Origin of the sequence: Parasphingorhabdus sp. JC815 (assembly GCF_040717415.1) — a bacterium.
GTDB lineage: Bacteria > Pseudomonadota > Alphaproteobacteria > Sphingomonadales > Sphingomonadaceae > Parasphingorhabdus.
Genome location: NZ_JBFEFM010000002.1, coordinates 297,034 through 354,704, shown reverse-complemented (window position 1 = coordinate 354,704; position 57,671 = coordinate 297,034). Strand labels below are relative to the sequence as shown.

Genomic DNA, 57,671 nt, shown 5'->3' with positions numbered 1-57,671 from the left:
CCGCGGATATTTTACTGGCGGATCGCTGCATCAAAGCGGGGGCAAAGGTGCTGGCACCCAATGGCAAGCCGTTTACCGCCGACTCTATTGGCGCGGCAGTGGCTACGCGGGCAATTATGGCCGATTTGCGGGCCGGCATGGGTAGCGAAAATATCGGCGGGCCGCCGCCTTTCAGCAAGAATGACCGGTCGCGGTTTCTGTCCTCTTTAGACGAGATGCTGGTGCGCTTGAAGCGCGGAGCTTGAGGGTCTTCTATAACTTCGTCATTCCCGCGAAGGCGGGAATCCAGCTTTACTTCTGCAAGGTTTAGATAGCTGGATTCCCGCCTGCGCGGGAATGACGGGTGGATTAAAAACCGCTGTCCTACAATGCTATGCTCATGATACGCACATCGCGGCTCTTTCTCAGCAAGCATATTTAACCCACGCGCCCTATTTCCTGTTGGCGGCCGATAGCAGAACAAATGTTGGAAAATCCTGCGCAAAAAACAGGAATCGACGGAAAATAAAGCTTCATTGGTGTGAACTTAGTGAACTTAGAACGTCAAACGGCCTATATCGCCAGTCAGCTCCAGTCGCCCCGGCCAGCCATCCACAGGCTGATTGCCGCAACCGCAGCGGTATCAGCACGCAAAATTCGCGGGCCGAGCGATACGGACACAGATTGGGGCATGGCCCGGATAGCCGCGTTTTCGCTATCGGAAAATCCGCCTTCCGGCCCGATCAGAATTGCTGCCGGACCATCATGGGCGACCAGCGCCTTGCGAAAGCTGCCTTCTCCGCTTTCATGGATACGCTCATCCGCGAAAAACAAATGGCGGTCAGCGGGCCAGTTTTCCAGCAAAGTCTCTAGCTTGATCAGCGGGTCCAGCTCCGGCAGCGCAGTGCGTTCGCATTGTTCAGCGGCTTCAATCATATGGGCGCGCAATTTATCCGGTTTGACAGGATTATTTTGCGTGCGCTCCGTTTGCACAGGGACCATTTTGGCAACGCCCAGTTCCGTGGCTTTTTCCGCAACCCAGTGATAGCGGTCCTTTTTGATCGGGGCGGCGAGCAGCCACAGATCGGGAACATCCTCAAGCTCTCTGGTCTTTCCGTCGATCAGCAGGATTAAATCCCGTTTGCCAAGCATGGTAACATGGCACAGATATTCGCCGGTGCGGTTATCGAATAGCTTAACCGGCTGCCCCTCCTTGATCCGCATGACTTTCAAAAGATAATGCGCTGCGCTGCCCTCCAACCGGATTTCCGTGCTCTCATCAAGACGGGCGTCCAGATAAAGGCGCGGGGCGCTGCGTGGGGGATAGGCTGGCGTGGCGGGCATGCAGGTTTATTTGCATATTCTTTATAAGACCTCAAGCGCCGGGCGCGGGTGATTTTTATTAGACCTCAGGCGCCGGGCGCGGGCATCCGCCCGCTTGGCTACGCGCCATAAGGCGCGGCGGCCAGTCGGCCTTGCCTCGCTGCGCTCGGACTGGTGTACCATCTCGAGGAAGCGCCTTGGTACGCCATTTCGAGAGAGCGCTGAACCGACGCGAAGCGGAGGCAAGCGCGACCGCGCGCCCGAGCTTATGCGAGGAAAGCCAAGGGCGCGGATGCGCCCGCCCGGCGCTTGAGGTAAAATAAAAACTCCTCCAAACCCACCCACACCCAAAGTCCTCCACCCCCCGACGCGAAGCGGAGGCAAGCGCGACCGCGCGTCCGAGCTTATGCGAGGAGAGCCCAGGGCGCGGATGCGCCCGCCCGGCGCTTGAGGTAAATAAAAACTGACGAATTTCATTTGCTGTTCTAAAAGCGGGCCATGCAAACTCGACCAGAAAATGTCCCTGACGCAGAATATCATGGCCTGACCGGCTTGTTGCCTACCGCCGCCCGCCCATATGCACTGCTTGCCCGATTTGACAGGCCGATTGGTTGGTGGCTGCTATTCTGGCCCTGTGCGTGGGGCGTGGCGCTGGCAGGCGGAGCGGTGGCGCGATGGGATTTGTTACTGTGGCTATTGCTGGGTTCAATCGCGATGCGCGGTGCAGGCTGTGTCTATAATGACATTGTGGACCGGGATCTTGACAAGCAAGTGGAGCGCACGCGGTCCAGACCGCTGGCCAGCGGGGCCGTGTCGGTGAAAGCGGCTTGGATGTGGTTGGGATTGCTCTGTCTGATCGGGCTTGTCGTGTGGTTGCAACTCACGATGACGGCCAAGCTGGTGGCGCTGGGTAGTTTGGCGCTGGTTGCCGCTTATCCGTTTATGAAGCGGATCACATGGTGGCCTCAGGCATGGCTTGGCATGGTGTTTTCATGGGGGGCGCTGGTCGGCTGGCTAGCCATAGCACCGCAATTTACGCCCGCGATGCTGTTGCTCTATGGCGGATCGATATTTTGGGTCATTGGCTTTGATACTATTTATGCGCTTCAGGACCGGGAGGATGACGCGCTGGTCGGTATACGGTCCAGTGCGCTTCGGCTGGGTGAGAATGTGCGCTTCGGGGTGCTCATATTTTACGGGTTGGCATTGGCCGGTTGGGTTGGCGCTTTCTGGATCATGCGTCCGCAGCTCTTGGGTCTGGTCGCTCTAATTCCGTTTGCGCTTCACTTGTTGTGGCAGGTCGGGACGCTCAAAATCAGCGACGGAGAGGATGCGCTTGCCAAATTCCGGTCCAACCGTTTTGCCGGATTGCTGATGTTTCTGGCATGTCTGGTTCTGGGGCAAGCGGGATAAACGCACCTTTCATTGTAAAAATTACATTGCCTCTTGAAACCTATTCAGATTCTGGCATCCTTAATCATATAATTAAATCCTGAGCATCTTCCGGAGTATCTATATGAAGCATCGCCGCCTTGGCCGAAGTCCTATTTATGTGTCTGATATTTGCATGGGGACAATGACCTTTGGCAGCATGGCCGATGAAGCAATGTCCCGCAAAATATTGGACATGTCGCTGGATGCGGGCATTAATTTTTTTGACACAGCGGAAAATTATCCGGTCCCGCCCAAACCGGAATGGGCGGGTGAGACAGAGAATATTCTTGGTCGCTGGATGAAGAATAAGGACCGCGATAGCCTTATCATTGCTACCAAAGTGTCCGGCCCCAGCCATGGCTGGATTGCATCGGCGCAGCGTGCGGGCATGACGGCGCTTGACCGGCATAATATTGTCAGGGCGCTGGATAACAGCCTGAAACGGCTCGGCACGGATTATATCGATCTTTATCAGACCCACTGGCCCGACCATGGCACCGCCTATGACGAAACCATGGAAGTGCTGGACGAGGAAATGCGTAAAGGCAAAATCCGTGCGATCGGCTGTTCCAACGAAACAAGCTGGGGTCTGATGAAATCGTTGGAGGCTTCCGACCGTTTGGGAGTTGCACGCTATTGCACGATCCAGAATAATTTTAGCATGAACAACCGCCGGTTCGAGGATGAACTGGCGCAGGTATGCAGGCATGAGGATGTCAGCTTGCTGCCCTATTCACCTTTGGCCGGCGGAGTCTTGTCCGGTAAATATAATGACGGCGCCGTGCCAGAGGGTGCGCGCTTTTCGGCCTATCTAAAAATGACAGGGCGACAATCAGACATGGCGAAGCGGTTCATCAATGAAAAAACCGAAGCCTCGACTAAACGCTTTATGGCCATTGCAAAAGACGCCGATATCGCGCCGGTGACGTTGGCCACCGCATGGTCAAAGCAGCATAAATTTGTCGCGTCCACCATTGTCGGCGCAACCCATACAGACCAACTGGCCGATATATTCGCCGCCGCGGATTTGGTGTTGAGTGATGATGTGATGAAGGCCGTTGATACGGTGACCAAGGAGATCCTTTATCCCATGGGATAAAGGATGCTTGAAACGGGAGAAGAAGAAAAATGAATCGCTTTCTAGAACATACTGGCGCGAAATATCCGATTGTTCAGGCTCCGATGGGCTGGATTGCCCGTTCGCAGCTTGCTTCGGCGGTCTGTAACGCTGGCGGTCTTGGCATTATCGAAACATCGTCGGGCGAAACGGAAAATTGCATGGCGGAAATCGCCAAGATGAGCGACCTGACCGATGCACCCTTTGGTGTGAACCTGCCGATCATGTTCTTGAAAGACCCGGCGATTCTGGATCATATCTGTGGTTCAGGGGTGAAGTTCGTGACGACATCGGCGGGTAGTCCGGCCAAGTTTATCGGCCCATTGAAAGAAGCCGGAATAACCGTTTATCATGCCGTTCCTACGGTTGAGGCCGCGATGAAATCTGTCGATGCGGGCATCGACGGTCTGGTGGTCGAAGGGGCAGAAGGCGGCGGTTTCAAAAATCCCGAAGAAGTGTCAACATTGGTCCTGTTGCAAGCCATCCGCCGTCAAACCGACGTGCCGATGGTTGCTGCTGGCGGGATAGCTGATGGCAAAGGTATGGCCGCGGCTTTTGCTTTAGGCGCAGAAGCGATCCAGATGGGTACGCGCTTTGTTTCGAGTGCCGAAAGCCCGGTGCATCAAAATTACAAGCAGGCCATATTGGATGCCAAGGAAACCGGCACCCATATCCTGAACAAAAAATCGACGCCTTGTATCCGCGCCTTGAAAACCGAACGCACGGCAAAAATATATGAAGACGGATTGATGCCGCCGGACACGTTCAAACGTATATTGGACGTCTATTTCGGCGGTGACATGGAGGCGGCGGTTGGCCTTGCCGGACAATCATCCGGTTTGATTGACGAGGTAAAAACTGCCAAACAGATAATTGACGAAACGGTAGCTGAATTTTTCGAGATTACCGAACGCCTTGGCGCGTTAAGCGCTGCGAAAAGTTTCTAAAAAACCATAAGAGAGGATAATTTGATGAGCCACGGTATTTCTGACGCAAAGCAACTTTTTTCCACTGTCACCGATGACGGAAAGCTTATTCTCTCGGTTGAACCTTATGATGTGCCTGAACCGGAGGATCATCAGGTCATCGTGCAAATGGAAGCCGTGCCGATCAATCCATCCGACCTTGGCTTATTGCTCAGCCCGGCCCAGATGGACACGGTGCGGTCCGAGACTGTTGACGGGAACCCTGCGCTGGTCGCTGATGTCGATCCCGCGATGATGCGCGTTTTTGCCGGACGCAAGGGCAAGAAAATGGCCGCCGGTAACGAAGGTGCGGGCAAAGTGGTCGCGGCTGGGGGCAGCGACGCAGCGCAGGCGCTGCTTGGCAAAACCGTGACGATCGTCGGCGGAGAAATGTATCGCACCCACCGGGTGATGCCCGCCGGAATGTGTGTCCCGCTTCCCGAAGGCGCTCCGGCAAAGGAAGGGGCGTCCCTGTTCGTCAATCCAATGACAGCGCAAGGTTTTATCAACACCATGCGGGCCGAAGGGCATGAAGGCCTCGTGCATACAGCCGCAGCCTCCAACCTGGGCCAAATGCTCGCAAAGCTGTGCGTGAAGGACAATATACCGCTGGTAGCGATCGTGCGCTCGGACGCGCAAAAGAAGATCCTGACCGATCTGGGCGTGACCCATGTGCTTGACAGCACCAAGGATGATTTCATGCCAAAGCTTGTCGATGCACTGGCGGAAACCGGCGCAACATTGGGCTTTGATGCGATTGGTGGCGGCAAGATGGCCAGCTATATCCTTACTGCCATGGAACAGGCCGCAGCCAAGCGCGGGGCGGAGTTCAGCGTCTATGGCTCGACCGTCAACAAACAGGTCTATATCTATGGCCGCCTTGATACCGGCGAAACCATTTTGGGTGGGGGACTTGGCCTCTATTGGGGCGTGGGCGGCTGGCTGCTGACCCCGCATCTGGAAAAAGTGGGTGGCGAACGGATGATGGAAATGCGGAAATACGCTGTCGAAGAACGCAATGGCATATTCCACAGCGAATATTCCAGCGAGATTTCACTAATGGACATGATCGACCCCGAAATCGCCAAAGCATATGAGAAAAAGGCGACTGGTGAGAAGGTGCTGGTAAACCCGAGTTTGTGAGGGAACCCAATTCGTTAGCCCTGAGCCTGTCGAAGGGCGCTTATCGCCTATCGGTGCGGTTCTTTGCCAAATGCGATAACAATTCCCAATCGCCATTTATCAGCGCCCGTTTCTTGGCTTTTGACCAACCTTTAATCTGTTTCTCTGCCTCCAAAGCTTCGTTGCGCGTGGGAAAATTGTCTGACCAGACTAAGGTGAGTGGTCGGCGTTTATACGTGTAACCGGTATAATACCCACTTTGATGCTGAGTAATGCGCTGCTCTAGATTATCGGTATAGCCAGTATAAAACGAGTCGTCGGAACATTGCAGGATATATGTGTAAAAGGCCATCGACTTCGCTTTGATTGAGAAACGTCCTTCGACAAGCTCAGGACTAACGGTGTGAAGTTTGTATTTATACTGTACCGTTTAAATCGGGCATAATCTTTGGGAGGGATCTCATCTATATAGCACCCGCAGTCCTACTCCGCCGCCAACAACTCTTCCGCGGCATTCAGGTCCACCGATACCAATTGCGAAATACCGCGCTCAATCATCGTTACGCCGAACAGCCGGTGCATCCGGCTCATCGTCACGGCATTATGGGTAACGATGAGATAGCGGGTATTGGTTTCTGCCACCATCCTGTCGAGCAAGTCGCAGAAACGCTCGATATTGGCATCATCGAGCGGCGCGTCCACCTCATCAAGAACACAAATAGGCGCCGGATTGGTCAGGAACAGACCAAAAATAAGCGCGACGGCGGTAAGCGCCTGTTCGCCGCCGGATAATAGCGTCAGCGAGGTCAGCTTTTTGCCCGGTGGCTGCGCCATGATTTCCAGACCGGCTTGCAAAGGGTCATCGCTATCGACCAGTTCCAGATGTGCCTGACCGCCATCGAACAAGGTGCTGAACAGCCGCTGGAAATGCTGGTCGACTTCTTCAAAAGCGGCGAGAAGCCGTTGCCGACCCTCGCGGTTAAGACTGCCGATTGACCCGCGTAGCTGGTTGATCGCTTCGTTCAGGTCGCTGCTTTCGCTGGTCGATCTTTCCCATTCGGCTTCCAGCTCTGCCAGTTCATCTGCTGCGACCAAATTAACCGGCCCAATCCGTTCGCGGCTTAGCGTCAGCCGCTCCAGTTCCGCCGACTCTGCCCCGGCCTCACCAACTGTATCTTCATCAAATCCGCATTTTTGGGATAGCAATTGCGGAGGACATTCAAATTTCTCGCCGGAAATCCGGCTCATTTCCACCCTACGCAAATCCTGATTCTCGGCCCTTGCCTTCGCCCCGGCGCGCGCTTCGCGGGCCTGGCTTAATGTTTCGCTGGTAGCATTTAACCGCTCTTCATGATCGCGTTGCGCCAGTTCAGCGGCTTGCTGGGCAGCATCTTTTTCCGCGACCACGCTATTGAGCGCCTCTTGTTGCTCCTGAAGCCTGGCTATTTCCACGTCGATAACGCGTGGGCGATCAGCGATTTTTTCAAGCTCGGCTTCAATCGCTGCGCTGCGTTTACCCATTTCCGCCATGCGGGTGGCGGCTTCGCTTGAGCGGTCCTGCCATGATTTAATCTGCGCGGCGGCCACGGCTTTTTGTTCTCTGACCTGTGCCAGTTTTTGGTCTAAACCGGACAATGCCGCTTGCGCCGACATAACTTGTTGCCGCGCTATATCGCGTCGTTCCTGCAGCAACGTACGTGCGCTTTCCTGCGCTGCGCCATCGGGCTGTTTGTCGCGTTCCTTTTGCGCCATATCCAGTTCTGCTTGCGCCGCGGCAGCCTCATTTTTGAGCGCCGTTTCCCGTTCGGCCAGGCTGGCCGTGCGTTTTTTCAACCAATCTAAGGCTTCTTCTGCCTGATCGGTTTCGCGCAGGGCTTGGCGGAGCCTGTCCTCGGCTTCGCGCCGGGCGTTTCGGGCGTCCGAAAGCTGCTGTTCTGCGATGGCAATGGCGTCTTGCTGTTTGCTTAGGGCTGTTTCTGCTTCAGCGACTTTTGTTTCTGCTGGCTCCAGTAAGGCGGTCAATTCCGTCAGCCGATTGGCGCGGACCAGTCGCTGGGCGCTGGCATTCCCGTCATCGCGTGCGACAAAACCGTCCCAGCGGCGCAAAGCTCCGGATTTGGTGACGAGCCGCTGTCCGATTGCCAGAGGTTGGTTCCTGTCATCATCCGCGACGAAAATCTGTGACAGGCGATAATGCAATTGGGATGGTGCCACGACAAAATCAAGCAAAGCCTCTGTGCCATCGGGCGCTGGGCCAACCGTGTCAGTTCCCGTTTGTCCACCGCCCCAGAAACGGTCGCCATCTTCGCCCACAGATGCCAGCAAATCATCCCCCAGCGCCGCCGCCAACGCGCGCTCATATCCGGGTGCGGCCTTGACCTGATCTATGGCTTTGTGATCGCTTTCGCTCTTGGATAATTCGCGTTCCAGCGCGCTATGTTCGGATTTCAGACCAGCGCGTTCGGCTTTTAACGTGGCGAGAGCGGACTCTGCGTGATCGCGCGCTTCGCTGGCACTCAGGCGTTTTTCCTCAATCGCGGCGATTTGCGCTTTGCTCTTATCGGCTAGTTGCCGGGCCGCGTCGCGCGTGGCTATAGCATCGGCTAACGCGGCTTTCAGCTCTTCTTCGTCGCCCATTTCCGCGCGTTCCTGTGCCAGCCGTTCCAGCTCGGCAGCTAAGCGGTCATAGCGTGTCCCGGCTGCTTCCAGCGCCGCGTTTGCAACTTTTATCTCTGCCTGTATCCGCGCTTCTTCAGCAACTGCCTTGGCAAGTTCCACTTCGCTATCGCTTGCAAGGCGTTCGGCCTTGTCGGCCTGCTTTTCCAGTTCAGGGCGCTCTGTTTCCAGTTCCCGTAATTGGGCAGACAGACGCTTTGCATCTGTTTCCAGCCGTGACAGAGCGTCCATTGCATCGCGGGTTAATTGATCTTCGCGCGCGTTGTCATCCTGTATCCGCTGTGCCTGTGTTTGCAGGTCCAGCAACCGGGATTTCAGATTGTCGCGTTCATTGGTCAACGACAACAACCGGTGACTGGAGTCGCTGGCCTCTTCACGCGCACGGGTCAGGTCGGCGCGCAATATGCCCAATGTGTGGGCGCTTTCATTCTGCGCTTTAACCGCCGACTGCTGGTCATTTTGCGCCGCGACAACTTTCGCTTCTGCCATTTCGGCTTCGGCTTTGGCGGCATCTGCTGCTGCGGCCGCTTCTTTCCAGCGGGCAAAAATCAGCCGGGCTTCGGCGCTCGTAATCTGATCGCTGAGCTTGCGGTATCGCTCCGCCTGCTTGGCCTGACGCCGCAAACTTGCGATGCGTTGTTCCATGTCGCCAAGAATATCATCCAGCCGCGCGAGGTTTTTTTCCGCTGCGCGTAATTTCTGTTCGGCATCCTTGCGCCGGACATGCAGCCCCGAAATGCCCGCTGCCTCCTCCAGCATTTCACGCCGGTCGGTCGGTTTTGATGAAATGACATTGCTGATTTTTCCCTGACTGACCAGTGCGGGACTATGCGCGCCAGTTGCAGCATCAGCAAAGATCAGTGCGACATCCTTGGCCCGCACATCAACGCCATTGGCACGATATGCAGAACCGGCGCCGCGTTCAATCCGCCGGACAATTTCCAGCTCGCTGTCATTATCCCCGGCATGAAGCGAAGAGATGTCACCAGCCTCCCGCTCGGCGTGCAGGGCGACTTCGGCAAATTGCCGTTCGGCGCGGTTCTGTGTTCCGGCGAAAATCACATCTTCCATACCGCCGCCGCGCATGGATTTGGCAGAGCTTTCGCCCATGACCCAGCGAATGGCTTCCAACAGGTTGGATTTGCCGCAGCCATTGGGGCCGACCACGCCGGTCAGCCCTTTTTCAATACGAAGCTCTGTTGGATCGACAAAGCTTTTGAAGCCGGATAATTTGAGCCTGGTTATTTGCACAAGGAGCAACCTGCTGTTCGCGGCAGTCGCCCGAAACGGGTTCGTGGAGCGTCGTAGTTGACAATCAATCTATACAATATCCCACGTCCTCCCCGCTGTAAAATCCCCGCTCTTAATGTTCCGCTTGTAATCTCTGGCCAAAAAGGGCGCGCTTACCGGGCGCCTGCTTCTTTCAGGCCGCTTTCAACCATCGGCCAATTTGTGCCTTCAATTTTTTTGCCATTGATCAGAAACGTCGGTGTGCCCTGAATATCATGAGTTTCAATGGCTGTTTGCGTGGCGGCCATTAATTTTTCTGCGGTGGCCTGGTCGCTCAGGCAGGTTTTGGCTTGATCTTCGGAAATGCCAAGCTGTTGAAAAAGGCTGATCAAATCGAGTTGCTCGGCCAGTTTGATAAAGCGCACATCCGGCTTCGATTGTAATATGCTGTTATAGGTTGCCTCGCCCATGCTCTGGGCTTTTTCAAACATTGCTTCCTGATTACCCAGCGCCTGTTTGGTAAGCGCAAAAAACGGGCCTTCGCCGCCGCAACGCGACAGGATAGCAGCTGTCAGGTCAAGTGGATCGCGCACGAAATTGCGGATTTCAAAACTGACGCGGCCGGAATCAACATAGTCATCACGGATTGCGTTAAACGCTTCTTCGCCAAAAGTCGCACAGTGAGAGCAAGTGATCGACATATATTCGACCAGCTTGATCGGCGCATCCGGGTTGCCCATGACATAGCCGCCTTCTTCGGTTTGTTCGACGGTAGCGGACCATTTCTGGCCATCGGGCGCGGCAATATTTTCAACGGTTGCGCCGGATGTCGCACCTTCTTCGGTTTCCGCATTACCGCTACATGCACCGAGCGCCAAAGCCAGTGCTATAGGTGTGAAATATAGTGATTTGGACATGGATATTTTCCTGCTATTTCGATCTATTAGTAAGTTTACTTTGGTAATGACGCCAATACGGGCCGTAATTGCGGCCAGCCATGAACATCAGCAATTGTTTTGTCGTTCAGGGTGAAACTAGGCGTGCCGGTTAACTTCAATGTTCCGGTGGCATATTTGGTCATGCCCAAAATGGCGTCTTGCGCTTCTTTGTCGGTCAGGCAGACATCGACCTGCTTCGCCGAATATCCGCGTTTTTTCATCAGGCCGTAAAAATCGGCGGCTTTGGCAATTTTTTTCAACCGTTCGGGCACCGTGCCTTCGTTTAATGATTCCATGACTTGTTTGGAGGATGATTGAAAGGTTTTCATCCAGCCTTGCTGCGAGGCCAGTAGTGCCTTGTGATTACCAAAAAACCTGGTCCGCCCGCCGCAGCGCGCCAGCATTGCCGCCGTCAGGTCAATCGGGTTCAGGATCAGATTACGCACTTCAAAGCTGATATGGCCTTTGCTGACAAAGCCGGATTTAAGCGGTTCGTTTGATTCGGCTTCAAAATTCGCGCAATGGTTGCATGTATAGCTCATATATTCGGTAAGCCGGTGCTTGGCGAGGGGGTTGCCCAACATATGCCCGCCCTTGTCCGACAGTGTGACCCGCTGGGTCCAGTCGGTGTTTTGGGCACTGGCAGGTGCGGACAAAGCCACTGTTCCTACTGCTAAAGCAAGATAAACGCTGGAGAACTTCATTCCTGATCCTTTTTCGTTTTCGGCTTCCGTTTCTGGCCGCCTCCGATTTTCCCCATGATGGTTATCGGTTGCGGTTCCTCTATTTGCGGAGCGCCTTCCGACTTGGCAATAGCCGTTGCGAGAGATTCCAATACCCTGTTCAGTTCCGGATCACCAATATCGCGCAGGCTATCGCCCAATTCTATGGGCGCAGGTTTCAGCGAAGGAGGCGGTGCTACCCGTGGATTATTACGCCTTTTCTCCGGTTTTCCGGTATCTTCGGGCGGATTTATAGTTCCGTGTTTGAACCGCACCTGACTGATCGCGCCATAGCCGAAAAAGCGGTTCACGCGCTCAATAATTTCCGGCGTAATATGCTGCATCAAGGTCGCATGAGCGCCTGAAACCAGCAAATTCAAAGTGCCGCCCTCTTTCTCGCCGCGCGGAAAACGGATTGATTCGGGCAGCGAAACACCGGCATAGCGTTCACCGACAATTTCCGGCCAGCGGCTGACCACCGAACTTTGAATGAAGCCGTAGCGGCGAAAGGCCGCCCGGCCGATTTCTGGCATAAGATCAGATATGCTGCGCGCTTCACCGCCACGGGGGCGCTGATATTTATGGAATTTGCGGCTGTTCGTGGTTCGTCCAGTGGGTCGTGTAGCCGCCCGTCCTGCGCTTTTGCGCTTTGGCTTTGTGCCTTCGGGACTATTTTCCTTCGCCATAGGGATTTACCATGGCATAGACACCCTATGGGCGTCGATAAAATTTCCGGTGAAACGCGCAATATCACCGCCAAAATCAGTGCACATTATGTGGATAACGCGCGTGAATTGCCTTGGCGCATCATGCCACATCAGTCAGCGGACGGCATATTGCCCGATCCCTATTATGTCTGGTTGTCCGAGGTGATGTTGCAACAAACAACCGTTGCGGCAGTAGTCGCCTATTTCGTGAAATTTATCCGGCACTGGCCCACAATCGCGGATCTGGCAGCAGCAGATGAAGCGGATGTGCTAGCGGCTTGGGCAGGGCTTGGCTATTATGCGCGGGCACGAAATCTGCATAAATGCGCGCGTTATATCGTCAGTGAACTGGATGGCGCCTTTCCTGCAACAGAGGCGGATTTACTGAAACTTCCGGGTGTCGGGGCTTATACGGCAGCGGCGATTGCGGCGATTGCTTTTGGCGCGCGGGCAATCGTTGTCGATGCCAATATCGAGCGACTGGTTGCGCGGTTATTTGCCATTGATACACCGTTGCCCGGCGGCAAAAAAGACATTCGCATAGCTATGGATGCGTTGACCCCCGACGCAGAAGGCAAGGCGAATAAAGTCGGTGATTTCGCGCAGGCCTGTATGGATATTGGCGCGGGCATCTGCACCGCGAAATCGCCTAAATGCAGCCTATGCCCGGTACAGATCCATTGCGTAGCGCACGCCCGCGGTAATCCGGAACTACATCCTGTAAAGCCGCCCAAAAAGGCAAAGCCTATACGCAAAGGGCGGTTTTTCTGGATCGAGCAAGATGGAAAATTATTGCTGGTGACGCGCCCGCCGACCGGAATGCTGGGGTCGATGCGCGCTTTGCCGGATGATGACTGGGCAGCGGGCAAAGACGGACATGGTCAGCCGCCCCTTACGGGTGGTTGGCAGCTTCGCGAAAATCTCGTGCAACATAGTTTTACGCATTTTTCGCTTGAGGTTGATGTGGCAGTTTATCACAGTGACAAAAATATAAATAAGACTTGGGATAATCATGGGGCCGGATTGGGTTCAAGGAAACCGATCTGGTGGCCGATTGATACGATAGAGGATGCGGGTCTGCCTACGCTGTATCTAAAAGCGGTGAACCGGATTTTAGGGCAGGGCAAACGGAAGGATTGATAATGGGAAATGATAATAGAGCGGACAAAATCGCTCTTCCGGTATTTAGCCGCCGTTCTGTGCTGGGCGTAATCGGGGGGAGCGCTTTACTCGCCGGCGCTCCAGGCACTGCATTTGCCAGAACGTTGCTCCGGCCCGCTACACGGTTTCCGGTTCTGACCAAGATTATAAATGATTATGTCGCGCAAAAGAAAGTCGCCGGGATGCTGGCCGCTATTGGCCGTGACCAGTCCGACCCCATGGTTATTGCTGCGGGAACGCAAAAACTGGGCGGTGACCGGCCAGTGGACATAGACAGTTTGTGGCGTCTTTATTCACAGACAAAGCCGGTGACGGGCATGGCGGTGATGATGCTGATCGAGGACGGTCTGTTAAAACTGGACCAGCCGCTTGCGGACATATTGCCCGAATTTGCCGATATGCGCGTGCTGCAAGATCCCGAAGGGCCAATTGATGACACGGTGCCAGCCCGGACACAGATCACTATCCGCCATTTGCTAACCCACACGGCGGGGCTTGGCTATTCGATCATCAGCAAGGGACCGATTCAAGCGGCCTATTTCGCCAAAGGCATTACCCCCGGCGTGGTCAGCAGAACCCCGATTCCCGGTTTTGAATCCGGCTTGGCGACACCCGATATTGCGACATTCTCAAAGAATCTCGCGTCGCTCCCGCTGGTTTATGAACCCGGCACGAAATGGAGCTATTCGGTCAGCATCGACCTGTTGGGCTATGTCGTCGAAGTGGTTTCGGGGCAGCCGCTGGATGAATTTTTGCAAAAGCGCATGTTTGATCCGCTGGGTATGAAAGATATGTTCTTTCGCTTGCCCGTCGACCGGGTAAAAGATTTTACCGACAATTATATCCCCTTCAACGGCGCATTGATCCCGATAGATCCGGCGGAAAACAGCATTTATCTGGATAAACCCGCCTTTGCCTTTGGTGGTGCGGGACTGGTCGGCTCGGCTGCGGATTATGACCGCTTTCTTGCCATGTTGCTGGGTTTCGGGACATATCGGGGCACAGCAATCATGCAGCCGGAAACAGCGAAAAAGGGCATGTCTAACCTGTTGCCAGAGAGCGTTAATCTGTCAGGCAGCTGGATTGCAAATCATGGTTTTGGTGCAGGTGGTCGTGTCGGCATCGGCACAAAGGCAAGCCCCGCGGGCACCTATGGCTGGGGCGGCGCAGCAGGGACGGCGGCTTTTGTTGATACCGCAAATGGATTTCGCGCGGGCGGCTATACGCAATATATGCCAGCAAGCAGCTATCCGTTTCAGGCAGATTTCCCCAAATATGTCTATGCGGATATGATGCAGAACAAAGCAATAGGGGGCGGCAAGACCAGCCCCTGAAACATAGTTACTCCTGGAGGGGAAGGGTTGTAGGAAAACACCGTTAGTCCTGAGCCTGTCGAAGGACGCCCCAAGACTATAGCCGCACTTCGACAGGCTCAGTGCTAACGGCAAATAACAAGAATATGGGAACAAATAATGACTTTCAGTCCGATCATGACCAATGACCTCACTGCTATTATTCCGGCTTTTGCGGGCGGCACTTTGGACCGCGCGGATCAGGTGCGGGTCGACCCGGTGCGGCTGAAGGAAGCGATGATGCGGCCTAGTGCGCGTTTGTTAAAACTCGATGGCCTTAACCCGGTCCTGGATGAGATGGGCGATTTGGCGTGGGGACCGCTTTATGAAGCATCTCCGGACAATGATTTGCTGTTGCTTGGCATGGATGGAGATACGCCTTGTTTTGCCGAATTAAGCGGCGCAGGCAGTGCGACATCAATTCCCGATCCGCGGCTTTGGCAATCGCTATCTATGCTATCGCCGGATCAAGCGGGGATATATGCCACGGCGCGCAGTCTGGTCGATTGGCATGCCCGGCATGGATATTGTTCAAATTGCGGGCAGATAACCGTGTCACGCAAAGGCGGCTGGTCAAGAAGCTGTGTGCGCGAGGAAGGGGGATGCGGGGCCGAGCATTTTCCCCGCACTGATCCGGTAGCCATCATGCTGGCAGAATGTCAGGGTAAAATATTACTCGGTCGGCAGCCACGCTTTCCCCCCAAAAGGTTTTCGGCGCTGGCCGGTTTTATCGAGCCGGGTGAAAGCATCGAAGGCGGGGTTGCGCGCGAACTATGGGAGGAGGCAGGCATCAAGGTTCGCAACGTCCGTTATGTTGCCAGCCAGCCGTGGCCTTTCCCGTCATCGCTTATGATGGCGTGCACCAGTGAAACAGATGATCCGACCCTCACTCTTGACGAGGAAGAGGTCGAGGAAGCAGCATGGTTTTCACTGGACGAGGTGATAGCCGCGATGAACGGGGAGCCGGACGCCCTGTTCATTGCGCCGCCGCCATTTGCGATTGCCCATGATCTGCTCAAATATTGGATAAACGAGCAAGGTGGTTAAACTTAAACCAGACCCAATTTAGATAATTCGCCCAGCATCTCGGCGGGCATTTGTTCCGCGCCCTCCGCGCCCTCGCCCAGATCAGCGGGCGCGTCCTGTTCTTCCAGATAGCGCCACCCTTGGTGCGCGCGGCGGGGAATGGCCTGAACCGCTATCAGTTTCGGCTCCAACCGTATCCATTGACGTCCTTCACCATTGTCCATAAAGCCGATGAGCGGACTACGCCCGACAATTGTTTTTGCGTGAATCCAGTATAATGAACCGCCGACCATTTCCTTGTGCCGTTTGGGTAGATAGCGCGTGGTCAGCCGTGCTTCACCTGCGTCTTTGTGCGATTCCAGCCACGCCCGCAAAGATGCAGGGCTTTCGCTGCGAAAGGCAATCTTGGTCATGTTCAGGGGCATGGCCTTAATCTGTGGCCCGCGACCGGATTAGTCAAGCATCCGCACCTGTGAAACGGTGGAACCGCGGACCATATTTGTAAAATCTATTGTTTTTGTAACAGACTTTCAACTTCGTCGAGCGGATGGTTCGTCCAGTTCTTGTCGACTTCACCGCGCAGCTTATCGGCCACTTCGCTATGAAGATGCTGTCTCAATTCGCCCAGCGTGTTGGGTGTAGCCACGATGATCAGATCGTTAAAGTCGCCGTCATGGGCTCGCTGGTAAAGCCGTTCAGACAGATCAGCGGCAAAACGGTCCTTGGCGAGTTCGTGCCAGTCTGTATCATCTACGGCGCTTTTATGGCCTGTGCCGTCGAACATTCTGCCACGCCGGTTGGCGGCTTGCTCACGGGTGGGGGGATTATCCTGAGTGCGCTTTTTTTCAACTTGCAGATTGGGATATTTTTCGTCTCCCTCATTACGCAGAAATAGCGCTTTTTCGCCATCGGCTATCAGGACAAGTGCTTCACTTGGAATTTGCATATGATCTCCTTTTTTGCATCAGCGTGAACCGCTTTCCCTCTACCAACGCACATTATCGCAAAAGGCTCCGACCCCTGTTTGAAATATATTATTGCAAATCATTATCAATATCAATAATAAGGCCGGGGAACATGGGGAATCAGAGGAGAAATATATGGGTGTTTGGTCAACTAATTTTCAGAAATTGCTGACACCAATGCCGGATTTAATGTCACTGGCAAGCGCAGAAGCACATATTATCATTGGCCTGCGCGTCGCGGTGATGAGCCAGAAAGCCTATCGGGATGCGCGGCCCTTTTTGCGTGAGCGGCTGGGCAGCGATCTGGCAGTCAGTAGGTTTCTGGTTCTGGTCGAGACCATTGGCGGTGCTTGGCCGGAGTCCGTGAAAATAGGCAGGGCCTGTTGTCCACATACCATGCCGGACGAGATATTATTGCTTAATATGCTGCGACATGCAGCGGTCGGCAACCGTCCCGGCTTTGATGCTTTAACCTGTGAAATGATCGGTGATAGCGCGCGGGAACGCATTTATATGGATATGGAAAGTTTTGCAGCGGTTTACGGGAAACGGACGGCCGGGAAGCGATAGAGGATTTTTTAAGACCTCAAGCGCCGGGTGTTTTTAGACCTCAAACGCCGGGCGCGGAATTCTTTATTTTACCTCAAACGCCGGGCGCGGGCATCCGCCCGCTTGGCTACGCGCCATAAGGCGCGGCGGCCGGTCGGCCTTGCCTCGCTGCGCTCGGACTGGTGCACGTTATTTAGGTTGCGCTCTGGTGCGCCATTTCGAAGCAGCGCCAATCCGACGCACCGCGTCGGCAAGCGCGACCGCGCGCCCGAGCTTATGCGAGGAAAGCCAAGGGCGCGGATGCGCCCGCCCGGCGTTTGAGGTAAAATAAAAAAACTCTTCAACTCTAAACACACACCTACAGTCCGCCACCCCCGACGCGAAGCGGAGGCAAGCGCGACCGCGCGCCCGAGCTTATGCGAGGAAAGCCAAGGGCGCGGATGCGCCCGCCCGGCGTTTGAGGTCTAAAAAAACACCTAAATCGACACAAGCCCGCTAACAACCGCCAACCCAAGAAACGCGAGAAAACCTATCGTATCGGTTATCATTGTCACAAATACCGAAGAGGCAAGGGCGGGGTCCTGTTTGATGCGCTCGAGCGTGACCGGAACCATTATTCCGGCAAATCCGGCGACGACAATATTGATAAGCATGGCAGAGGCAATCACCCCGCCCAGCATCGGATTACCAAAAACAAGGCCCGTGCCAATGCCTACCAGCGCGGCGATCGTTCCGCCGTTCAGCAAGGCGACGCGGAACTCCCGCCCGATAATCCGCCGGGTGTTGGAGCGGGTCAATTCGTTCATGGCCAATGCGCGGACCGAAACAGCCATGGTTTGCGTACCTGCATTTCCGCCAATCGACGCGACTATCGGCATTAATATTGCCAGCGCCACCATCTGTTCAATCGCTGCGCCAAATATCGAGATGACCGCACTAACAACAATCGCTGTGCCCAGATTGGCGATCAGCCAGCGAACCCGCGCCCGGTAACTGTCGCTGATCGGTTCGTTAATATCGCCTTCACCCGCACCGGACATCAGCAAGACGTCCTCGCTGGCTTCATTTTCGATAATGTGCAGAATATCATCCACTGTAATCATACCGATTAACCGGCCATCTTCGTTGACTACAGCAGCAGAGATCAGATTATATTTCTGGAAACGGAGCGCGACCTCTTCCTGATCCATATCGACCGGGATCAATGTCTGTTCCCGTTTCATGATGTCGGCAACCGCAATATCGCGCGGGACGCGTAATATCCAGCTTAGCTGGCATGTGCCCACCGGCTTGTGCGAGGGGTCGACGACATAGACTTCCCAGAATTCGGTGGTCAGATCATCATGCACGCGCAAATAGTCGATCAATTGCCCGACATTCATATGTTCGGGCACCGCAACAAGATCACGCTGCATGATCCGCCCGGCGGTTTCCTCCGGATAGGTTAGCGCGCTTTCGATAGCTGCGCGATCTTCCGGCTCCAGCTCGGCAAGAACGGCTAGCTGTTCATCTTTTCTCAGATCCTCGATAATTGAAACAGCGTCGTCAGTTTCAAGCTGTTCGGTAAGATCGGCAATCTGGCCGGGATCGAGAACATCAATCAGTTCTTCGCGCACATGCTCGTTCATTTCGGACAAGACATCCGCGCTAACCAGATCACCCAACGCGCTGGCCAGCGGGGCGCGTTCGTCATCGTCGATCAACTCGAACAGGTCGGCAATATCGGCAGTATGCAGCGGGTTGACCAGCTCTTGCGCCAGATTGGTGTCGCCGTCTTCGACAGCTTCGGACACCAGACGGACAAATTCGTCGGTCAGGCGGTTTTCTTCGTCATGGCTGGGTGGAGCTGCGTCTTCCAGTTCGGGGGCGTCAATCATATCGGCCATGCTGATGCTCCCTTTTCTATCCGTTGATATTTAGCTGATCGCCGGTTTGTAGTAGCTGTGCGACCATAAATGCAATCTTTTGTGAAATTTATCGCAAGCAGCGGGTGATTTTTTGGCGCAGCGCCCTTATATGCAGGGCGATAAGATTCATAATTTAATCACAAATATAAGGAATTACCCATGGCGCATGAAAAAATGACACTCCACCTCGATACCGGTGATGTAGAAATAAAATTGCGTCCAGATCTGGCGCCGGGGCATGTTGAACGGATTACCGAACTGGCAGCGGAAGGCTTTTATGACGGCGTGATATTCCACCGCGTGATAGACGGATTTATGGCGCAGGGCGGTGATCCGACCGGCACCGGCATGTCGGGTTCCGACAAGCCCGATCTTCCGGCAGAGTTCAGCCAGGAACATCATGCGCGTGGCGTATGCTCCATGGCCCGCACGATGGACCCGAACAGCGCGAACAGCCAGTTTTTCATCTGCCTTGATGATGCCGGCTTCCTTGACGGTCAATATACGGTCTGGGGCGAAGTGACGAGCGGTATGGATGCGGTAGATGCGCTGCCCAAGGGCGAGCCGCCAGCAGAGCCGGGTTCGATCAAAAGCGTAACACTGGGTTAAAAACCGGACGCGTGTTTCTGTGAAATTTTTTGGTGAACATACTCTTTTGACAAGCAAAAGACCGTTAGTGGTGAGCTTGTCGAACCACGTTTCTATATCATTTGCGGGATCGAGCCTGAAGGCATGCTTCGGCAGGCTCAGCACTAACGGAAACGGGACACATGGCCATCAAGGGATAAGCAGGAAATTGTTTCAGTGAAAACCGCCTTCCTCTCCGGTCTGGCATCCATCGGCTTGCTGATGTCCTGCTCGGCCGGAGAGAAGGAAGCTAATGACAAAGAAAATGCCGGACCTATCCCTGTAAATATTGATCCGGCCGCCGCCAAAACCGGCCATCTGGCGGACATGCAGGGAAGCTGGATATCTGATGAGGATGACAGCAACAGCATTATTGTTACGGGCAGCAGCTTTCGATATTTTACCGACGACGCGTTGCAATATGAAGTGCCGATCATTTTTGTCGACAGTTGCAAAACACGCGTTCCCGACTTTGAGGGCAAAGCATTCATTTTGAGCGGTAAAGAAAAACAGACCTGCTATCTGTTCTATGCGGTGTCACAAGATAAGCTAAGCTATATTGAAAGCGCCCGAGGGAGAACATCGCGGTTCACGCGAAAAAACTAGCCTGATATTTGGAGAGAAGCAGCATGACTGATTTACCCGATTATACCCCGCCCAAAATCTGGAAATGGGATAGAGAAAGCGGTGGCCGTTTTGCCAATATCAACCGCCCGATTGCCGGGCCAACCCATGACAAGGAACTGCCGGTCGGCAAGCATCCGTTCCAGCTTTATTCACTGGGCACGCCCAATGGCGTAAAAGTCACCATCATGTTCGAAGAGCTTTTGCATGCGGGCATTGATGCGGCGGAATATGACGCATGGATGATCAACATTGGCGAAGGCGAGCAATTTGGCAGCGGCTTTGTAGATATAAATCCCAACAGCAAAATACCGGCATTGCTGGATCATAGCACGACGCCGCCGACCCGGCTTTTTGAATCGGGTTCGATGCTGGTCTATCTTGCCGAGAAATTTGATAAATTCCTTCCTGCCGATCCGGCCAAACGCGCCGAGACGATGAACTGGTTGTTCTGGCAAATGGGCAGCGCGCCTTTCCTTGGCGGCGGTTTCGGGCATTTCTACGCTTATGCGCCGGAAAAATATGAATATCCGATCAACCGCTATGCGATGGAAGTGAAGCGGCAGATGGATGTGCTTGACCGTCATCTGGCGGATAATGAATATTTCGCCGATGACGAATATAGTATCGCGGATATGGCTATTTTTCCGTGGTATGGCGGCATGGCGCGCGGTGTTCTTTACGACGCCGGTGAGTTTCTTCAGGTGCAGGATTATAAAAATCTGCAACGCTGGACACGGCAGGTCAATGACCGTCCGGCGGTAAAGCGCGGCATGATGGTCAACCGTCCCTATGGTGAGCCGGAAACACAGCTTCACGAGCGCCATGATGCCAGCGATTTTGAAAATAACACGCAGGATAAAAGAATCGCCCGCGGAGAGGTTGAGGCGCCGGAATAGGACAGGAATAAAGCAACAAAGTTTTTTGCGGCTTAATCCTAATCCGGAATATACCCGAAGGGCACGACCTTATTTTCTGTGTCATGGCCAATATCGGCCCGGCCCAGATAGGGGATGTCATACCGCTTGCACCAGCGTTCGGTAATCTGCTCGGCATCTTCCCCGAACGGGCGGTCGTTTTCGGGGATTTCGCTAACCCGGCCCAGCCGTATTCCGGCTAGCTGCTGACCGGCAAGATGGCTGGTGACATTGAACAGGGCGCGGTCGAAGGCGTAAAGATATTCGGAAACTTCCTCAATCATCAACACATGGTTTTTGAGATCAGGCAGCAGCGGCGTGCCGACCATCATTGCCATCGTCATCAGGTTGAAAGCGGCATATTTCTGCCCTTTTTCGACATGCGGCTCCAGCGCGGAGCGCTCCCGCCGCACCAGCCAGTCGAGCGCGCGGCGCACCGCTGCATCGCCTCCATCGCGCCGCAGATCGACCGGCATCGGGCCATGGGCCTGCGTGCCGATACCGGCCTTGTAAAGCGCGCCAAGCAGGTTCCCGCCGTCGCTATAGCCCATATAGTCCTTATTATGCGCCGGTGACTCCATTTGCTCCATTATCGCATCGGCAATTCGCGCCGCGCCATATCCGCCGCGTGCAAACCAGATCGCATCAATCGACGGATCATTGGCAAGCGAGACAAAAGCCGAAGCGCGTAATTCATCGTTCCCCGCAAAATGCCCCTCTATGGCAAAACATTGGTCAGGAAAGATCAACTGTGCTTCGGGATGACTTGTGCTGGCGAGGGCAATTAACTGATCGGCTTCTTTCCGATTAAGGGGCGTTGAAGGCGCGCAAATAGCAATCCGGACCTGTTCCACGATATTTCCTCTCCTCCGACCTTGTTTTACACCAATGCAATTGCCAAAAAGCTATCGAGGGCATAGCGGGGGATGATGAGTAAAGACAAATCCTATTATTTTTGCGGCATCGGCGGTTCCGGCATGCAGCCTTTGGCGATGATCGTCCGGGAAAGCGGTGCGACTGTGGCCGGTTCTGATCGCGCGCTGGATCAAGGGCGACTGGCAGCAAAATTTAAATGGTTGCAGGCCAAAGGCATTGGCCTGTTCCCGCAAGATGGCAGCGGCCTTACCAGCGGGGCCCAGATATTGATCGCCTCTGCTGCAATTGAAGACAGCGTGCCGGATATTGCCAAGGCAAACAGCCTTGGTTGCACGCGGATGACTCGCGCTGAACTACTGGCCGAGCAGTTTAATGCCTCACCGCGCAGCATAGCGATTGGCGGAACCAGCGGCAAATCAACCGTTACCGGCATGCTTGGCTGGATATTGACCGAAACCGGACTGGACCCGACAATCATGAACGGCGCGGTGATGAAAAACTTTGTTGCCGATGATGCGCCTTTTGCCAGCTCCCGAGTCGGTGAGGGCGGCATCATGGTTAGCGAAGTCGATGAAAGCGATGGCTCTATCGCGTTGTTTGATCCCGATATCGCTGTGCTGAACAATGTCAGTCTGGATCATAAAAGCCTTGAGGAATTGCGCCAGCTTTTCGGTGATTTTGCCGGAAAAGCGGACCAGTTTATCTGGAACCGGGATGATCCTGAAACTACGGCGTTGGTTACCCGGCTTGACCCTGGCAAGGGGATTAGTTTCGGCTTCTCTGACGGTGCCGATTTTCGTGCTGTCGCTATTGAGGAAGCGCCGATAAGCAGCCGGTTCACCTTAGTGACTGGTGATGATGATTTTACGGTAACCTTGAAAGTGCCGGGGCGTCACAATATTGCCAATGCGCTTGCGGCTATTGCAGGAGCCTCAGCTGCCGGAGTGCCAGTGGCAGAATCTGTTGCGGCTATTGCTGGTTTCACTGGTCTTGCCCGTCGGTTTGATGTTGTCGGAACGGCGAATGATATTAGCGTGATTGATGATTTCGGGCATAATCCCGACAAGATCGCGGCTACACTGAAAACCATGAAGGCTTTTCCGGGGCGTATCATTGCTTTTTTCCAGCCTCACGGTTTTGGTCCCATACATAAAATGGGCGCAGAACTGGCGCAGGTGTTTGCCGACATACTGGATGATGATGATCATGTGATTCTTTGTGATCCGGTTTATTTCGGCGGCACGGTTGATCGCACGATTGGAAGTGAGTCGATCGTGAATGCGGTAAACGCAGCAGGCGGAAATGCCCTGCATATTGCCAGCCGCTCCGACTGCGGCGACTATATTGCCAAAATGGCCAAGCCGGATGACCGTATTGTAATCATGGGCGCGCGCGACGATACGCTGAGCATATTTGCTTCCGATATCCTCGGCAAACTGACCGGGTAGCGATGAAATTAAAACGAGCGGTTATTCGCTATGGATAGCGCCGATCAAAGCCCTGCTTTCAAGACCCAGTCATGGAATATTCGTACCGCACGATTTTTCTTGTCCCGTTTCCGGCATACAAACCAATAGGAATAAGGGCTGTCGATATCATAGTCGAACAAACGGGCTAATCGCGGATCGTTCGCGTCAGAAAAATGACCGCCATGCATGATCGCCACGCCTAGCCCCTGCGCCACGGCTTCCAGTATCAACGGACCGCTGTTCATCTGATCAATACTGACCGGGTTAAGATCCGGTTTGCCCACGGCCTCTTTCCAACGGTCAAAAGCCTTGACCATATCGCTATGGATCAGAATATTGTGGTTCATCAAATCTTCTGGTGTTTTGATGGCATTGGGACCGTGAACAAGATCAGTCGCGGCAATTGCATATATCTTGTTGGTATCCAGTTTTACTGCATAGAGATTGGGGTCTACCTGGTCAGCAATAATGATCGCTGCATCAATGACATCTCCCAACATATTCTGGGCATGGGTAGAAGTATCAACATCGATGTGTAGCTTTGGATAAAGCCTTCTGAATTCCGGCAACCTTGGTACCAGTCGCGTGGCACCGAACAGGGGGAGAACGCCAAGCCGCAAGCGCAAAGATCCCCCGCTGACAGTCATCTGGTCAACTGCTTCACCAATTGTTTCCATGGCGGGCGCCACGGCATCAAGCAATGACTGACCATCTTCATTCAGAACCATGGCTTGGTTGCGCCGCTCAAATAATTGCTTGCCGATATGGTCTTCAAGAGCCTTGATTCGGCGGCTGAGCGCGGGAGCAGACAGTGCCAATTCAGCCGCTGCGGCTTTGGAAGTGCCAAGACGAGCAACTCGAACAAAGGCTTCTAATGAACGAAGGGGGGGGAGGCGGCGCATGGTATTTCCAATATTGGGGTTATAATATGTTTGTGCAATGCAAAATATTGCCGAACTTGACCGGATTGGCCAAATTACGCTCCTAACAATATCATTAGGTTGCATAAGATGCAACCGCCAATGTTCTTTTCGCACTTGCGGTATAGCCGATTCTCAGCCAAATAGAACTCGCCTTTCAGGCATCCTCTCCTAAAAACTTTTACAGGCCAATCCTTCGGGGTTGGCCTTTTTTTTGCCTGAAAACGATGGATTTCTTACCTGAGAAGATTCTCTACGGTAACTTCGGGGTCGTAAAATAGCAGATCTATTCCTATCTTATTGGAAACAATAATATTGCAGGAGTATATTCGTTCACATGACCGATCCTACATCTGATCCGAAACCAGGCACTGAGTCTGATCCTCCCATGATAAAACTGCAAGTCGCTAATGCGCGGCCAGAAGATAGCGGACGCGGTCTTGCCCGGCTGTCCCGGGATAACCTCGCTCAATTGGGGCTGATAGAAGGTGATGTGGTCGAGATTAGCGGCAAGCAAATAACACCGGCCCGTGCGGTTCTGCCATATCCGGAAGATGAAGGATTGAATTTCGTTCGTCTTGACGGCCTGCAACGTGCCAATGCCGGCGTTGGCTCCGGTGATTTTGTGGAAATCCGCAAAGTCGAATCAAAGCCTGCCAAGAAAGTCATATTCGCCCCGGCGCAAAAAGATTTGCGTCTGCATGGCAGTGGCGCCGGATTGAAACGCAGTTTCATGGGACGACCGCTGACTGCCGGTGATTTTGTCGCCACCCATGGGCAACAGCAGGTCGACCGTAGTGATATGCCGCCACAATTGCGCCAGATGTTGGCCGCCCCGGCTTTCTCGTTGGCCCAGATCCGGCTGTCAGTTGTGTCGACCATGCCAAAGGGGTTGGTCCATATTGACGAGAATACCGAAGTGGAATTGCGTCCGGAATATGAAGAATCGACGGAACACCGCCGGGCCGATGTCACCTATGACGATATTGGCGGTTTGCATGAAACCATAGATCAATTGCGTGAAATGGTTGAGCTGCCGTTGCGTTATCCGCAACTCTTTACCCGGCTGGGCGTTGATCCGCCACGCGGTGTATTGCTCCATGGTCCTCCGGGTACGGGCAAGACCCGGCTTGCCAGAGCTGTAGCCAATGAGAGTGATGCCGAGTTTTTCCTGATTAACGGGCCGGAAATCATGGGCTCGGCCTATGGCGAATCAGAGAAGAAGTTGCGCGAGGTTTTCGAAGAGGCAGCCAAGTCGGCTCCGTCCATATTGTTCATTGACGAAATCGATTCGATTGCGCCCAAACGTGGCGAGGTTCAGGGAGAAACCGAAAAACGTCTAGTGGCGCAGCTATTGACGCTGATGGATGGCCTTGAATCGCGTGTTAATCTGGTCGTTATTGCCGCTACCAACCGTCCTGAGGCGCTTGATGAGGCATTGCGTCGTCCTGGCCGGTTTGACCGTGAAATCATTGTTGGTGTGCCGGACATGTCGGGCCGCAAAGAAATTCTTGGTATTCATACCCGCGGAATGCCTTTGGAACCGGCGGTAAACCTGAGCGAGCTTGCGCGGACAACTTACGGGTTTGTCGGTGCTGATCTGGCAGCATTGACGCGTGAAGCAGCAATTGAAGCGGTCCGCCGGATCATGCCAAAAATTGATCTGGAATCCGAAACCGTGTCGCCAGAGGTGCTGGACGAGCTTGTCGTGAGACGAGAGGATTTTGTCGAAGCGTTAAAGCGGGTGCAGCCATCCGCGATGCGCGAGGTCATGGTGCAGGCGCCCGATGTGCGCTGGGAAGATATTGGCGGTCTGGATGAAGCACAGGTGCGTTTGAAAGAAGGCATTGAACTGCCAATGAAAAACCCGGAAGCCTTTACCAAATTGGGTATTCGTCCGGCCAAGGGCTTTTTGCTTTACGGGCCGCCGGGTACGGGCAAGACATTGCTAGCCAAGGCAGTAGCGCGGGAAGCAGAGGCGAATTTCATCGCGACCAAGTCCAGCGACCTTCTGTCGAAATGGTATGGTGAAAGCGAGCAGCAGATTGCCCGGCTTTTTGCCCGTGCACGGCAAGTTGCTCCGACAATATTGTTCATCGACGAGATTGACAGTCTGGTCCCTGCGCGCGGACGCGGGATGGGCGAACCGCAGGTGACGGAACGTGTGGTCAACACGATTCTTGCCGAAATGGACGGGTTGGAAGAAATGCAATCCGTGATCGTCATTGGTGCAACCAACCGGCCCGCCCTGGTTGATCCCGCGTTGCTGCGTCCCGGTCGTTTTGACGAGCTGGTCTATGTATCGGTTCCCGGGAAAGATGGCCGCCGTCGCATATTGGCGATTCACACCGAAAAAATGCCGATCGGAAAAGATGTCGATCTTGATGACATAGCCGACCGGGCGGAACGCTATACCGGCGCTGATCTTGAAGATCTGGTAAGACGCGCAGGTCTAAATGCGTTGCGCGAACATGGCGGGCTGGTCGAAACCGTGTCGATGAAGCATTTTGAACAAGCGTTGAAAGACAGCCGCGCATCGGTCACGCCCGAAATGGAGGAAGAATATTCCAAAATAGAGGGTGAGCTCAAACAAAATGCCATGCGGGCAGAGCCCATAGGCTTTGTCGCCCCCGGAATGTTAACGCCGGTGCATGACATGAAACATAAGTCATAATGCTATGGGCATGGCGGTATATTATGCGCCGTCATGCCCAAATGATTGGCGCGGTCAACGTTGAGCAGCCTCATCATCCAGATTTAATGTCTTAAAGCCCCAGACGAAAACGAACAGACACATGGTCACGGCCAACCAGAACGGAAGTGTGCTAACATAGGTATAAAGAAGCACGCCCAGCGCAGGGGAGGCAATAAACGCGATACCGTTGACGGATGCCACAATGCCCGCGACGCCGTTTTGCTCATCGCGTCCTACGGCCAGCGATGCACCTGCCGTAAAGCCGGGGCGAAACAGGCCAAATCCCAGCGAACCGACAGCAAAGCCGAGGATGATGCCGTAAAGATCACCTGATATACCGATGATGATACAGCCCAATGCGGCGAGCAACATGCCCCATAAGACGGATGATCGCGGCCCCATTTGTAAGAGCGGGATCAGGCCCCATTGCGCTAATAAGGTTGCAGCCGCGCCCGACATCAGAACAATACCCGTCATTTCGATGCCGGTCCCCGGATCACCGCGCAGACCCAATCGGTCGAGGATGAGAAAGCCGATCACACCCAGTATGACAGCATGGGCATTGCCGCCCATAACTCCGATCAACAGCCAGTGCTTTATGCGATTGTCACCCCATCGAAGTTGTGGCGGGATGGTGTCTTTATATTTTTGTCCAAGCGGGCGGTCTTCGTGGCCGTCATCTTTCAGGCTGCCAGCAGAAGGAGCCGCACTATAGGGCTCTGATGTTACAACGCCGCGTGCTTCAAATCCCGGATCGTCATTAGGCAGCTTTAGCGCCAGAGCGATGATGACGACTATGCCGATAAGCCCAAAGGCAAACATCGGGCTAGACAATCCAAGGACCGGCAAGATCAACAAGGGGGCTATAGCAGGGCCGACAATCGTACCCAGACCGAAGGAGGAGGCAATCAGCGATAATGCCTTGGTGCGATCGGCACGCGGTGTGCGGGCGGCGACATAGGCCTGTACCGCTGGCGGTGCGGCAGAGCCAAGCCCGCCATAAAGGCTCCTGAAAATCGCGAATAATATGAAGGTCCACAACGCGCTATACCAGCCCATAAGGCCAGCAAAAAGTGCTACACCTGCCAATGCCATGGAAGAGGTAAACCCAACCATACCCAGACGCATCAACGCTTTTCGGCCGCGATGATCGGACAGCCGCGCCCATTTGGGAGCAGTATAAACCCATAGCAAAGCAGACCAGCTAAACGCTGCGCTCACCCAGAAGTCGGGGATCTTAAGCTGTGTGCCGATGGTCGGTAAAATCGACTGCATCGCCGTATTTCCCGAGGCCGTGACGAGCATGACCGCGAACAACACAGCCATTCGGCCATTGTCGATAGGCTTATGTTTTTTAACGGTATTTGATGGTTTATTAGAATCAGCCATTAGCTCTGTATGGCACGCTATTTTTCCCAAGCATAGCTACGTTATATCCGTACGACGTGCATTGTGTAACTTTCAAAGCATTTACCCGGCTCGTCTGGGGACCGGCTTCTGTCATGGTCCAGATAGCCGCTTTGCTGAGCGGCGAGATCGCTCATCATATCTGCCGCTGCCATATAGTCTTCGTCACCGCTTTGAGTGCGCTGGGCACAAAAATTACAGCAGTCGTACCGGGATGATATAAGTCCGATAAACGCTTTTAATCCTCTTTCCGCAGCGAACGAGAACGAAGATGTTTGAATATGGGGTCGTTATATTCTACTCAACAAGCGGAAAAAAGGAGATCATTGTTGACCAACAGCGTTGCCAAAGCCCCGATATGGGGCAAAATCAAGCTACGCGCAGCCCGCTTGTTCGGTGCATGGGGCGTATTTTTCAAGGGTTTTCTTAAACATCCCGTGATGGTCGGATCGATCATCCCTTCCTCGGCTGTAACAGTGAAAAAGATGCTGGAGCCAGTGAAGTGGGACGAATGTAAAGTATTTGTGGAATATGGTCCGGGCGTGGGCACATTCTGTCGTCCCGTGCTGGAACGCATGAAGCCGGATGCGACATTGATTGTCATAGATCTTAACCCGGATTTTATTGACTATCTTAGCAAATCTATCCGTGACAGCCGCTTTTATCCCATTCATGGGTCTGCGGCCGATGTCCGGCAAATTCTTGAAGATCTGGGCCATGAGAATGCGGATTATATTTTGTCCGGCCTGCCATTTTCGACTCTACCTGACCAGCTCGGTCCCAAAATTGCCAAAGAGACACATGATGCTTTGCGTCCCGGTGGTGCTTTTCTGGTCTATCAGTTTGTCAAACGCGCACGCGATTTCATGACGCCGCATTTTGACCGTATCGACAATGGCTTTTGCGTGTGGAACATCTTGCCATGCCATCTGTTCTGGGGCTGGAAACAAAAATAGCCGCCCGGTTCATTCTGGACCATATTATATTTTAACCATGGACGGTTTAGCCAATCGTAGTTTGTCGATAACGGTCCGCAGTTCGTCGAAGACCGGGCTGGACTTGCGCGACAAGCCGACATGCGCATAGTAGTTCAAATATATACTATATAGTGAAGAGGAATATTGAATGTTACGCTTTTCCCGCACGATCGCGATTGCGCTTGGCTCAACGGCCCTGAATATAGGAGCGCTTAGCCTAGCAGCTCCGGTTTATGCAGAGAAGCCTGCCGACACCCCTGTCATTGCCGAACCCGCGCCGGTTAGCGAACTGGTCGAAGCGGTCAATATTCCCTACGAGCGTTTCACCCTCGACAATGGCCTGAAAGTATTGGTGCATACCGACCGCAAAGCGCCAATCGTGGCTGTGTCGATATGGTATGGCGTGGGGTCCGCGAATGAACCTGTGGGCAAGACCGGCTATGCCCATCTGTTTGAACATATCATGTTCAACGGTTCCGAAAACGCACCGGGTGATTATTTCGAGCCGCTGCGCCAGATCGGGGCGACCGATCTGAACGGCACGACATGGCTCGATCGCACCAATTATTTTCAGACGGTTCCCAAATCCGCGCTGGAAGTCGCACTGTTCCTTGAAAGTGACCGCATGGGCCATTTGCTTGGCGCGGTAACGCAGGAAAAACTGGATAACCAGATTGGTGTTGTCTCGAACGAAAAGCGCCAGGGCGATAACCGCCCCTATGGCTTGGTCGGCTATCGTCAGACGGAGTTGCTGTTTCCCGACAAAAGCCATCCCTATGGCCATGACACCATCGGGTCGCTCGAAGATCTGGAAGCGGCATCGCTGGATGACATGAAGCAATGGTTTACCGATCATTATGGCCCTAATAATGCAATTCTTGTGCTGGCCGGTGATATTGACGCTGCGGCGGCCAAGCCGCTGGTTGAAAAATGGTTTGGCGATATTGCGCGGGGCAAGCCAATCCCTGAACTTGATCCAGCACTCCCCACGCTTGATGCGCCGGTTTATGATGTCATGAAGGACAAGGTTGCAACCACGCGGATATACCGCAACTGGGTTGTGCCGGGCTTGAATGATCCAGATTATACGCCGCTGGATGTCGGGATGACGGTGCTAGGCGGACTTGCCAGTTCGCGGCTGGACAATATCATGGTGCGCGAAGAAAAAAATGCCGTCGCGGTTTCCGCGTTTGTCTTGCCCTTTGTCCATGGCAGCCTTGTGCAGATTCAGGCAGATGTGAAACCCGGTGAAGACGCTGATATGGTCGCCAAGCGGCTGGATGAAATTATCGAAGATTTTATTCAGAACGGCCCGACGGCGGATGAAGTGCAGCGGGTTGCCACGCGTGATGCCGCAGCGCGGATAGCCGGACTGGAACAAGTCGGCGGATTTAGCGGCAAAGCAACCGCGCTGGCGCAAGGTGAGCTATATTCCGGTGATCCGGAACATTATAAAAAAGAACTTGCTCGATTGGCCTCGGCGACACCGGAGTCGGTAACGGCAGCCATGAAGAAATGGCTAACGCGGCCAGTGGTCGGTATTCGGGTCGTGCCGGGTGAGCGGGAAGCCTATCAGGAAGTGGAATCCGGTAAAGGCGCTCGCACCGGCACACTCACCGCGCCCGCATTTTACATGCAGGATGGTCAAGCGGCATCCGACACCGGGTCTGTTAATACTTCTGTTGCCGCGCCGGACCGCTCCCGTCTTCCCGAAGTCGGGGAGGTTCCCAATGTTGATTTTCCGGATGTCGAGACATCGATATTATCCAACGGCATAAAAGTATATTTTGCGCGCCGCGATGCCGTGCCGATGACGCGCGTTACTCTTTCCTTCAATGCCGGTGCGACAGCGGATCCAGCGGATAAAATCGGCCTGCATAACTTTGTTACTTCGGTGATGGAGGAAGGCACAACCAGCCTGACCTCTATTGAAATTGCCAAGCAGCAGGAACGGCTGGGTGCCAATGTTAGCGTTGGCGGTGGCCGTGACCGCACCAGTGTTTCCATGAGCACGGTGAACCCCAATCTGGATGCATCTTTGGATCTGATGGCAGATATTGTGAAAAACCCGGCGTTCAAAACAGATGATATTGAACGTATCCGTGTCCGTCAGTTAACCGCCATTGACCGCGAAGAGAGCGATCCGGGCAGTATCGCAACCAATGCCTTGCCACCGCTTCTATTCGGTGAAATGCATCCTTATGGTCGCGGACTTTCTGGCAATGGTACAAAGCAATCTGTTGCTGCAATCACCCGGGCTGATCTGGTCAGTTTCCATCAAGGCTGGATGCGTCCGGAAAATGCGACGATTTTTGCGGTTGGTAAAATTGATCGTCAGGCTCTGCTCGACAAGCTTGAGTTGCGCTTTGGTAAATGGAAAGCCAAGGGCAAGCCCGCACCGACGAAAAATTTCGATGCTGCCATTCCAGAAGCACAGGGTAAAATTGTCGTCATCCACCGCGCTAATTCTCCGCAATCGATGATCCTTGCAGGGCAGGTTCTGCCTTTCAAGGGAACGGATGATCTGTTGACGTTCAATGCCGCGAATGAGGTTTTGGGTGGCAATTTCCTGTCGCGGATCAATATGGATCTGCGTGAAACAAAAGGCTGGAGCTATGGCACCCGCAACACCGTTTTACGCGGTGAACATGATGTGCCCTATATCATCCGCGCACCTGTTCAAACCAATCAAACGGGTCCGGCGGTTGCCGCGATTCAAAAACAGATCAATGATTTTCTGGGCGACAAGGGCGTTACCGAGGCAGAGCTTATACGCACAGTCAACGGCAATGTCCGCCAATTGCCCGGCAAGTTTGAACAATCCAGCCGCGTGCTTGGACAGATGCAGGGCGACGTGATGTTCAAGCGCCCGTCAAACTATGCCGAAACCGTAGCCGACCGCTATCGGGCACTGACCACGGATGATCTTGACCGTGCCATGGCTAATGCGATTGATCCGGATGCCTTTACTTGGGTCATTGTCGGTGATGTTAACAAGATTAAAAGCCAGATAGAGACACTGGATATGCCGGTTGAATATCGCGGCTATGAAGCTGGTGACACTGATGTTAATAAGGCGGACGGTTCGGATGATTCGGCTGTCGGGGAAGACTGAGCGTTACATCAGAGCCTTGATTGAAAAGGAGAGTTAAATGTCAATAGATGGTTCATATGATTGCATTACCAAATCCCCAATGGGCGACCAGGCTTCGGTCGTGACTATTGTCACCGACGGCGACACGTTCACCGGCACAAATGAAGGTGCGATGGGGTCAATGGAGCTGGAAGACGGCAAGATTAACGGCAATGAGCTGACCTGGGTCATGAACATGACCGTGCCCATGCCGATGAAACTGGAAGGCAAAGCCACAGTAGTTGACGGCACATTGACCGGTTCTGTCAATGCCGGCGCTTTTGGTGAAATGGCAATGTCCGGCACCAAGAAATAAGCAAATTGCAGTTATGATAAAGGCCGCTGCCCAATCGGGTTAGCGGCCTTTTATGGTGCTACTTTTGATAAAAAGGGCCCAATATCATTTAATGGCCCCTTTCAACAGCAGTCTTAATCGATAACGACAGTTACAGCCCGGCGGTTCTGTGCCCATGCTGCTTCGTTGGAACCCAGTGCTTCGGGGCGTTCTTTGCCATAGCTAACGGTGGTCATACGGCCCGGGCTAACGCCCAGAGATGCGAGATAGTTTTTCGCGGCATTGGCACGGCGTTCGCCAAGAGCCAGGTTATAATCGCGTGTTCCGCGTTCGTCGGCATGGCCTTCAATCGTAATCCGCGCATTAGGATGTTGGGCAAGCCATTGGGCCTGGCTTTGTAATATGGTCTTATCTTCCGAATCGACCGTATAGCTATCCAGTTCAAACAGGATGCGGTCCGCCATTGTGTTCGCAATAAAGTCCCCTTGCGATCCGGGTGCATAGCCGGGGCCAGAGGGCGGCGGAGCGGTCGGTTCTGTTGTGCCCGCAGGCGCAGGCGGTAATTCTTCGGGCGCTTTTTTAGCGCAACCGGCAAGTACCAGACTGGAAGTGATCAATAGTGGGGTCACATATTTCAACATTATTTTGCTCCTATTTTAATATGCCCTTCTAAGCACTTATAACCTGTTTTCAGTTACTTGTCTCATATTACTTGAGTCTTTACATATCCACTACGGCAATAGCGGTCCCCATGAGGGGTCGGACCCATCAACCGGCGTAGGCAGCTTGCGTTCGTTCTGCCCCGTCAGGTCAACTTGCCAGATAGCCGTATCGCCGCTTCCGCGCGTTGTCCGGAAAAACTGGATGACCCGTCCATTGGGCGCCCATGTCGGGGCTTCGTCCTGCCAATTATTGGTCAGTAACCGCTCTGCGCCACCGCCCGGTGTCATAACGCCAATGCGGAAATTACCGGCCATTTTGGTAAAAGCGATCAAGTCGCCGCGCGGGCTCCACTCCGGGGTGGCATAGCGGCCACCGCCAAAGCTGATCCGCCGGACGTCCCCGCCATTGGCGTTCATGGTGTAAAGCTGTTGGCTACCGGAACGGTCGCTTTCAAATACAATCCGGCTGCCGTCGGGTGAAAAACTGCCGCCAATATCAATTCCCGGAGCAGTGGTCAGGCGTATCGGTTGACCGCCCTGTGCCGATACTTTGTAAATATCGGTATTTCCTGCAACGGCCATGGAATAAAGAATCCACTTGCCATCAGGCGACCAGCGCGGAGCAAATGTCGCGTTGGCGCTTTGGGTAATCAGCCGCTGTTTGCCTGTGCCGATTTCATAAATATAGATACGCGGATTGCCGTCGAGATAACTGAGATAGACGATCTTGTTATAATCGGGCGAGAAGCGCGGCGTTAAGGCAGTAGCCTGCCCATTGGTAATGAAGCGGTGATTGGCTCCGTCACTATCCATGATTGCCAGCCTTTTGCGCCGGTTTCCCTTTGGTCCGGTTTCGGCAATATAGGCGATCCGGCTATCAAAGAACGGCGACTCCCCGGTCAGGCGGCCATATATGCTATCGGCGCATTTATGCGCTGCCCGCCGCCAGTCACGCGGTTCCACGATAAAGCCCTGACGGGTCAGTTCGGTCTGGAGAGCGACATCATAAAGATAACAGCCGACGGTCAGATTGCCGTCACCATTGCTACGGACAAATCCCTGAACCAGAGCTGAGGCGCCGGTTCCGCTCCAATATGGAAATTGCGGCGTGGTCACTTCGTTAAAGCTGATCGAGCGGACCTGATTACGTCCCAGCGGTTTGAACAAGCCGCTTGAACGCAAGTCACCGGCAATAACGTCACTGATTTTATTGCCCAGTTCAGCGGTTGTGCCAGCCGCTGTTTCTGTGCTTTGCGGTGTCGGCAGAGCAGGCACGGCGATGGTCAACTGGTCGGCGCCAACATTGTCAACATCGACAGTTAACTGGGCTTGTGCCGCACCGCTCAATCCGGCCAGACCAAACAATCCAGCCAGAAACGTAAAAGCATGAAACCGCAATCTAATGCGTCGGGGATGCGCTATAGCCATGTTATTCTCCTATGTGCTCTTATATACCAAGATAGAGGACAGGTTCTATGACCTCCCACTGGCTGTAATATTTCTCGGGAAAGGTCGTATATGGGGCAGCGAGTTTGACTGCAGCAATCGCGCGTTCCTTGTGGACACCGGCCTGTGAACGGTTGCTTGCGTTGACCCCGGTGGTGGTGGCTGTCGGTGTGCCGATAATATTGCCGTTGCGATCGAGCCGGGCCGTAACTTTGGTCCGTAACAGCTCGGCATCCGCGCCGGTCGGGGGTTGCCAGTGCCGCTTGATTTGACGGTATAGTTCCTGCTGCAAAGAGGCCACAACACTCGCTGACGCCTTTTCGCCAGTCGCTTCCTGGGTGCGGCTAACCGATGCTTTATCGGTAATTCCTTTAAGGAAATCCTTGCCCAGACGTGATCCTTTTGGTTTGGGCTTTTCTTCGGGTGCAGCCTTTGGCTTGGGGTCGGGCGCGGGTTTTGCGCGGGTCGGTTCGACCTGTGGTGCGGGGGTCAGTTTTTCCGGCTCCGGCTCGTTCATGTCTTGGGGATCGGGATCACCCATTTCCGGTGCTATGCTGGTCGCAGGGGGCATTATCGCCGGATTGGGGGACGCGCTTTCCAAGCCAATCTCGTCAGCGATCGTCACGTCGATGGTTTTGGGTTTGAAAGCATCATCCGGCTGCGACAACAAGCTGAGCGATAGCATGGCAAACAGGGCCATATGCCCAGCAGCAGCCACTCCCAAGCCAATTTTTTCAGCCTTCTCCATACAGCCAATACTTCCTAGTTTGACTCAGATGAACCTGTAGTGACTAATGACACCCGGTTTAGTCCGGCCCGGTTCAGTTCGCCCATAACCGCCATAATCAGCCCGTAATCAAGGGTTTTGTCACCGCGCAGCATAATCTGGCGCGGATCACCGGCATCCTGATTGGCGGCAATTTCATTCAATCGCATGGCAAGGACATCGCGGTCCATTTCTTCATCATCAAGATAGATCTGCCCTTGCTGGTTGATCGAAATCTGCACCGGCTCCTGATCCTGTTCCAGAGCATTGGCGCGGCTTTCGGGCAGGTCCACGGGCACACCTGTTACCAATAGTGGCGCCGTCACCATGAAGATAATTAAAAGCACCAGCATGACATCAACAAAAGGCGTGACGTTAATTTCCGACATCGGCGCGCGGCCATGATTGCGCCGGCGATGGCCGGGAGAAAGGTTCATCGCCATGGGTTAATTCCCCAATTCCAGCTTGCGGCTTAATGTTGCGTGAAATCCGTCGGCAAAGCGGCCCATACGCGCTTCCATCTTGTTCAGACGGTGGGAAAAACGGTTATAGGCGATAACCGCCGGAATTGCGGCAAAAAGACCGATTGCAGTGGCAAAGAGCGCCTCGGCAATGCCCGGAGCAACCACGGCCAGCGAGCTGTTCTGTTCCGCGGCAATAGCAGAAAAGCTGCGCATAATGCCCCAGACCGTACCGAACAGGCCGACAAATGGAGCAACGCTGCCGACTGTGGCGAGGAAATTCAGACGATCAGCCAGCATATCCACTTCATGGGTGATCGTGGCATGCATTGCGGTAGCCAGACGTTGGCGCGTGCCATCGCGGTCAATCGGGCCGCGAGCCGTAGAACGCCGCCATTCGCGCATGCCTTCAAACAGGACTTTCGCCATCGGGAGGCTGGATTTTGCATGATCGTCATAAAATTTATCGATATTGTCGGATTTGGAAAATAATTCCTCAAAACGGTCGGTTTTCTTGCCGATACGTCCAATTTTCATCGCAAAGCTGACAATGATGGTCCATGTCCAGATACTGGCGAATAACAGGCCGATCATCACCGCCTTGACGATGATATCTGCCTGCAAGAACAGGGCAAATGGTGAAAACTCGCCGGATGCTGCGTGGATAGAGAGACTGTCTAACAAAGTATAATCCTTTTAGTCGGGTTCCGTATCAATTGCATCCACCATGACCGCAGCAAATGCTTTCGTCCACACATCCGGCTGCCGCCTTGGTCGCCCGGCAGGGGTAAGGAAGGCCGCCTGAACACGGGCTGACGTTATCCTGTCATCCCCGCGCATGATCGTCTGTTCTATTTCGACACTGGCTTTACGCAGCTTTTTCACGGTGCTGATGACGACCAGATTATCCTGAAATCTGGCCGGTGCAATATATTTTATATGCAAATCGACCACGGCATAAGCACCGTCACCTGCTTCGAATGCAGCGCGTTGATCTATGCCAAGCTGGTGCAGCATATCGGACCGCGCCCGTTCCATGAATTTCAGATAGGCCGCGTGATAGACAATGCCGGAAAAATCCGTGTCTTCATAATAGATGCGACAGGCAAAATAATGATTATGGTCGTGAAAGGCGCCGTCATGCGGCGTTATATCAGACGGAATATTGTGCGTGCTATCCATCATCAGGATATTAGTCTTTTGTTTTCAAAGCGAAAGCGGGAAACTTTCAATCTGGCGCATTTTTGAGTCTTTTTAGCCGTTAGGAAGGATTATTCCCAAAGTCCATCGGACAGGGTTCTGCCCGTTTCCAGCAGGCTTTTAAGGTTGCTGAGAACCGCTGGCCAGCCATCACGCACATCTGTGTCCATATAGGAGCATGTCAAGATTTGTGCAGCTTTGTCTGACCCGTTGGGCGCGATGGAGGGGCGGAGCAGACAGGATTTGACGGCAATGCGCTTTCCTACATGGGGCGCAGCGGTTATATTTGCCGCGGTTCTTTCTCAGCTTTGAATATTCCCGTGCTTAGCTGCATTTCTCCCTGAACTTCGGGAAAAACCATGTGTGAATTGTGTGAACTTTGGCCAGAGATTACACCTTTGAAACAGGTCAAAAGATGGGCGTGCAAACAGTGTATTCCATAGGGCATAGAGCGCAACAAATGGCGCGTTACAGGAGTATCGCTATCGCGTGCATAGGGTCGCGACCTGAGCTTTGGAAAGACCGTCAGCTATCGCGGCTCATTCTGTTTTGGGAGCAAGCAGGTCCAAAGCCGCTGCGGTCATTGCCTCTGTGCCCAGTGTCACGGATTCTCTGGGCGAAACCTTGAAAAACGGCGAATGATGGGACGGCACCGGCGGCCCACCCGCTTCTGCTGCATCAAAAGCCGATTGCGGAGTGCCACCGACCGCGAAATAGACGCCCGGCACATCGGTATTGGGGGCGACAAAATAGGCAAAATCCTCTGCGCCCATGCCCTCGCGCGGCTGCTCGTGAAAAACATCGGACCCAAAACGCTCTGAAAACAGGGTTTTGATCCGGCCTGTCAGGGCGGAGTCGTTATAAGTCGCTGGTGTCCGTTCCTGCGATATTGTGACCGTGGGCAGCTTGTCTTCGGGCAAGCCGTTCATTCTGCCGACATTTTCCGAAATGCGTTTAATGCCTTCGAGCAGTTTTTCTCGGGTTTCCTGATCATCGGAACGAACGGTAAGCTGCATCTCTGCCTTGTCGGAAATAATATTATGTTTGAAGCCGCTGTGGAATGACCCGACCGTAACCACAGCAGGGTTCAGCGGTGCAATCTCGCGGCTGACCAGGGTTTGCAAATTCATGATGATCTGTGCGCCCATAACAACGGGATCTTTACCCCGATGCGGTGATGCACCATGTGCGCCAACGCCGTGCACAGTGATGTCCACGCTGTCGGAGGAGGAAGAACTGATCCCCTCTCTCAACGCCAGTTTGCCGGTCGGCGTGTCAGCCGAGACATGGAAAGCCATGGCATAATCCGGTTTGGGAAAGCGGGTATAAAGCCCGTCATCCATCATCAGCTTTGCTCCGCCAATACGTTCTTCGGCGGGTTGGGCGATGAGAACAACCGTCCCGCGCCACTGGTCCTTCATAGCCGACAGGCGGCGCGCCGTTCCGATCAACGAGGTGATATGCACATCATGGCCACACGCGTGCATGACCGGCTTCTCCTGACCATCAATGCTAACCTGTCTGGCAGTGGACATATAGTCCAGTCCGCTATCCTCGACCAAGGGCAGCCCGTCCATATCCGCGCGCAGCATCAATGTCGGGCCATCGCCATTTTCCATGACTGCGACTACACCGGTGCCGCCGACTTTTTCGGTAACATCCCAACCAACCGCGCGCCATTCCCTGGCCATGATAGCAGCGGTCCGTGTTTCCTTGTAAGACAGTTCCGGGTTGCGGTGGAAATCGAGAAACAATGCTTCGAGCTTGTTATCATAATCTGCCGCAACAGACTTGCCGAGATCGGTGTTCGATCCCGTTTGGGCCAATGCAGGTTGTATGGATGCCAACATGCTGCCAGTGGCCAAAGCCAATAAAAAATGTTTCACGATTTCCCCCAAATTACTGTGCTTCATGCGAGGAAGATGACCATTGGCGATACGACCCCGCGTTTTAACAAAGCCTATCCGCCAAGGTTAAATTTGCAAGCGCAGAGTTTATTGCCATCAAGATCGCGGAAATATGCGCCGTAAAATACATCGGGTGCGCGCCAGCCCGGTGCGCCTTCGTCGGTAGCGCCGATTTCCAGTGCTTTGGCATGGAGCGCGTCAATCTGGTCTGTGTCTTCAAAGGCCAGAGCGACCATTGTGCCATTGCCGAAGCAGGCTTCATTGCCGTCATAAGGATTGGTGATACAGATCATCGGCTGACCAGGCTTTCTGCCGTAAAATTGCCCGCCCAACGGAGTCTGGAACAGCTTTTTAATATCCGTCCCTTCAAAAAGCTTGTCGTAAAACTCCACGGCTTTATCTTTATCGTTGGTACCGAGCATTGTGTAAGCGATCATCCGGTGTTCTCTCCTGTTATTGATTCGGTTTCGGAGTAAAACCTATCACCGATAAAAAGAGATGCAATGGCTTAACCAATGCCGGAACGGTCATAATCTGCACATAAAAAACGGAGCAAAGGCATTTGGCCCTTGCTCCGTTCGATAATTCTGCCGGAAAGTTTATGCTATCCCGGTTAAGGCCATTATCCTGCGGGGCATGCGCCGATCCGCTTGCCATTGCTTTTGGCAGTGATGTCCATTTTCATGCCGGCAGCGCCACCATTCATTTTCAGAGTCATGTCATAGCTGCTGGGGCCATATTGACCGTCCATTTTCATCGTCATTTTGCCCGGTGCACCTTCATCGGTGCAAGACATTTCCGACGAGATCGCACCGCCGCTCATGTCAAATTTCTTGACTTCGCAATTTGTCTCTTTCTGAGCAGCAAAAAACTCTGCACCGGGGTCTTTGGCCTGCTCTTCGGTGATGCAGGATTTGCTGACCGTTGTAGTTTTCATGCGGTCCATCATATTTGCAGGCGCACCTTTGGGCAGGCCTTCGATATTTACGTCAGTGATTTCAACTGTATTTTCCCACTCACCGGGTTCAAGAGTGACTTCGTTCATCACCTTTGCAACTTCATCTGCGCTGATATTTCCATCATTGTCGGCATCTGCTGAATTACTGGAGCAACTTGCCATTAATGCCGAAGCGGCAACGGCTAAAACAATCTTGTTCACTGGGATTTTCCTTGTGTAATTACTGACCCGGAAAGGGTCATAAGGCGATTATTCCAATTTGTAAAATTGTGAAGGAGAAGAAATTTGTTCGCGCAGCGTCAGATTCAAAAGAAATGGGGATGACACTGGAGCGGTTAAGTCCCATATTCTTTACATGGTGCAACTGATTATCAGAGAAGGCTTGGCGGAGCCGCAAACCGATGAAACTTTTATCCCGCACAAGCCGGTCAGACCCGAAAAATCAGAAGGCGGCAAGGCTTTTGAACTGGTCAGCGAGTTTGAGCCGTCCGGCGATCAGCCTGAGGCGATAAAGGAACTGGTCGAAGGCGTGCAGGCCGACGAGCTGGATCAGGTGCTTTTGGGTGTTACCGGATCGGGCAAGACTTTTACCATGGCCAAAATCATCGAGGCGACACAGCGTCCGGCCCTGATATTAGCCCCGAACAAGATTCTGGCAGCGCAGCTATACGGTGAATTCAAAAGCTTTTTCCCGAATAATGCTGTCGAATATTTTGTCAGCTATTATGATTATTACCAGCCCGAAGCCTATGTCGCCCGGTCCGATACCTATATTGAGAAGGAAAGCTCGGTAAACGAAGCGATTGACCGGATGCGTCACAGCGCGACCCGTGCGCTGCTGGAACGGGATGATGTTATCATCGTTGCGTCTGTTTCCTGTCTATATGGTATCGGGTCGGTCGAAACCTATTCTGCGATGACCTTTGATCTTAAAAAAGAACAGACGGTGGACCAGCGGGATATCATTAGAAAACTCGTCTCCTTGCAATATAAGCGCAATGATCATGCTTTCGCACGCGGCAATTTTCGGGTGCGCGGTGACAATCTTGAGATATTTCCGTCGCATTATGAAGATACAGCATGGCGGATATCCTTTTTCGGGGACGAGATCGAAGAAATTGTCGAATTTGATCCATTAACGGGTAAAAAAGCGGCGAGTCTTGACCGCATCCGGATATACGCAAATTCGCACCATGTTACGCCGGGTCCGACGATGAAACAGGCGATGGAAGCCATTAAGCTGGAACTTTCCGTGCGTCTTAAAGAGTTGGAGGCGGAAGGAAAATTGCTGGAACATCAGCGGCTCGAGCAGCGGACCAACTTTGATCTTGAGATGATTGCAGCGACCGGTAGCTGTGCGGGTATTGAAAATTACTCCCGCTTTCTTACTGGCCGTATGCCGGGCGAGCCGCCGCCGACCTTGTTTGAATATCTACCGGATAACGCCCTGTTATTTGTCGATGAAAGCCATCAAACAGTGCCGCAAATCGGCGCGATGTCAAAAGGCGATCACCGACGCAAGATAACCTTGGCGGAATATGGTTTCCGCTTGCCAAGCTGTATCGATAACCGCCCGCTACGCTTCAATGAGTGGGACGCCATGCGCCCCCAGACGATCAGTGTATCGGCCACCCCAGGCACTTGGGAGATGGAGCAGACCAGTGGCGTGTTCGCCGAACAGGTGATCCGCCCCACCGGACTGATTGATCCGCCGGTCGAGATCAAGCCGATTGAGGATCAGGTCGATGATTTGATTAACGAATGTAAAAAAGTGGCGCAGCAGGGGTATCGAACGCTGGTCACGACGCTGACCAAACGTATGGCCGAAGATTTGACAGAATTCCTGCATGAGGCAGGGCTGAAAGTCCGTTATATGCATAGCGATGTCGAAACGCTGGAACGGATTGAACTGATCCGCGATTTGCGCCTTGGCGTTTATGATGTTCTGGTCGGGATCAACCTGCTCCGTGAGGGGCTGGATATTCCCGAGTGTGGACTGGTTGCGATATTGGATGCGGACAAGGAAGGGTTTTTGCGGTCAGAAACCTCGCTCATTCAAACGATAGGCCGGGCTGCGCGTAATGTGGACGGACGAGTGATACTCTATGCAGACCGGATTACTGGTTCGATGGAACGCGCTTTGAACGAAACAGAACGACGGCGCGAAAAACAGAAAGAATATAACAAGCTGCACGGTATCACACCGACAACTATCAAGAAGAATATCGGTGACATTGTCGGTCATGTTGCAAGCAAGGATCAGGTTACCGTGCCGATTGATGATGACACCCAGCATCTTGTCGGTCACAATCTACGCAGTCATATTGAAAGCCTTGAAAAGCGCATGCGTGACGCAGCTGCCGATCTGGAATTTGAAGAAGCCGGGCGGCTACGCGATGAAATTCGTAAACTTGAGGCTGATGAACTGGGCCTGCCTGCCGACCTGCAACTGGCCAAGCCAAAAGGCCGGGCGACCGAGGGAAAACCGGGCACTCGCAAATTGAGCTATGGCCGGACTCAGAAGAAATTCTGAGCCGCTTTTATAAGAGTGTCCATGGGTATTCTGCGTTATTTTGCGGCAGATTTTATTCCCTTATCGAGTGAGAAATTGACGCTTGGCACGAATCAAATCAGCGCTGATATTTATGCAGGTCGGGTTTTTCGAGAGGCATGACCGGCATTGTCAATTATATTACAAAAAATTGTAATATAATATCAATGCGATGCGTGAATCTGCGATAGTTCCTAATGCATTTCCTATTTTGCTAGGATAGGAGAGTTTACATAAACAGTTCAGCCGGGGAGCTGACGCGGATAGCTGTGAATCCGGCCACAAAGATGGCATGATATCATTGGCACCATAAAGTTTGATTGGACGAGGCACCAGTTTGTTCGGCGGCGGCATAGGGTCGCATGCTGCCGGAGCAAAGGCAGGGGCAAGTTTGGTTATTTATCAAGCTTGCTCCTGATCCTTTGGCATACCCATCTAATTGGCATATTTGACCGAACAACCATAAGGGCGAGCTTCACGAACACTCACATTTTTACCGGCCTTTAACTCGGTCAATGCCGCACTGACGTGGTTGCGCGCTGTCTTTATATCGGCTTTGTCCGCAGTTGGTTTGTCGTCAATTCCGCCCTGATAGACCAGTTTTCCGGTGGTATCGACGATATACATATGCGGCGTTGTTCTGGCAGCATAGGCTTTCCCGACCACACCTTTAGCATCCAACAGATAATAGTTGGATTTCATGCCCTGTTGCTTGAAAAGTTTCTGGGCTTCCATGCCGGTCATATGGCCTTGTTTGCCTTTGGCGCCGCTGTTGATGGTCAGCCAGATTACACCTTGTTTTCGCGCTGCACTTTGGGTCGCTTGCATGTTCCCGCTATCATAATGTTTGGCCACAAAGGGACATCCCGGATTATGCCATTCCATGACGACGGGCTTTCCCCGAAAGCTGGAAAGCTGCACCGTTTTGCCATACATATCGGTCAGTTTGAAATCCTGGGCCATGGCGCCGGTTTTTTGGGCTGCGGCCAATGGCATGGCCATGCCAAAGGCGGCAACTACGACCAGGGAGGTGATTGATTTACAAGCCATGGGGAGTAACCTTTCCATATCGGCGCCTTATGCAACCAGTTCGGTCAATGTACTGACGGTGAGAATCTGCGGTAATATAACCGGATCTTTGCCCGGTGCATAATAGAGGTAAAGCGGCACTCCGGCACGGCCATGTTTTTCAAGGAAATTGCTGATCGTCGGGTCAGCCCGGGTCCAATCGCCCATGAGTACGGCGACATTGGCCGCCGCAAAAGCATCTGCGGTTTCCTGCCGTTGGATGGCAGCGGCCTCATTTGCCTTACAGGTAATGCACCAGTCGGCAGTGAAATAGGCAAAAACAGGTCTGTTGTCCGAGCGCAACTGGGCCAATGTTGCCTCGCTAAACGGTTCGCTTGCCAAAGTGGCTGCGGACGCATTGGGCATTTTGCGGCTGTCCATCGCGTCCTCACCCGGTAAGAATAGCACGCCGCCAATAATCGCAGCGATCAATGCGCCCGTGCTAACAACTCCGCGCGACAATCCTTTTGCCTGACCGCCGCCCAACCACCATAAAATTAATGCGGCACACAGCAGGAAGATCAGCGATAGCGCCAAACCATCCGTACCAATTTGTCGTCCAAGCAACCATATCAGTCCAATTGCAGTCAGAAACATCGGAACGGCCATGGCTTTGCGAAACCCGTCCAGCCATGGCCCCGGCTTGGGCAAGCGACTGCGGATGGCCGGGACAAAAGCGATGAGCAGGAACGGCAAGGCAAGGCCAACCCCTAAACCGGCAAAAATGATGAGCGCGGCAGCGGGCGGGAGCACGATCGTCGCACCCAAAGCAGCCGCCATAAAAGGTCCGGTGCACGGCGTCGCGACAAAGGCGGCCAGAGCGCCAGTCCAGAAAGAACCTGCCGCTCCGTCTTTTTGAGCGAGCCGGTTGCCGAAATTGACATTGGGAAGCTCAAACAGACCGGCAAGGTTAAACCCGATAGCGGTTACAAGCGCAAGCAAGACAAAGATGATACGGGGGTCCTGTAATTGAAAGGCCCATCCGACAGCAGCTCCGCTTGCGCGCAGAGCCAGCAGCAACCCGCCCAATGCGGCGGCAACCAGAACAACTCCGGCAGTATAGGCCAGCGCATCACGGCGAACCACGGCTTCATCGCCTCCTGCTTTGGCAAGGCTGATGGCTTTCAGGCTGAGTATCGGGAATACACAGGGCATCAGGTTGAGCAGCAACCCACCAATAATCGCGCCGCCAAGCGCTATAAAAAGGAGCGTTGCGGTTGACCGCGCGCCAAATTGAGCGTTTGATTGGCCGCCGCCATCAGTAAAATTTCCGCTATCATCTCCTGTGCTTATCGGAACACCGGACATTTCAACATCGCCCGCGGACGCATCAAGCGAAAGCCCGGTATCCGGTCCGATTTTCAGAACGCCGGATATGGCTTTCAGCGCATCACCACGCGCCGCCGTTTCAATGATCAGCCTGTCACCATCACGATTGACCTTTTGCGGCGAGGCATAATCGACAATTCCGTCTTCCTTTATAAAGAAATAGGGCGTTTCAATGTCCAGACTGGCGGGAACAGGCACAGATAACCGGAACAGATCATCTTTGACCATGAAGGTCGCGGGGTTTCCGAGCGGGCGGGGCAGAGCATTGCGATAGTGGTTAAAAGCATCATTTTGCGCGATTACAGCATCTTTTCCGCCAGCCTGTTCCACGACTTGCAAGGTGATCGAAAGTTCATCCTGTTCGGGCACACAGACTTCATCGGTGCAGGCCAGCCATGCGGATTTTACCGATATGGGAAGCGGCCCCGGCTTTATAGTATCCGGCAAGGACAGATTGACGAGGACCGCATAATCGCCCTCGTAAATATAGTTCATAATACCGGAAATCAGCAGCCTATCCGGAACAGGATATCGCGCGGTTCCGGCTGTCACGCCGTCAGGCAGTGTCCAGTCAAAGCTCATCCCGATACCGGCATCACCAGGATTTTCCCAATAGCCATGCCATGTGGGTTTTGGCGTCATCACAAAGGCGAGGGTAACCTGCTGTCCGGCTTGAACCTTCTGTGTCTCCGCGACCAGTTTGGCGGGTACGTTGAGTTCGCGTTTGCCGTTAAGCTGTGCATTGGCAGGACTTAAGGCCGGGCCCATAGCTGGGGCCAGGCCGATCAGCGCAGCAAATAGCAGCGCAGTCGTCATAGCCAGTAACATGGTTTTGGCCTTCTGGAGTGACCGGGCGATCATAGTATAATGTGCGGATGTCATAAAAAATTTTACCATTTTATCTATGGGCTGATAGTCTACCCAAAACTACTTTGCTTTAGCGACTATATATCATGAGGGGGTATTCGTGCACGCCATTAAATATATTACAGCTTTCTTGGCTTTTCTCGCATTGCCCGTATCGGCCAATGCCGAAGGTCAGGACGAAAAGAAACCCGTCAGGCCGAAGCTGGTTGTCGCCATTTCAGTGGACCAGTTCTCCGCCAATCTGTTCAGTGAATATCGTAGCAGTTTTACGGATGGATTAAAGCGGCTGTCCGGCGGCGCGGTTTTTCCCTCCGGTTATCAATCCCATGCTGCGACGGAAACCTGCCCTGGCCATGCGACCATCATGACCGGTGTCCATGCGGGCCGCGCCGGAATTATCGCCAATAACTGGATCGACTTAGATGCCAAGCGTGAGGACAAGACCATTTATTGCGCGGAGGACGAGCGGATAGAAGGCACCAGCTTTGGTAGCATCACTGCGCCGACGCAAGGTGATTATATTGCCTCGGCGTGGCATTTGCTGGTGCCGACACTGGGGGATCGGTTGAAGAAAATTTCACCCGATTCGCGCAATGTCGCGGTGTCGGGCAAAGATCGCGGAGCGTTGATGATGGGCGGTCATGATGTGGATGCGATCTACTGGTGGAAGGGCAAGGGGTTTACCACACTGAATGGCCGGGCCATTTCTCCGGCTATTGGTGCACTGAACAGTGGGATCGCTGCCAAGATTGACAAGGCGCGCGCGCCCTATGCCATTCCGTCGCGTTGCACGGCGCGAAACCGCGCTATAGCGGTGAAAGGTGGCCAGTCGGTTGGTAATTATGCATTTCAGCGGCCAGAGGGAGCCAGCCGAATTTTCCGTGCCTCTCCCGATTTTGACGGCGTGACGGTTAATGCCGCGCTGGCACTTGTCCAGTCGATGAAGCTGGGGCAGGGCGAGGCGGTGGATATCCTGTCACTGAGCCTGTCCGCAACCGATTATATCGGTCATGCCTTTGGTACAGGCGGCGTTGAAATGTGTATTCAGATGAATGAGCTGGACCGCAATCTGGGGATATTGTTTCGTGCGCTGGATACGCAGAATATCGACTATATCGCGATGCTAACCTCCGACCATGGGGGCCACGATTTGCCGGAACGGTTGCAAGAGCAGGGTCTACCGCAGGCGCAGAGGATTGATCCAAAGTTGAACGCTAAACATATCGGCGCGCAGATACGCAAAACACTGGCACTGCCGGGGGAAGAGCCTTTGCTTCATGCCGATAGTCCCTTCGGTGACTATTATCTCAGCCTATCGCTTGATGCACAGACCAAAGCTAAAGTGAAAGCCGAAGCGATGAAGCTACTAACCAACCACCCCCAAGTCCATGCCGTGCTGGACGGCGCTATTCTGGCCGCAATGCCAATGCCGCAAGGGCCAGTGGAAGAATGGACCATTGCCGAGCGGGCGCGGGCTTCATATCATGCGGACCGTTCAGGCGATTTTATTGTCTTGCTGAACAAAGCGGTCACGCCAATTGCGAATAGCGGGCTGGGCTATGTTGCTACCCATGGCAGCCCGTGGGAATATGACCGCCGTGTGCCAATGCTATTCTGGCACAAGGGGATTACCCATTTTGAGCAGCCTTCCTCGGTAAAGACGGTAGATATTGCGCCGACATTGGCGGCGTTGATCGGTGTGGATATTCCCGCCGATGAAACGGATGGCCGCTGTCTGGATATTGATGGCGGGGCGGGGAATAGCTGTGACTAGATCCAAAAAGACCTATCGCCGTTCGTAGCGGGTCAATCCGTGGCTTAGCCGGTTATTCGCTATCCGCATTCCGTCACCGCTCCAATCCGCTACGAACCATGTTCTGCGCTCTACTCCCTTCGCCAGCGATGCGCTGTTGGAATGGATATTGAGATTGGATGAGCTATGCTTTTTCCCTTCGGCAGCAATGGCGATAAAGGCGCTGTAATTTTCCTTGTTCTGACCCTGCACAAAGATATTTCTGCTAATCTCTCCAGAGGCGCCAGAGGGCAGATCAATCATGTAATTGGTCGCCCGTCCGTGCGTGTCATCAAAGCTGTTATTGGTCACGGTGATACGTGGCGCACGACTTTTGATATAATGGCCGCCTGATCCCTTCTCAAAGCGGGAGCGGGTTACTTTTAACGACCCATAATCACCGACGTAAATGCTGTGAGCACAGGATAATCCCCGGTCACACCGGCCCAGCCGCTGAAATGTCGAGCGCTCGATAGTGATATGGCCATTGGTATCATCGGCGGTTAGCAAGCCTTGCTCGCTATTACGAAATAGCGCGTTGGTAACAGTCAGATTACCGCGTTCCAGGCGAATACCTGCGCCATTGCCATCGGGTACGCGCAGATTTTGAAAGACTATACCATCCACCACCGCAGATCGCCCGCGCAAAACCAGCGTCGCTTTACCTTCGCAAATGGCGCCATCAAAAACCGCTTTGCCGGGGATGGCAGAGCGATAGGTGATCTGGCCTTGTGTCTGGACAGCGCATTGATGGTAAGATCCCGGAGCAATGATAATGGTGCCGCTTTTTGCGCCAATGGCTGCAACAGCGTTCGCCAGTTTTTGAAAAGCCTGATCCTGTCCCGCAACCGTAAACGGTGGCTTGTTTTTGTTTTTAGCAGCTTGATTTACAGATGAATTTTGTGCCTGCACTTCGGGCATGGTGGTAATAGCAGCAATGGCGACAACGGGCGCAATAAATAGCGGGATCGAAAACTTCACCTGATAAGCTCCTGAAAGGCAGTTTTTCTTAGGATTGCTCATATAAGCCTCCCGAAATGCAAAACAATGCCAAGGATCACCTTGTCCCACTGTGTGTCACCACAAGAGCAAGCCGTTAAACCATCAAGCCTCTCTCGATAGCATCAATTCCAATTTAACAATATCCGGTTTTATTCGTTCAGATTGGGCCGCAACCATTGCCGTGCCTGATCCAGCGAGACACCGCGACGCGCGGCATAATCCTCCACTTGATCTTCACCGATACGGGCAACGCCGAAATATTCGGCCTGCGGATGTCCGAAATAAAATCCGGATACAGCGGCGGTTGGAGTCATCGCAAATCCGTCAGTCAATTCGAGTCCGGTATGAGCAGTCGCATCCAGCGCATCGAATAATAGCGGTTTCAAACTGTGATCCGGGCAAGCAGGATAGCCGGGGGCAGGGCGGATACCCTGATATTCCTCCTTAATAAGGGCTTGATTATCCAGGTTTTCATCCGGGGCATAGCCCCAGAGGTCCTTGCGGACATGCTGGTGCATCCTTTCAGCAAAGGCTTCGGCCAGCCGGTCCGCCAAAGCCTTTACCAATATACTGTTATAATCATCCTTGTCCGCTTGAAAACGGGCGACATGTTCCTCAATACCGTGACCGGCCGTGACCGCAAAGCCGCCAATCCAGTCATCCGCAGTATCTATAAAATCGGCAAGACAATTGTTGGTTTTCCCTGTCCGCTTGCTCACCTGTTGACGGAGCATGGGGAGGCGGGTTTCGGCCTTTCCGTCAAGGATAAGGCCGGGATCGAGGGAGGCTAAGTCATTTGAGTTATGACCGACTCCAATCCCTCCATTAATCGGAAGATGTTTGAACAATATGTCATCGCCATCGCGCCGTGCAGGCCACAATCCAGCGACACCTTTGGCGGTCAGCCATTTCTCTTCAATGATCCGGTCGAGCATCTCTTGCGCGTCTTTGAACAGATCGCTGGCGCTTTCTCCAACCACTTGGTCGGTGAGGATAGACGGATATGTTCCGGCCAGTTCCCAAGCACGGAAAAAAGGTGTCCAGTCGATATATTCACGCAGATTCGCTATGTCCCAGTCATCATAGACATGAAGCCCCGGTTTCTTTGGCGCAGGTGGTTTCTGGCTCATATCAACCTCGCGTCCGTTTTCACGGGCCTCGTCAATAGGTGTCAGTTTCTTTGCAGTCTTGCCAGCCCTGGCTATCCGGACCTGTTCATAATCTTCGCGGGTTTGGGCGATAAAGCCTTCTGCTTGTGTATCGCTGACGAGCTGTGACGCTACACCAACGGCGCGGCTGGCATCCAGCACATATATGGTCGGACCGGAATAAGCTGGCTCAATACGTAAAGCGGTATGCGCTTTGGATGTGGTCGCACCGCCGATCAGCAGTGGTATAGTCATTTTGGCGCGTTCCATTTCTTCGGAAACGGTGACCATTTCATCCAGCGATGGCGTTATCAGACCGGATAATCCGATCATGTCGGCATCATTTTCATTCGCGGCTTTCAAAATCTCTGTCCATGGCACCATGACGCCCAGATCAATGACTTCAAATCCATTGCATTGCAGCACGACACCGACGATATTCTTTCCAATATCATGCACATCGCCTTTGACCGTCGCCATGACAATCTTGCCTTTGCCTTTCGCACTTTCGTCCTTTTCCGCCTCAATAAAAGGGAAAAGATGTGCGACAGCTTTTTTCATGACACGCGCAGATTTTACCACTTGCGGCAAGAACATCTTCCCCGACCCGAACAGGTCGCCGACAACGTTCATCCCGCCCATCAACGGACCTTCGATAACCTCAATCGGGCGGCCACCGGCGTTGTAAATCGCAAGACGTGCTTCCTCGGTATCCTCGATAATATGCGCGTCAATGCCTTTTACTAACGCATGTTCCAGTCGCTTGACTACATCATAGCCCCGCCATTCTGCAGCCGCCTTTTCCGACGCTTTGTCTGTGCCGCGAAATTTTTCAGCTAAAGTGATCAGCCGGTCCGTTGCATCGTCCCGTCGGTCCAACACTACATCTTCGCAATGTTCACGGAGTTCCGGATCTATGTCATCATAAATGTCAAGCTGGCCCGCGTTGACAATGGCCATATCCATGCCTGCCGGTATGGCGTGATACAAGAACACACTATGCATTGCGCGGCGCACTGGCTCATTGCCACGAAAACTGAACGACAGATTAGACAATCCACCGGAAATATGGACATGCGGACAGCGTTTTTTAATTTCTGCCGTCGCTTCAATGAAATCTAGGCCATAGCGACGATGTTCCTCAATGCCGGTTGCTACCGCAAACACATTGGGATCAAAAATAATATCTTCGGGCGGATAGCCGATACCGGTTAACAGATCATAGGCACGAACGCATATTTCGACCTTGCGCTCTTTCGTGTCGGCCTGTCCGGTTTCGTCAAAGGCCATGACGACAACCGCTGCGCCATAAGCCAAGCATTTGCGTGCATATTTCAGGAATTCCTCTTCGCCTTCTTTCATCGAGATGGAATTGACAATGGGTTTCCCCGATACGCATTTCAGACCCGCTTCGATGACTGACCATTTGGAACTGTCAATCATCACTGGTACGCGAGCAATGTCGGGTTCGGCAGAGATGAGCTTAAGGAAAGTCGTCATCGCATGCTCGGAATCAAGCAGACCTTCATCCATGTTTACATCAATAATCTGGGCACCATTTTCAACCTGTTGACGCGCTACTTCTACTGCGGCCTGGTAATCGTCATTGAGGATGAGTTTTTTGAATCGTGCAGAGCCGGTGATATTGGTGCGCTCACCGATATTGACAAATTGTGCGGAAGAAGGCGTTGATGTCATTTTTTGTTCCGTTAGCCCTTGGACGAAGGACGTTTCTGTTTCGGGATATATTCGGACTGAAGAGCGTGGCTTGACAGGTACACCACTAAATGCGCGTTATGATAATTCACGCAGCCATGGTAAAAGCTTCCAATCCGGATAGACGTGTCCGAACAGCCGGAGATGCAACGACGCGTGGTTTGGCTTTAGCAACCGTTCGGGTAATCGCGGCGATATGTTCCGGCGTTGAGCCGCAGCAACCCCCGACTATATTCACTAGACCGCCGGAGCCATCGCTTCCGAGCCACTCACCGATCAAAGCTGCCGTTTGATCCGGAAGTTCGTCATACTCCCCTAGATCATTGGGTAGACCGGCATTGGGATAGGCCATAATCAAAGTATCGGCTTCCTTAGCAAGCATGGCCAGGTGCGGACGCAGTTGATCGGCACCAAAGGAGCAGTTCAATCCGATAGTAAGTGGCTTGAGATGGCGGACTGCATGCCAGAAAGCCTCTACGGTATGGCCTGACAGGTTACGTCCGGACAGGTCTGTTAAAGTCATGGAAATCATTAATGGGACGTCGCGCCCACTGGCTTCGGCGGCTTCTTGCGCTGCCATGCCTGCACATTTGGCATTCAACGTGTCAAAGATTGTCTCGATCAAAAGAAAATCTACACCGCCTTCGATCAATGCATCGCATTGCTCACGATAAACATCTTTGAGATAGTCGAAATCAATTTCCCGAAAGCCGGGGTCATTGACATCGGGTGACAGTGACAGGGTTTTATTGGTCGGCCCGATGGAACCTGCGACAAACCGTTTTTTGCCATCACTGGCTTCTGCTTTATCACAGGCCCGGCGGGCAATCTCTGCCGATTTGATATTCAGGTCACGAACCAGATGTTCGCAGCCGTAATCGGCCTGACTGATCTTCGTTGAACTGAACGTGTTAGTTTCGATTATGTCTGCTCCAGCGTCCAGGTAAGCAGAGTGTATTCCCTCAATTATGTCGGGACGCGTCAGGCTGAGCAGATCATTATTACCCTTTTGATCGTCGGCAAGGTCTAGTGTACCGCGATAATCCTGCTCGCCTAGACCGTGATTCTGGATCGCAGTTCCATAACCGCCGTCAAAAACCAATATGCGCTCTGCGGCCAGCGCGCGAAGTTGGTCGCCCGAATTGGTCATGCTGCTTTCTCCTGCTGGCTACCGGCGGGTCGCTTGCCGAGTAGGTGGCAGATTGCATAGCTTAACTCTGCGCGGTTGAGGGTGTAGAAGTGAAACTGACGGACGCTGCCAGCGTATAATTTACGGCACAATTCCGCAGCAACTGTGGCTGCGATCAGTTGACGCGCTGATGGATGGTCATCCAGCCCTTCAAACAAATCATTCATCCATGCCGGTATCTCTGCTCCGCACATGCCTGCAAACTTACGCGTTTGTGCCACGTTTGATACCGGCAATATGCCAGGTACCAGTTCGGCATTAATCCCTGCTGCATCTGCTGCGTCCCGGAATCGGAAGAAGGCCTCTGCGGTAAAGAAAAACTGCGTAATGGCGCGGCTTGCACCGGCATCCAGCTTGCGTTTCAGATTGTCGAGATCCGTCTGTGGACAATCCGCTTCGGGATGGGTTTCGGGATAGGCCGCGACTGAAATCTCGAACGGAGCAATGGATTTGAGCCCGCTCACCAGTTCCGCGGCACTTTTATATCCTTCCGGATGCGGTTCAAATGCTTGCCCCGCCATTGGTGGATCACCGCGAAGTGCGACAATATGACGCACGCCTGCTTCCCAATAGGAAGCTGCCACTTCGGCTATCTCTGCTTTACTGGCCCCGACACAGGTCAAATGCGCTGCAGCAGGGACATGGGTTTCTCTGATAATCCGCGCGACAGTAGCATGAGTGCGCTCCCGCGTTGAGCCGCCTGCGCCATATGTGACCGACACAAACCGGGGATTCAGCGGTTCCAGTGTGACCACGCTGTCCCAGAGTGTTTTTTCCATCTTTTCTGTTTTTGGCGGAAAAAACTCAAACGAAACGTCGGCATCACCGTTTAGTCCGGCGAATAACGGAACATCTAGTGCGCGCTTTGCTTCTTCCAGTTGACTCAATCCCAAGGGCCGGCTGCGTTCGGTCATAAGGAGGCTCTTTTCTTTGAAATATCGGGAAAGGGAGTCAAGCTACTGTCAGGATGAATGTGAGAGAGGCTGGATTTTCGACCAACCCATATTTTAACGGTTAGCTCACCACCATCCAAAGTCCGGCATTGCACCATGTCTATCTGTGAAGCTGCAAACCATCTTTCCATGCTATCATCAGAAAAACCAAGCCGCGCATGGGCATGGGCTGTCCGCAATTCTTCGCGATCATGCGCAGCAAAATCAACAATTATAACTGTGCCGCTAGTACGCAGCACACGGGAAACTTCTGCCAGAACAGCTTCGGGATATGATGCATAGTGCAGCACTTGGTGTAAGATAACACTATCAACCTCATTATCGCTTATAGGCAGCTGGTTAAAATCACCCAGTGTAAGTTCGGTTTTTCGTGCTAATGCGGCTTGATCGGTTTTATTGTTTTCATTGCCTAATATTTTTGCCCGCGCCAGACGTAGCATTTCCGAGCTTTTATCCAGAGCTGTTACTTTTTCAGATTTGGGGCCAAATAATTCGATCATCCTCCCCGTCCCTGTACCAATGTCTAGTAGATGGCCTAGGTTAACGTCTTTCAATAACGCTAACATCGCCTGTTCAACTTCATCTTCGGGAATATGTAATGAGCGGATGGCGTCCCATTCCTTGGCGTGGGCTTCAAAATATCGTTCAGCCATTTCGGCGCGAGTTTTTCGAACCAACGCTAGCTTTGCTTCATCATCTATAGCTTGCTGTGAAGAGATAATATTGTCGGAACGAAAAAGACGTCGCAAAATATCCAGTTCTGCTGCTTGACCAGGCCGTAGGAAAACCCAGCTACCTTCTTTCCTTCGTTCGGCTAGTCCAGCTTCATCCAATATCTTGATATGACGTGAAATACGTGGCTGGCTTTGTTCTAAAATCTGGGCAAGCTCGCCCACCGCGAGCTCCATCTTAAACAAAAGCAACATGATTCGTATCCGCGTGGGATCCGCCAGTGCTCGGAAAATGAGTAAAATTATCTGCATCAGGCAATGGGATATAAAGATTTCTTTATATCTAGTCAATCCACTAGATTTCCCACCCTTAATTTGACAATATGGCCAATTATGGCAAAAAAAACTACTTAGGGAGCATCTGCCGAGTATGTTCGTTATTGCTATCCGTTTTTCAAGCGTTTAATGACATCTCCCGTGAGTGGAGTGAGGGAATAATTCATCAGCTCGCATGGTTTTTTGAGGAATATAGTAAAGGGTTTACCCAAATGAAAAAAGTTACAACGTCAATCGTACTTGCTGCCGCTCTTGGCTTGGCTGCATGTTCCGGTGCTGCTGACAATGCTGAAACTGGTGCAGAAGAAGCTGTAGAAGGCACGGAAGCTACTGCTGAAGAAGCTGCTGATGATGCAATGGATGCTGCTGAAGGTACTGCAGACGCAATGGGCGCTGCTGCTGCTGACGCAACCGCAGAAGCTGGTGAAGCTGCTGATGCTGCTGCCGAAGCTGCGGATAAAGCTGCTGATGCGGCTGGCGAAGCTGCTGATGCCGCTGCCGATGCTGCAAAAAAAGCAGTTGAATAAGTCTGTTTGAGAGATAATTTAAAAAGGGCTGCCTTATGGGTGGCCCTTTTTTTGCACTATGCAAGTTCCGAGCAAGCCTTATTCCGGCGTTTTTGAAATGTAGCGAAAGAAATCGGTATATGAAAAACGGATATAACGATGCCTGCCGATATAGTGTTTTTTTGGGCGTGCTTGTGTTGGCGGCCTGTGGGCCTGCCCAGAATGACCCTGGTCCAGGTGGGGTTACGGTAGGCGAGGCGCAGGCTCTGGATGATGCTGCAAAGATGCTTGAAGAACGAAATATACAATTGCCGGAAAACGAACCAGCTAATAACAATAGCGACCGGCAATAGAGCGAAGCTAGCAACACAACCTAATGGACATTGGCGCTACTTTTGATGGTAACGTGCTACTGCCCGTGTCACGGCCTGCATCATCCGCATACGCTCAGGAATCGAAGCAGTCGTATCGCCCAACAGGACTGCAACCGCATAACGGCTACCATCAGGCGCCGTCATTATGCCCACATCATTATACCCTGTAGATACCGGGCCCAGAACCTGACCTGTACCGGTTTTGTGGAGAAATTCCCAATCAGGTGGAACACCGGCTTTCAAGCGATTAGGTCCGCTGCGGGTCCGTTTCAAAATAGATTGTAACAACCGGGTGGAGTTTGCCGAGAGCAGTTCCCCCTTTGCCAATCGGCCAAGAGCATTGACGATGGCGTTAGGACTTGCCCCATCTATGGGATTGGCAAGATAATCAGCCAGCGCCTGTTTACGTCTTTGGATTGGCAGATTTGCACGTGCACTGTAAAATTTTCGGCCTTTGGAAAGCTTCTGATCCCATTGCAGACCTGCAATCCGGCTTTGCATCAACCGTTCACCGGGCCCAAATTTGATTTTCCCAAGGCGGTTACGGCGAATAAAATCATTCACGGCATCCGGTCCGCCAGCATGACGTAGCAGCGTATCATTTGCGGTATTGTCACTATAAGCGAGAGCTTTTTCGAGCAGGGTATAAACACTCTTAACAACACCGCCATTCCGGTTCACTTCGGCAGCCATTGGTTGATGGAAAAGCGTCAAATCTTCCGGGCCGATACGTATGGAATCAGATAATGAAAGGATACCCTGATCGACTTTGTCCAGCACCGTCATGGCAACCCATAGTTTCGATACGCTTTGCTGAGGGAAATTTTCATCCGCTCGGTGACCGATGCTCCAGCCGTGGTCTATACTTTTTACGGCAATTCCTGTTTTACCCGGAAAGCTTCTCCATAAATCTGCGATTGTCCTCTCTAACGCAGGACTGGGGCGGCTGCGTGTCGGGGTTATTTCGACTTGTCGGGGCGGATTAGTGTAACGGGGGGGAGAGGCTTCGGTCCGCTGGTTTGAGGCAGCTGGCCGTCCAGCAGAGGGAGCAACACATGATGCCAGAATAGCGGTGAGAAAGAAGATGGCCAATGCACGCGAATAAGTCATATCAGCATATAATCCCCTATTTTGACGGTGATATTTTAACAAAACCCGTTGTGGTATAATTTGTCCTGCTAAATAAGCTATTAACCCTGAACAGAAGCAAAACCGACCCCGACAGTGAGAATTGACCCGGGTCGATTGCCCAATCTAATTTTTCACAGTCTAATTCTTCACAGTCTATTTCTTCACACCAAAATTCAGCCGCCGCGTTACGGTATAATCCAATATACTCACAACAAAATAAGACAACAGCCAGCGTAACCGATTGAGTAACCCCTTACGAGTATTATGCAATTCTTTGGTAATGAGTAGAGAATTATCACACATATCGTCGACCAATGACCGTGCGTGATCGGCAAAGGCATTGTCCTCTATACGTAACATCATCTCAACATTGATGAACAGGCTGCGTACATCAAAATTAGCTGACCCTATATAGGTAACATCGTCGATAATGATCAATTTTGTGTGAAGCCGCCTCGGCTGAAATTCAAATATCCGGACACCACGTTTCAACAAATAGCCATAGAGCAATCGACTGGCTCCGAT

The 57,671-nt window shown here is 53.1% G+C and carries 52 protein-coding genes and 1 pseudogene (2 of these 53 only partly in view); 22 read left to right on the top strand and 31 right to left on the bottom strand.

What is annotated here, in order from left to right:
• On the top strand, nucleotides 1-245 hold the 3' portion of the coding sequence (locus AB1K62_RS07455) for a YaiI/YqxD family protein (RefSeq protein ID WP_367002806.1). It extends 211 nt beyond the left edge of the window; the window shows 245 of its 456 coding nt (coding positions 212-456); the start codon falls outside the window, past its left edge; its stop codon occupies nucleotides 243-245.
• Between the two features lie 319 nt (nucleotides 246-564).
• On the opposite strand, the gene AB1K62_RS07450 is transcribed toward AB1K62_RS07455, so the two are convergent.
• Entirely contained in the window at nucleotides 565-1,323 is a 759-nt protein-coding gene (locus AB1K62_RS07450; protein WP_367002580.1) for a 16S rRNA (uracil(1498)-N(3))-methyltransferase, read from the bottom strand.
• Between the two features lie 477 nt (nucleotides 1,324-1,800).
• Between AB1K62_RS07450 and ubiA the strand changes: the two genes are divergently transcribed.
• The 4 genes from ubiA (at nucleotide 1,801) to AB1K62_RS07430 (ending at nucleotide 5,961) form a co-directional block, all read left to right on the top strand.
• A complete protein-coding gene (gene ubiA, locus AB1K62_RS07445) occupies nucleotides 1,801-2,715 on the top strand; it encodes a 4-hydroxybenzoate octaprenyltransferase (protein WP_367002579.1) in 915 nt (304 codons plus the stop codon).
• A gap of 103 nt (nucleotides 2,716-2,818) precedes the next feature.
• Nucleotides 2,819-3,835, top strand: coding sequence for an aldo/keto reductase (locus tag AB1K62_RS07440; RefSeq protein ID WP_367002578.1), 1,017 nt, complete (start codon nucleotides 2,819-2,821; stop codon nucleotides 3,833-3,835).
• Nucleotides 3,836-3,864: 29 nt separating this feature from the next.
• The gene (locus AB1K62_RS07435; RefSeq protein ID WP_367002577.1) at nucleotides 3,865-4,800 is read left to right on the top strand and encodes a nitronate monooxygenase family protein; all 936 of its coding nucleotides are present in this window, start codon (nucleotides 3,865-3,867) and stop codon (nucleotides 4,798-4,800) included.
• A 24-nt stretch (nucleotides 4,801-4,824) separates the two neighbouring features.
• Entirely contained in the window at nucleotides 4,825-5,961 is a 1,137-nt protein-coding gene (locus tag AB1K62_RS07430; RefSeq protein WP_367002575.1) for an NADH oxidase, read from the top strand.
• Between the two features lie 40 nt (nucleotides 5,962-6,001).
• Here AB1K62_RS07430 and AB1K62_RS07425 read toward each other — a convergent pair whose 3' ends face one another.
• The 5 genes from AB1K62_RS07425 to AB1K62_RS07405 form a co-directional block, all read right to left on the bottom strand.
• Nucleotides 6,002-6,292, bottom strand: a complete 291-nt coding sequence (locus tag AB1K62_RS07425) for a GIY-YIG nuclease family protein (RefSeq protein ID WP_367002573.1) — start codon at nucleotides 6,290-6,292, stop codon at nucleotides 6,002-6,004.
• Between the two features lie 131 nt (nucleotides 6,293-6,423).
• Nucleotides 6,424-9,867, bottom strand: a complete 3,444-nt coding sequence (gene smc / locus AB1K62_RS07420; protein WP_367002571.1) for a chromosome segregation protein SMC — start codon at nucleotides 9,865-9,867, stop codon at nucleotides 6,424-6,426.
• Between the two features lie 152 nt (nucleotides 9,868-10,019).
• Nucleotides 10,020-10,763, bottom strand: coding sequence for a thioredoxin domain-containing protein (locus AB1K62_RS07415; protein WP_367002569.1), 744 nt, complete (start codon nucleotides 10,761-10,763; stop codon nucleotides 10,020-10,022).
• 35 nt (nucleotides 10,764-10,798) lie between these two features.
• Nucleotides 10,799-11,488, bottom strand: a complete 690-nt coding sequence (locus AB1K62_RS07410; protein ID WP_367002568.1) for a thioredoxin domain-containing protein — start codon at nucleotides 11,486-11,488, stop codon at nucleotides 10,799-10,801.
• Nucleotides 11,485-12,192, bottom strand: a complete 708-nt coding sequence (locus AB1K62_RS07405; protein WP_367002567.1) for a DUF721 domain-containing protein — start codon at nucleotides 12,190-12,192, stop codon at nucleotides 11,485-11,487. The genes AB1K62_RS07410 and AB1K62_RS07405 overlap by 4 nt, the downstream gene beginning before the upstream one ends.
• A 27-nt stretch (nucleotides 12,193-12,219) precedes the next feature.
• Here AB1K62_RS07405 and AB1K62_RS07400 point away from each other — a divergent pair, with 27 nt between their 5' ends.
• The 3 genes from AB1K62_RS07400 (at nucleotide 12,220) to nudC (ending at nucleotide 15,773) form a co-directional block, all read left to right on the top strand.
• Nucleotides 12,220-13,353, top strand: coding sequence for an NUDIX domain-containing protein (locus AB1K62_RS07400; RefSeq protein ID WP_367002565.1), 1,134 nt, complete (start codon nucleotides 12,220-12,222; stop codon nucleotides 13,351-13,353).
• A gap of 2 nt (nucleotides 13,354-13,355) precedes the next feature.
• Nucleotides 13,356-14,708, top strand: coding sequence for a serine hydrolase domain-containing protein (locus tag AB1K62_RS07395; RefSeq protein ID WP_367002563.1), 1,353 nt, complete (start codon nucleotides 13,356-13,358; stop codon nucleotides 14,706-14,708).
• Nucleotides 14,709-14,846: 138 nt separating this feature from the next.
• Entirely contained in the window at nucleotides 14,847-15,773 is a 927-nt protein-coding gene (nudC, locus tag AB1K62_RS07390; protein WP_367002561.1) for an NAD(+) diphosphatase, read from the top strand.
• A 2-nt stretch (nucleotides 15,774-15,775) separates the two neighbouring features.
• On the opposite strand, the gene AB1K62_RS07385 is transcribed toward nudC, so the two are convergent.
• On the bottom strand, nucleotides 15,776-16,177 hold the full coding sequence (locus tag AB1K62_RS07385; RefSeq protein ID WP_367002560.1) for a DUF1489 domain-containing protein: 402 nt from the start codon (nucleotides 16,175-16,177) through the stop codon (nucleotides 15,776-15,778).
• Between the two features lie 83 nt (nucleotides 16,178-16,260).
• Nucleotides 16,261-16,698: a host attachment family protein gene (locus AB1K62_RS07380; RefSeq protein ID WP_367002558.1), complete on the bottom strand. Its 438-nt coding sequence runs from the start codon at nucleotides 16,696-16,698 to the stop codon at nucleotides 16,261-16,263.
• 154 nt (nucleotides 16,699-16,852) lie between these two features.
• Here AB1K62_RS07380 and AB1K62_RS07375 point away from each other — a divergent pair, with 154 nt between their 5' ends.
• Both AB1K62_RS07375 and AB1K62_RS07370 read left to right on the top strand, forming a co-directional pair.
• A complete protein-coding gene (locus AB1K62_RS07375) occupies nucleotides 16,853-17,287 on the top strand; it encodes a hypothetical protein (RefSeq protein WP_367002557.1) in 435 nt (144 codons plus the stop codon).
• Nucleotides 17,288-17,389: 102 nt separating this feature from the next.
• Nucleotides 17,390-17,587, top strand: a complete 198-nt coding sequence (locus AB1K62_RS07370; protein ID WP_367002555.1) for a hypothetical protein — start codon at nucleotides 17,390-17,392, stop codon at nucleotides 17,585-17,587.
• A gap of 155 nt (nucleotides 17,588-17,742) precedes the next feature.
• Here AB1K62_RS07370 and mgtE read toward each other — a convergent pair whose 3' ends face one another.
• Nucleotides 17,743-19,152, bottom strand: a complete 1,410-nt coding sequence (gene mgtE, locus AB1K62_RS07365; RefSeq protein ID WP_367002553.1) for a magnesium transporter — start codon at nucleotides 19,150-19,152, stop codon at nucleotides 17,743-17,745.
• A gap of 180 nt (nucleotides 19,153-19,332) precedes the next feature.
• Here mgtE and AB1K62_RS07360 point away from each other — a divergent pair, with 180 nt between their 5' ends.
• The 3 genes from AB1K62_RS07360 to yghU all read left to right on the top strand — a co-directional run bounded on the left by AB1K62_RS07360 (nucleotide 19,333) and on the right by yghU (nucleotide 21,323).
• Nucleotides 19,333-19,782, top strand: coding sequence for a peptidylprolyl isomerase (locus tag AB1K62_RS07360; protein ID WP_367002551.1), 450 nt, complete (start codon nucleotides 19,333-19,335; stop codon nucleotides 19,780-19,782).
• 195 nt (nucleotides 19,783-19,977) lie between these two features.
• Nucleotides 19,978-20,406, top strand: coding sequence for a hypothetical protein (locus AB1K62_RS07355; protein WP_367002550.1), 429 nt, complete (start codon nucleotides 19,978-19,980; stop codon nucleotides 20,404-20,406).
• 23 nt (nucleotides 20,407-20,429) lie between these two features.
• Entirely contained in the window at nucleotides 20,430-21,323 is an 894-nt protein-coding gene (gene yghU / locus AB1K62_RS07350) for a glutathione-dependent disulfide-bond oxidoreductase (RefSeq protein ID WP_367002548.1), read from the top strand.
• Nucleotides 21,324-21,361: 38 nt separating this feature from the next.
• Here yghU and AB1K62_RS07345 read toward each other — a convergent pair whose 3' ends face one another.
• The gene (locus AB1K62_RS07345) at nucleotides 21,362-22,195 is read right to left on the bottom strand and encodes an LD-carboxypeptidase (RefSeq protein ID WP_367002547.1); all 834 of its coding nucleotides are present in this window, start codon (nucleotides 22,193-22,195) and stop codon (nucleotides 21,362-21,364) included.
• A gap of 75 nt (nucleotides 22,196-22,270) precedes the next feature.
• Between AB1K62_RS07345 and AB1K62_RS07340 the strand changes: the two genes are divergently transcribed.
• Nucleotides 22,271-23,665 (top strand): Mur ligase family protein, encoded by a 1,395-nt coding sequence (locus AB1K62_RS07340; protein WP_367002803.1) that lies wholly within the window; start codon nucleotides 22,271-22,273, stop codon nucleotides 23,663-23,665.
• Nucleotides 23,666-23,709: 44 nt separating this feature from the next.
• Here the strand turns inward: AB1K62_RS07340 and AB1K62_RS07335 are convergent, their stop codons facing one another.
• Nucleotides 23,710-24,588: a LysR substrate-binding domain-containing protein gene (locus AB1K62_RS07335; protein WP_367002546.1), complete on the bottom strand. Its 879-nt coding sequence runs from the start codon at nucleotides 24,586-24,588 to the stop codon at nucleotides 23,710-23,712.
• A 406-nt stretch (nucleotides 24,589-24,994) separates the two neighbouring features.
• Between AB1K62_RS07335 and AB1K62_RS07330 the strand changes: the two genes are divergently transcribed.
• Complete coding sequence (locus AB1K62_RS07330) at nucleotides 24,995-27,280, top strand: CDC48 family AAA ATPase (RefSeq protein ID WP_367002801.1); 2,286 nt, start codon at nucleotides 24,995-24,997, stop codon at nucleotides 27,278-27,280.
• Between the two features lie 54 nt (nucleotides 27,281-27,334).
• Here AB1K62_RS07330 and AB1K62_RS07325 read toward each other — a convergent pair whose 3' ends face one another.
• Nucleotides 27,335-28,690 (bottom strand): MFS transporter, encoded by a 1,356-nt coding sequence (locus AB1K62_RS07325; protein ID WP_367002544.1) that lies wholly within the window; start codon nucleotides 28,688-28,690, stop codon nucleotides 27,335-27,337.
• A 41-nt stretch (nucleotides 28,691-28,731) separates the two neighbouring features.
• Nucleotides 28,732-28,863, bottom strand: a complete 132-nt coding sequence (locus AB1K62_RS07320) for a hypothetical protein (RefSeq protein WP_367002543.1) — start codon at nucleotides 28,861-28,863, stop codon at nucleotides 28,732-28,734.
• Between the two features lie 171 nt (nucleotides 28,864-29,034).
• Between AB1K62_RS07320 and AB1K62_RS07315 the strand changes: the two genes are divergently transcribed.
• The 3 genes from AB1K62_RS07315 to AB1K62_RS07305 all read left to right on the top strand — a co-directional run bounded on the left by AB1K62_RS07315 (nucleotide 29,035) and on the right by AB1K62_RS07305 (nucleotide 33,134).
• Nucleotides 29,035-29,664 carry a methyltransferase domain-containing protein gene (locus tag AB1K62_RS07315; RefSeq protein WP_367002541.1) on the top strand — a complete coding sequence of 210 codons (630 nt, stop codon included), beginning with the start codon at nucleotides 29,035-29,037 and terminating at the stop codon, nucleotides 29,662-29,664.
• A gap of 169 nt (nucleotides 29,665-29,833) precedes the next feature.
• Nucleotides 29,834-32,800 (top strand): pitrilysin family protein, encoded by a 2,967-nt coding sequence (locus tag AB1K62_RS07310; RefSeq protein ID WP_367002539.1) that lies wholly within the window; start codon nucleotides 29,834-29,836, stop codon nucleotides 32,798-32,800.
• 37 nt (nucleotides 32,801-32,837) lie between these two features.
• Nucleotides 32,838-33,134 carry a hypothetical protein gene (locus AB1K62_RS07305; RefSeq protein ID WP_367002537.1) on the top strand — a complete coding sequence of 99 codons (297 nt, stop codon included), beginning with the start codon at nucleotides 32,838-32,840 and terminating at the stop codon, nucleotides 33,132-33,134.
• Nucleotides 33,135-33,247: 113 nt separating this feature from the next.
• Here AB1K62_RS07305 and pal read toward each other — a convergent pair whose 3' ends face one another.
• The 9 genes from pal to AB1K62_RS07260 all read right to left on the bottom strand — a co-directional run bounded on the left by pal (nucleotide 33,248) and on the right by AB1K62_RS07260 (nucleotide 40,714).
• The gene (pal, locus tag AB1K62_RS07300; protein ID WP_367002800.1) at nucleotides 33,248-33,751 is read right to left on the bottom strand and encodes a peptidoglycan-associated lipoprotein Pal; all 504 of its coding nucleotides are present in this window, start codon (nucleotides 33,749-33,751) and stop codon (nucleotides 33,248-33,250) included.
• Nucleotides 33,752-33,844: 93 nt separating this feature from the next.
• Entirely contained in the window at nucleotides 33,845-35,203 is a 1,359-nt protein-coding gene (gene tolB, locus AB1K62_RS07295; RefSeq protein ID WP_367002535.1) for a Tol-Pal system beta propeller repeat protein TolB, read from the bottom strand.
• A gap of 19 nt (nucleotides 35,204-35,222) precedes the next feature.
• Nucleotides 35,223-35,969 carry a hypothetical protein gene (locus AB1K62_RS07290; RefSeq protein WP_367002533.1) on the bottom strand — a complete coding sequence of 249 codons (747 nt, stop codon included), beginning with the start codon at nucleotides 35,967-35,969 and terminating at the stop codon, nucleotides 35,223-35,225.
• 14 nt (nucleotides 35,970-35,983) lie between these two features.
• Complete coding sequence (tolR, locus tag AB1K62_RS07285; RefSeq protein WP_367002531.1) at nucleotides 35,984-36,430, bottom strand: protein TolR; 447 nt, start codon at nucleotides 36,428-36,430, stop codon at nucleotides 35,984-35,986.
• A gap of 3 nt (nucleotides 36,431-36,433) precedes the next feature.
• Complete coding sequence (gene tolQ, locus AB1K62_RS07280; RefSeq protein ID WP_367002529.1) at nucleotides 36,434-37,132, bottom strand: protein TolQ; 699 nt, start codon at nucleotides 37,130-37,132, stop codon at nucleotides 36,434-36,436.
• Between the two features lie 12 nt (nucleotides 37,133-37,144).
• Nucleotides 37,145-37,633 (bottom strand): YbgC/FadM family acyl-CoA thioesterase, encoded by a 489-nt coding sequence (locus tag AB1K62_RS07275; RefSeq protein ID WP_367002528.1) that lies wholly within the window; start codon nucleotides 37,631-37,633, stop codon nucleotides 37,145-37,147.
• Between the two features lie 554 nt (nucleotides 37,634-38,187).
• A complete protein-coding gene (locus AB1K62_RS07270) occupies nucleotides 38,188-39,534 on the bottom strand; it encodes an amidohydrolase (protein ID WP_367002526.1) in 1,347 nt (448 codons plus the stop codon).
• 74 nt (nucleotides 39,535-39,608) lie between these two features.
• The gene (locus tag AB1K62_RS07265) at nucleotides 39,609-39,992 is read right to left on the bottom strand and encodes a VOC family protein (protein WP_367002524.1); all 384 of its coding nucleotides are present in this window, start codon (nucleotides 39,990-39,992) and stop codon (nucleotides 39,609-39,611) included.
• Between the two features lie 185 nt (nucleotides 39,993-40,177).
• Entirely contained in the window at nucleotides 40,178-40,714 is a 537-nt protein-coding gene (locus tag AB1K62_RS07260; RefSeq protein ID WP_367002522.1) for a DUF3617 domain-containing protein, read from the bottom strand.
• Nucleotides 40,715-40,871: 157 nt separating this feature from the next.
• On the opposite strand from AB1K62_RS07260, the gene uvrB reads away from it, so the two are divergent.
• Nucleotides 40,872-43,046, top strand: a complete 2,175-nt coding sequence (gene uvrB / locus AB1K62_RS07255) for an excinuclease ABC subunit UvrB (RefSeq protein ID WP_367002799.1) — start codon at nucleotides 40,872-40,874, stop codon at nucleotides 43,044-43,046.
• Nucleotides 43,047-43,499: 453 nt separating this feature from the next.
• Here the strand turns inward: uvrB and AB1K62_RS07250 are convergent, their stop codons facing one another.
• Nucleotides 43,500-44,132: a redoxin domain-containing protein gene (locus AB1K62_RS07250; RefSeq protein ID WP_367002520.1), complete on the bottom strand. Its 633-nt coding sequence runs from the start codon at nucleotides 44,130-44,132 to the stop codon at nucleotides 43,500-43,502.
• A 9-nt stretch (nucleotides 44,133-44,141) separates the two neighbouring features.
• Nucleotides 44,142-46,343 carry a protein-disulfide reductase DsbD domain-containing protein gene (locus AB1K62_RS07245; protein WP_367002518.1) on the bottom strand — a complete coding sequence of 734 codons (2,202 nt, stop codon included), beginning with the start codon at nucleotides 46,341-46,343 and terminating at the stop codon, nucleotides 44,142-44,144.
• A gap of 85 nt (nucleotides 46,344-46,428) precedes the next feature.
• Here AB1K62_RS07245 and AB1K62_RS07240 point away from each other — a divergent pair, with 85 nt between their 5' ends.
• Nucleotides 46,429-48,102: an alkaline phosphatase family protein gene (locus AB1K62_RS07240; RefSeq protein WP_367002516.1), complete on the top strand. Its 1,674-nt coding sequence runs from the start codon at nucleotides 46,429-46,431 to the stop codon at nucleotides 48,100-48,102.
• A 12-nt stretch (nucleotides 48,103-48,114) separates the two neighbouring features.
• On the opposite strand, the gene AB1K62_RS07235 is transcribed toward AB1K62_RS07240, so the two are convergent.
• The 5 genes and pseudogenes from AB1K62_RS07235 to AB1K62_RS07215 form a co-directional block, all read right to left on the bottom strand.
• The gene (locus AB1K62_RS07235; RefSeq protein WP_367002515.1) at nucleotides 48,115-49,143 is read right to left on the bottom strand and encodes a right-handed parallel beta-helix repeat-containing protein; all 1,029 of its coding nucleotides are present in this window, start codon (nucleotides 49,141-49,143) and stop codon (nucleotides 48,115-48,117) included.
• A gap of 128 nt (nucleotides 49,144-49,271) precedes the next feature.
• Nucleotides 49,272-52,028: pseudogene (gene metH, locus AB1K62_RS07230) on the bottom strand (methionine synthase); the annotation flags it as partial.
• Between the two features lie 46 nt (nucleotides 52,029-52,074).
• Nucleotides 52,075-53,136, bottom strand: coding sequence for a homocysteine S-methyltransferase family protein (locus AB1K62_RS07225; RefSeq protein WP_367002513.1), 1,062 nt, complete (start codon nucleotides 53,134-53,136; stop codon nucleotides 52,075-52,077).
• Complete coding sequence (gene metF, locus AB1K62_RS07220; RefSeq protein WP_367002511.1) at nucleotides 53,133-54,089, bottom strand: methylenetetrahydrofolate reductase [NAD(P)H]; 957 nt, start codon at nucleotides 54,087-54,089, stop codon at nucleotides 53,133-53,135. Before metF ends, AB1K62_RS07225 begins: the two co-directional genes overlap by 4 nt.
• Complete coding sequence (locus AB1K62_RS07215; protein WP_367002797.1) at nucleotides 54,086-55,111, bottom strand: metalloregulator ArsR/SmtB family transcription factor; 1,026 nt, start codon at nucleotides 55,109-55,111, stop codon at nucleotides 54,086-54,088. Before AB1K62_RS07215 ends, metF begins: the two co-directional genes overlap by 4 nt.
• A gap of 236 nt (nucleotides 55,112-55,347) precedes the next feature.
• Between AB1K62_RS07215 and AB1K62_RS07210 the strand changes: the two genes are divergently transcribed.
• Together AB1K62_RS07210 and AB1K62_RS07205 are read left to right on the top strand one after the other, a co-directional pair.
• Nucleotides 55,348-55,662, top strand: coding sequence for a hypothetical protein (locus AB1K62_RS07210; RefSeq protein ID WP_367002509.1), 315 nt, complete (start codon nucleotides 55,348-55,350; stop codon nucleotides 55,660-55,662).
• 119 nt (nucleotides 55,663-55,781) lie between these two features.
• Nucleotides 55,782-55,994, top strand: coding sequence for a hypothetical protein (locus AB1K62_RS07205; RefSeq protein WP_367002507.1), 213 nt, complete (start codon nucleotides 55,782-55,784; stop codon nucleotides 55,992-55,994).
• Nucleotides 55,995-56,030: 36 nt separating this feature from the next.
• Here the strand turns inward: AB1K62_RS07205 and AB1K62_RS07200 are convergent, their stop codons facing one another.
• Nucleotides 56,031-57,125, bottom strand: a complete 1,095-nt coding sequence (locus AB1K62_RS07200) for a serine hydrolase (protein ID WP_367002505.1) — start codon at nucleotides 57,123-57,125, stop codon at nucleotides 56,031-56,033.
• Between the two features lie 174 nt (nucleotides 57,126-57,299).
• Nucleotides 57,300-57,671, bottom strand: the end of a protein-coding gene (locus tag AB1K62_RS07195) for a phosphatidylserine/phosphatidylglycerophosphate/cardiolipin synthase family protein (RefSeq protein WP_367002503.1). 828 nt of this gene lie beyond the right edge of the window; 372 of the gene's 1,200 nt are visible here — the last part of the coding sequence; its start codon lies beyond the right edge, outside the window — the gene reads right to left on this strand; it ends in the stop codon at nucleotides 57,300-57,302.

Bases quoted from the DNA above. Each gene is read 5' to 3' on its own strand.
- AB1K62_RS07450 (WP_367002580.1), bottom strand. From the start codon at position 1,323: ATGCCCGCCACGCCAGCCTATCCCCCACGCAGCGCCCCGCGCCTTTAT.
- ubiA (WP_367002579.1), top strand. From the start codon at position 1,801: ATGCAAACTCGACCAGAAAATGTCCCTGACGCAGAATATCATGGCCTG.
- AB1K62_RS07440 (WP_367002578.1), top strand. From the start codon at position 2,819: ATGAAGCATCGCCGCCTTGGCCGAAGTCCTATTTATGTGTCTGATATT.
- AB1K62_RS07435 (WP_367002577.1), top strand. From the start codon at position 3,865: ATGAATCGCTTTCTAGAACATACTGGCGCGAAATATCCGATTGTTCAG.
- AB1K62_RS07430 (WP_367002575.1), top strand. From the start codon at position 4,825: ATGAGCCACGGTATTTCTGACGCAAAGCAACTTTTTTCCACTGTCACC.
- AB1K62_RS07425 (WP_367002573.1), bottom strand. From the start codon at position 6,292: ATGGCCTTTTACACATATATCCTGCAATGTTCCGACGACTCGTTTTAT.
- AB1K62_RS07415 (WP_367002569.1), bottom strand. From the start codon at position 10,763: ATGTCCAAATCACTATATTTCACACCTATAGCACTGGCTTTGGCGCTC.
- AB1K62_RS07410 (WP_367002568.1), bottom strand. From the start codon at position 11,488: ATGAAGTTCTCCAGCGTTTATCTTGCTTTAGCAGTAGGAACAGTGGCT.
- AB1K62_RS07405 (WP_367002567.1), bottom strand. From the start codon at position 12,192: ATGGCGAAGGAAAATAGTCCCGAAGGCACAAAGCCAAAGCGCAAAAGC.
- AB1K62_RS07400 (WP_367002565.1), top strand. From the start codon at position 12,220: ATGGGCGTCGATAAAATTTCCGGTGAAACGCGCAATATCACCGCCAAA.
- AB1K62_RS07395 (WP_367002563.1), top strand. From the start codon at position 13,356: ATGGGAAATGATAATAGAGCGGACAAAATCGCTCTTCCGGTATTTAGC.
- nudC (WP_367002561.1), top strand. From the start codon at position 14,847: ATGACTTTCAGTCCGATCATGACCAATGACCTCACTGCTATTATTCCG.
- AB1K62_RS07385 (WP_367002560.1), bottom strand. From the start codon at position 16,177: ATGCCCCTGAACATGACCAAGATTGCCTTTCGCAGCGAAAGCCCTGCA.
- AB1K62_RS07380 (WP_367002558.1), bottom strand. From the start codon at position 16,698: ATGCAAATTCCAAGTGAAGCACTTGTCCTGATAGCCGATGGCGAAAAA.
- AB1K62_RS07375 (WP_367002557.1), top strand. From the start codon at position 16,853: ATGGGTGTTTGGTCAACTAATTTTCAGAAATTGCTGACACCAATGCCG.
- mgtE (WP_367002553.1), bottom strand. From the start codon at position 19,152: ATGGCCGATATGATTGACGCCCCCGAACTGGAAGACGCAGCTCCACCC.
- AB1K62_RS07360 (WP_367002551.1), top strand. From the start codon at position 19,333: ATGGCGCATGAAAAAATGACACTCCACCTCGATACCGGTGATGTAGAA.
- yghU (WP_367002548.1), top strand. From the start codon at position 20,430: ATGACTGATTTACCCGATTATACCCCGCCCAAAATCTGGAAATGGGAT.
- AB1K62_RS07340 (WP_367002803.1), top strand. From the start codon at position 22,271: ATGAGTAAAGACAAATCCTATTATTTTTGCGGCATCGGCGGTTCCGGC.
- AB1K62_RS07335 (WP_367002546.1), bottom strand. From the start codon at position 24,588: ATGCGCCGCCTCCCCCCCCTTCGTTCATTAGAAGCCTTTGTTCGAGTT.
- AB1K62_RS07330 (WP_367002801.1), top strand. From the start codon at position 24,995: ATGATAAAACTGCAAGTCGCTAATGCGCGGCCAGAAGATAGCGGACGC.
- AB1K62_RS07325 (WP_367002544.1), bottom strand. From the start codon at position 28,690: ATGGCTGATTCTAATAAACCATCAAATACCGTTAAAAAACATAAGCCT.
- AB1K62_RS07320 (WP_367002543.1), bottom strand. From the start codon at position 28,863: ATGGCAGCGGCAGATATGATGAGCGATCTCGCCGCTCAGCAAAGCGGC.
- AB1K62_RS07310 (WP_367002539.1), top strand. From the start codon at position 29,834: ATGTTACGCTTTTCCCGCACGATCGCGATTGCGCTTGGCTCAACGGCC.
- AB1K62_RS07305 (WP_367002537.1), top strand. From the start codon at position 32,838: ATGTCAATAGATGGTTCATATGATTGCATTACCAAATCCCCAATGGGC.
- tolB (WP_367002535.1), bottom strand. From the start codon at position 35,203: ATGGCTATAGCGCATCCCCGACGCATTAGATTGCGGTTTCATGCTTTT.
- AB1K62_RS07290 (WP_367002533.1), bottom strand. From the start codon at position 35,969: ATGGAGAAGGCTGAAAAAATTGGCTTGGGAGTGGCTGCTGCTGGGCAT.
- tolR (WP_367002531.1), bottom strand. From the start codon at position 36,430: ATGGCGATGAACCTTTCTCCCGGCCATCGCCGGCGCAATCATGGCCGC.
- AB1K62_RS07275 (WP_367002528.1), bottom strand. From the start codon at position 37,633: ATGATGGATAGCACGCACAATATTCCGTCTGATATAACGCCGCATGAC.
- AB1K62_RS07265 (WP_367002524.1), bottom strand. From the start codon at position 39,992: ATGATCGCTTACACAATGCTCGGTACCAACGATAAAGATAAAGCCGTG.
- AB1K62_RS07250 (WP_367002520.1), bottom strand. From the start codon at position 44,132: ATGGAAAGGTTACTCCCCATGGCTTGTAAATCAATCACCTCCCTGGTC.
- AB1K62_RS07245 (WP_367002518.1), bottom strand. From the start codon at position 46,343: ATGACATCCGCACATTATACTATGATCGCCCGGTCACTCCAGAAGGCC.
- AB1K62_RS07235 (WP_367002515.1), bottom strand. From the start codon at position 49,143: ATGAGCAATCCTAAGAAAAACTGCCTTTCAGGAGCTTATCAGGTGAAG.
- AB1K62_RS07225 (WP_367002513.1), bottom strand. From the start codon at position 53,136: ATGACCAATTCGGGCGACCAACTTCGCGCGCTGGCCGCAGAGCGCATA.
- metF (WP_367002511.1), bottom strand. From the start codon at position 54,089: ATGACCGAACGCAGCCGGCCCTTGGGATTGAGTCAACTGGAAGAAGCA.
- AB1K62_RS07215 (WP_367002797.1), bottom strand. From the start codon at position 55,111: ATGCAGATAATTTTACTCATTTTCCGAGCACTGGCGGATCCCACGCGG.
- AB1K62_RS07210 (WP_367002509.1), top strand. From the start codon at position 55,348: ATGAAAAAAGTTACAACGTCAATCGTACTTGCTGCCGCTCTTGGCTTG.
- AB1K62_RS07205 (WP_367002507.1), top strand. From the start codon at position 55,782: ATGAAAAACGGATATAACGATGCCTGCCGATATAGTGTTTTTTTGGGC.
- AB1K62_RS07200 (WP_367002505.1), bottom strand. From the start codon at position 57,125: ATGACTTATTCGCGTGCATTGGCCATCTTCTTTCTCACCGCTATTCTG.